Source organism: Sphingobacterium sp. Mn56C (assembly GCF_049319645.1).
Lineage (GTDB): Bacteria > Bacteroidota > Bacteroidia > Sphingobacteriales > Sphingobacteriaceae > Sphingobacterium.
This window is the reverse complement of sequence record NZ_JBMOUC010000005.1, coordinates 173,014-230,684: the sequence shown is the minus strand read 5'-3', so window position 1 is coordinate 230,684 and position 57,671 is coordinate 173,014. Positions and strand designations below refer to the sequence as shown.

At 40.8% G+C, this 57,671-nt stretch carries 56 protein-coding genes and 1 pseudogene (2 of these 57 only partly in view); 41 read left to right on the top strand and 16 right to left on the bottom strand.

Annotated features, from left to right (window positions below; all coding sequences use genetic code 11):
- From ACL9RF_RS13860 to ACL9RF_RS13840, 5 genes are all read left to right on the top strand, one after another.
- Positions 1-50, top strand: the 3' end of a protein-coding gene (locus ACL9RF_RS13860; RefSeq protein WP_422801229.1) for a CHC2 zinc finger domain-containing protein. 2,545 nt of this gene lie to the left of the window's left edge; the window shows 50 of its 2,595 coding nt (coding positions 2,546-2,595); its start codon lies beyond the left edge, outside the window; its stop codon occupies positions 48-50.
- A gap of 55 nt (positions 51-105) precedes the next feature.
- Complete coding sequence (locus ACL9RF_RS13855; RefSeq protein WP_422801228.1) at positions 106-1,014, top strand: tyrosine-type recombinase/integrase; 909 nt, start codon at positions 106-108, stop codon at positions 1,012-1,014.
- Between the two features lie 34 nt (positions 1,015-1,048).
- Positions 1,049-1,906: a tyrosine-type recombinase/integrase gene (locus tag ACL9RF_RS13850; RefSeq protein WP_422801227.1), complete on the top strand. Its 858-nt coding sequence runs from the start codon at positions 1,049-1,051 to the stop codon at positions 1,904-1,906.
- An 835-nt stretch (positions 1,907-2,741) separates the two neighbouring features.
- Positions 2,742-3,146 carry a hypothetical protein gene (locus tag ACL9RF_RS13845; protein ID WP_422801226.1) on the top strand — a complete coding sequence of 135 codons (405 nt, stop codon included), beginning with the start codon at positions 2,742-2,744 and terminating at the stop codon, positions 3,144-3,146.
- A 12-nt stretch (positions 3,147-3,158) separates the two neighbouring features.
- Entirely contained in the window at positions 3,159-3,500 is a 342-nt protein-coding gene (locus ACL9RF_RS13840; protein ID WP_422801225.1) for a hypothetical protein, read from the top strand.
- Positions 3,501-3,531: 31 nt separating this feature from the next.
- On the opposite strand, the gene ACL9RF_RS13835 is transcribed toward ACL9RF_RS13840, so the two are convergent.
- Positions 3,532-3,897, bottom strand: a complete 366-nt coding sequence (locus ACL9RF_RS13835) for a helix-turn-helix domain-containing protein (RefSeq protein ID WP_422801224.1) — start codon at positions 3,895-3,897, stop codon at positions 3,532-3,534.
- 150 nt (positions 3,898-4,047) lie between these two features.
- On the opposite strand from ACL9RF_RS13835, the gene ACL9RF_RS13830 reads away from it, so the two are divergent.
- The 6 genes from ACL9RF_RS13830 to ACL9RF_RS13805 all read left to right on the top strand — a co-directional run bounded on the left by ACL9RF_RS13830 (position 4,048) and on the right by ACL9RF_RS13805 (position 10,980).
- Complete coding sequence (locus ACL9RF_RS13830) at positions 4,048-6,633, top strand: CHC2 zinc finger domain-containing protein (protein WP_422801223.1); 2,586 nt, start codon at positions 4,048-4,050, stop codon at positions 6,631-6,633.
- Between the two features lie 68 nt (positions 6,634-6,701).
- Positions 6,702-7,610: a tyrosine-type recombinase/integrase gene (locus ACL9RF_RS13825; RefSeq protein ID WP_422801222.1), complete on the top strand. Its 909-nt coding sequence runs from the start codon at positions 6,702-6,704 to the stop codon at positions 7,608-7,610.
- A gap of 68 nt (positions 7,611-7,678) precedes the next feature.
- Complete coding sequence (locus tag ACL9RF_RS13820; RefSeq protein WP_422801221.1) at positions 7,679-8,539, top strand: hypothetical protein; 861 nt, start codon at positions 7,679-7,681, stop codon at positions 8,537-8,539.
- Positions 8,540-9,308: 769 nt separating this feature from the next.
- Positions 9,309-9,749 (top strand): hypothetical protein, encoded by a 441-nt coding sequence (locus ACL9RF_RS13815; protein WP_422801220.1) that lies wholly within the window; start codon positions 9,309-9,311, stop codon positions 9,747-9,749.
- A gap of 5 nt (positions 9,750-9,754) precedes the next feature.
- A complete protein-coding gene (locus tag ACL9RF_RS13810; protein ID WP_422801219.1) occupies positions 9,755-10,093 on the top strand; it encodes a hypothetical protein in 339 nt (112 codons plus the stop codon).
- A 359-nt stretch (positions 10,094-10,452) separates the two neighbouring features.
- Complete coding sequence (locus ACL9RF_RS13805; RefSeq protein ID WP_422801218.1) at positions 10,453-10,980, top strand: hypothetical protein; 528 nt, start codon at positions 10,453-10,455, stop codon at positions 10,978-10,980.
- Between the two features lie 39 nt (positions 10,981-11,019).
- Here the strand turns inward: ACL9RF_RS13805 and ACL9RF_RS13800 are convergent, their stop codons facing one another.
- Positions 11,020-11,178 carry a hypothetical protein gene (locus ACL9RF_RS13800; protein ID WP_422801217.1) on the bottom strand — a complete coding sequence of 53 codons (159 nt, stop codon included), beginning with the start codon at positions 11,176-11,178 and terminating at the stop codon, positions 11,020-11,022.
- 181 nt (positions 11,179-11,359) lie between these two features.
- On the opposite strand from ACL9RF_RS13800, the gene ACL9RF_RS13795 reads away from it, so the two are divergent.
- Together ACL9RF_RS13795 and ACL9RF_RS13790 are read left to right on the top strand one after the other, a co-directional pair.
- The gene (locus ACL9RF_RS13795) at positions 11,360-11,668 is read left to right on the top strand and encodes a hypothetical protein (RefSeq protein WP_422801216.1); all 309 of its coding nucleotides are present in this window, start codon (positions 11,360-11,362) and stop codon (positions 11,666-11,668) included.
- Positions 11,669-11,674: 6 nt separating this feature from the next.
- Positions 11,675-12,136, top strand: a complete 462-nt coding sequence (locus ACL9RF_RS13790; protein WP_422801215.1) for a hypothetical protein — start codon at positions 11,675-11,677, stop codon at positions 12,134-12,136.
- A gap of 40 nt (positions 12,137-12,176) precedes the next feature.
- Here the strand turns inward: ACL9RF_RS13790 and ACL9RF_RS13785 are convergent, their stop codons facing one another.
- Positions 12,177-12,512 (bottom strand): helix-turn-helix domain-containing protein, encoded by a 336-nt coding sequence (locus ACL9RF_RS13785; RefSeq protein WP_422801214.1) that lies wholly within the window; start codon positions 12,510-12,512, stop codon positions 12,177-12,179.
- Positions 12,513-12,547: 35 nt separating this feature from the next.
- On the opposite strand from ACL9RF_RS13785, the gene ACL9RF_RS13780 reads away from it, so the two are divergent.
- Positions 12,548-13,165: a hypothetical protein gene (locus ACL9RF_RS13780; RefSeq protein WP_422801213.1), complete on the top strand. Its 618-nt coding sequence runs from the start codon at positions 12,548-12,550 to the stop codon at positions 13,163-13,165.
- 11 nt (positions 13,166-13,176) lie between these two features.
- Positions 13,177-13,617, top strand: a complete 441-nt coding sequence (locus ACL9RF_RS13775) for a hypothetical protein (protein ID WP_325407166.1) — start codon at positions 13,177-13,179, stop codon at positions 13,615-13,617.
- A gap of 28 nt (positions 13,618-13,645) precedes the next feature.
- On the opposite strand, the gene ACL9RF_RS13770 is transcribed toward ACL9RF_RS13775, so the two are convergent.
- Positions 13,646-13,978 carry a helix-turn-helix domain-containing protein gene (locus ACL9RF_RS13770; protein ID WP_422801212.1) on the bottom strand — a complete coding sequence of 111 codons (333 nt, stop codon included), beginning with the start codon at positions 13,976-13,978 and terminating at the stop codon, positions 13,646-13,648.
- Positions 13,979-14,135: 157 nt separating this feature from the next.
- Between ACL9RF_RS13770 and ACL9RF_RS13765 the strand changes: the two genes are divergently transcribed.
- Positions 14,136-14,405 carry a SymE family type I addiction module toxin gene (locus ACL9RF_RS13765; protein WP_422801211.1) on the top strand — a complete coding sequence of 90 codons (270 nt, stop codon included), beginning with the start codon at positions 14,136-14,138 and terminating at the stop codon, positions 14,403-14,405.
- Here ACL9RF_RS13765 and ACL9RF_RS13760 read toward each other — a convergent pair.
- A protein-coding gene (locus ACL9RF_RS13760) for an IS3 family transposase (RefSeq protein ID WP_422801210.1) occupies positions 14,371-15,536 on the bottom strand; the annotation gives its coding sequence in 2 pieces (ribosomal slippage) (positions 14,371-15,296 and positions 15,296-15,536; 1,167 coding nt in all). The two genes, ACL9RF_RS13765 and ACL9RF_RS13760, sit on opposite strands and share 35 nt — an antisense overlap.
- Before the next feature lie 164 nt (positions 15,537-15,700).
- Here ACL9RF_RS13760 and ACL9RF_RS13755 point away from each other — a divergent pair.
- From ACL9RF_RS13755 to ACL9RF_RS13745, 3 genes are read left to right on the top strand one after another with little or no spacing between them, the layout of a single operon-like run.
- Complete coding sequence (locus ACL9RF_RS13755) at positions 15,701-16,141, top strand: RHS repeat-associated core domain-containing protein (protein WP_422801209.1); 441 nt, start codon at positions 15,701-15,703, stop codon at positions 16,139-16,141.
- Positions 16,138-16,641, top strand: a complete 504-nt coding sequence (locus tag ACL9RF_RS13750) for a hypothetical protein (RefSeq protein WP_422801208.1) — start codon at positions 16,138-16,140, stop codon at positions 16,639-16,641. Before ACL9RF_RS13755 ends, ACL9RF_RS13750 begins: the two co-directional genes overlap by 4 nt.
- Positions 16,638-16,889, top strand: coding sequence for a hypothetical protein (locus tag ACL9RF_RS13745; RefSeq protein WP_422801207.1), 252 nt, complete (start codon positions 16,638-16,640; stop codon positions 16,887-16,889). Before ACL9RF_RS13750 ends, ACL9RF_RS13745 begins: the two co-directional genes overlap by 4 nt.
- 51 nt (positions 16,890-16,940) lie before the next feature.
- Here the strand turns inward: ACL9RF_RS13745 and ACL9RF_RS13740 are convergent, their stop codons facing one another.
- The gene (locus tag ACL9RF_RS13740; RefSeq protein WP_422801206.1) at positions 16,941-17,090 is read right to left on the bottom strand and encodes a hypothetical protein; all 150 of its coding nucleotides are present in this window, start codon (positions 17,088-17,090) and stop codon (positions 16,941-16,943) included.
- A 53-nt stretch (positions 17,091-17,143) separates the two neighbouring features.
- On the opposite strand from ACL9RF_RS13740, the gene ACL9RF_RS13735 reads away from it, so the two are divergent.
- The 3 genes from ACL9RF_RS13735 to ACL9RF_RS13725 are packed head-to-tail and all read left to right on the top strand — an operon-like array spanning position 17,144 to position 19,283.
- Positions 17,144-17,905, top strand: a complete 762-nt coding sequence (locus tag ACL9RF_RS13735) for a hypothetical protein (RefSeq protein ID WP_422801205.1) — start codon at positions 17,144-17,146, stop codon at positions 17,903-17,905.
- Positions 17,874-18,794 carry a hypothetical protein gene (locus ACL9RF_RS13730; protein ID WP_422801204.1) on the top strand — a complete coding sequence of 307 codons (921 nt, stop codon included), beginning with the start codon at positions 17,874-17,876 and terminating at the stop codon, positions 18,792-18,794. Before ACL9RF_RS13735 ends, ACL9RF_RS13730 begins: the two co-directional genes overlap by 32 nt.
- 6 nt (positions 18,795-18,800) lie before the next feature.
- Positions 18,801-19,283, top strand: coding sequence for a hypothetical protein (locus tag ACL9RF_RS13725; protein ID WP_422801203.1), 483 nt, complete (start codon positions 18,801-18,803; stop codon positions 19,281-19,283).
- Positions 19,284-19,342: 59 nt separating this feature from the next.
- Here the strand turns inward: ACL9RF_RS13725 and ACL9RF_RS13720 are convergent, their stop codons facing one another.
- On the bottom strand, positions 19,343-19,492 hold the full coding sequence (locus ACL9RF_RS13720; protein WP_422801202.1) for a hypothetical protein: 150 nt from the start codon (positions 19,490-19,492) through the stop codon (positions 19,343-19,345).
- A 113-nt stretch (positions 19,493-19,605) separates the two neighbouring features.
- Between ACL9RF_RS13720 and ACL9RF_RS13715 the strand changes: the two genes are divergently transcribed.
- The 12 genes and pseudogenes from ACL9RF_RS13715 to rpoC all read left to right on the top strand — a co-directional run bounded on the left by ACL9RF_RS13715 (position 19,606) and on the right by rpoC (position 40,224).
- Positions 19,606-20,256: a hypothetical protein gene (locus ACL9RF_RS13715; protein WP_422801201.1), complete on the top strand. Its 651-nt coding sequence runs from the start codon at positions 19,606-19,608 to the stop codon at positions 20,254-20,256.
- Between the two features lie 24 nt (positions 20,257-20,280).
- Positions 20,281-20,514, top strand: a pseudogene (locus tag ACL9RF_RS13710) (RHS repeat-associated core domain-containing protein); the annotation flags it as partial.
- Between the two features lie 85 nt (positions 20,515-20,599).
- Entirely contained in the window at positions 20,600-20,746 is a 147-nt protein-coding gene (locus ACL9RF_RS13705) for a hypothetical protein (RefSeq protein WP_422801200.1), read from the top strand.
- 574 nt (positions 20,747-21,320) lie between these two features.
- Positions 21,321-22,538: an FG-GAP repeat domain-containing protein gene (locus tag ACL9RF_RS13700; RefSeq protein ID WP_422801199.1), complete on the top strand. Its 1,218-nt coding sequence runs from the start codon at positions 21,321-21,323 to the stop codon at positions 22,536-22,538.
- 111 nt (positions 22,539-22,649) lie between these two features.
- Positions 22,650-25,127: a glycoside hydrolase family 2 TIM barrel-domain containing protein gene (locus ACL9RF_RS13695; protein ID WP_422801198.1), complete on the top strand. Its 2,478-nt coding sequence runs from the start codon at positions 22,650-22,652 to the stop codon at positions 25,125-25,127.
- 208 nt (positions 25,128-25,335) lie between these two features.
- Positions 25,336-29,589 (top strand): two-component regulator propeller domain-containing protein, encoded by a 4,254-nt coding sequence (locus ACL9RF_RS13690; RefSeq protein ID WP_422801197.1) that lies wholly within the window; start codon positions 25,336-25,338, stop codon positions 29,587-29,589.
- Between the two features lie 176 nt (positions 29,590-29,765).
- Positions 29,766-30,209, top strand: coding sequence for a 50S ribosomal protein L11 (gene rplK, locus ACL9RF_RS13685; protein ID WP_422801196.1), 444 nt, complete (start codon positions 29,766-29,768; stop codon positions 30,207-30,209).
- A 22-nt stretch (positions 30,210-30,231) separates the two neighbouring features.
- Positions 30,232-30,930, top strand: a complete 699-nt coding sequence (gene rplA, locus ACL9RF_RS13680) for a 50S ribosomal protein L1 (RefSeq protein WP_422801195.1) — start codon at positions 30,232-30,234, stop codon at positions 30,928-30,930.
- A 2-nt stretch (positions 30,931-30,932) separates the two neighbouring features.
- Positions 30,933-31,451, top strand: a complete 519-nt coding sequence (rplJ, locus tag ACL9RF_RS13675; RefSeq protein WP_422801194.1) for a 50S ribosomal protein L10 — start codon at positions 30,933-30,935, stop codon at positions 31,449-31,451.
- Between the two features lie 77 nt (positions 31,452-31,528).
- Complete coding sequence (gene rplL / locus ACL9RF_RS13670; RefSeq protein WP_021068875.1) at positions 31,529-31,903, top strand: 50S ribosomal protein L7/L12; 375 nt, start codon at positions 31,529-31,531, stop codon at positions 31,901-31,903.
- Between the two features lie 158 nt (positions 31,904-32,061).
- Positions 32,062-35,871, top strand: coding sequence for a DNA-directed RNA polymerase subunit beta (gene rpoB / locus ACL9RF_RS13665; RefSeq protein ID WP_422801193.1), 3,810 nt, complete (start codon positions 32,062-32,064; stop codon positions 35,869-35,871).
- A 75-nt stretch (positions 35,872-35,946) separates the two neighbouring features.
- A complete protein-coding gene (gene rpoC, locus ACL9RF_RS13660) occupies positions 35,947-40,224 on the top strand; it encodes a DNA-directed RNA polymerase subunit beta' (protein ID WP_422801192.1) in 4,278 nt (1,425 codons plus the stop codon).
- Positions 40,225-40,356: 132 nt separating this feature from the next.
- Here rpoC and ACL9RF_RS13655 read toward each other — a convergent pair whose 3' ends face one another.
- On the bottom strand, positions 40,357-41,010 hold the full coding sequence (locus ACL9RF_RS13655) for a bifunctional 4-hydroxy-2-oxoglutarate aldolase/2-dehydro-3-deoxy-phosphogluconate aldolase (RefSeq protein ID WP_422801191.1): 654 nt from the start codon (positions 41,008-41,010) through the stop codon (positions 40,357-40,359).
- Positions 41,011-41,087: 77 nt separating this feature from the next.
- Positions 41,088-42,080, bottom strand: a complete 993-nt coding sequence (locus ACL9RF_RS13650; protein ID WP_422801190.1) for a PfkB family carbohydrate kinase — start codon at positions 42,078-42,080, stop codon at positions 41,088-41,090.
- 162 nt (positions 42,081-42,242) lie between these two features.
- Between ACL9RF_RS13650 and ACL9RF_RS13645 the strand changes: the two genes are divergently transcribed.
- From ACL9RF_RS13645 to ACL9RF_RS13630, 4 genes are all read left to right on the top strand, one after another.
- A complete protein-coding gene (locus ACL9RF_RS13645) occupies positions 42,243-43,064 on the top strand; it encodes an SDR family oxidoreductase (protein ID WP_422801189.1) in 822 nt (273 codons plus the stop codon).
- Between the two features lie 16 nt (positions 43,065-43,080).
- Positions 43,081-44,250, top strand: a complete 1,170-nt coding sequence (gene uxuA, locus ACL9RF_RS13640; protein ID WP_422801188.1) for a mannonate dehydratase — start codon at positions 43,081-43,083, stop codon at positions 44,248-44,250.
- A gap of 67 nt (positions 44,251-44,317) precedes the next feature.
- Entirely contained in the window at positions 44,318-45,739 is a 1,422-nt protein-coding gene (gene uxaC / locus ACL9RF_RS13635) for a glucuronate isomerase (RefSeq protein ID WP_422801187.1), read from the top strand.
- Positions 45,740-45,800: 61 nt separating this feature from the next.
- Positions 45,801-47,180, top strand: coding sequence for an MFS transporter (locus tag ACL9RF_RS13630; protein ID WP_422801186.1), 1,380 nt, complete (start codon positions 45,801-45,803; stop codon positions 47,178-47,180).
- A gap of 580 nt (positions 47,181-47,760) precedes the next feature.
- Here ACL9RF_RS13630 and ACL9RF_RS13625 read toward each other — a convergent pair.
- Both ACL9RF_RS13625 and ACL9RF_RS13620 read right to left on the bottom strand, forming a co-directional pair.
- Positions 47,761-48,411: a LolA family protein gene (locus ACL9RF_RS13625; protein ID WP_422801185.1), complete on the bottom strand. Its 651-nt coding sequence runs from the start codon at positions 48,409-48,411 to the stop codon at positions 47,761-47,763.
- 7 nt (positions 48,412-48,418) lie between these two features.
- On the bottom strand, positions 48,419-51,166 hold the full coding sequence (locus ACL9RF_RS13620; RefSeq protein ID WP_422801184.1) for a DNA translocase FtsK 4TM domain-containing protein: 2,748 nt from the start codon (positions 51,164-51,166) through the stop codon (positions 48,419-48,421).
- Positions 51,167-51,307: 141 nt separating this feature from the next.
- On the opposite strand from ACL9RF_RS13620, the gene ACL9RF_RS13615 reads away from it, so the two are divergent.
- Positions 51,308-52,024, top strand: a complete 717-nt coding sequence (locus tag ACL9RF_RS13615; protein WP_422801183.1) for a DUF4397 domain-containing protein — start codon at positions 51,308-51,310, stop codon at positions 52,022-52,024.
- Positions 52,025-52,119: 95 nt separating this feature from the next.
- Here ACL9RF_RS13615 and ACL9RF_RS13610 read toward each other — a convergent pair whose 3' ends face one another.
- From ACL9RF_RS13610 to ACL9RF_RS13590, 5 genes are all read right to left on the bottom strand, one after another.
- On the bottom strand, positions 52,120-52,554 hold the full coding sequence (locus ACL9RF_RS13610) for a hypothetical protein (protein WP_422801182.1): 435 nt from the start codon (positions 52,552-52,554) through the stop codon (positions 52,120-52,122).
- Positions 52,554-53,444 carry a hypothetical protein gene (locus ACL9RF_RS13605; RefSeq protein WP_422801181.1) on the bottom strand — a complete coding sequence of 297 codons (891 nt, stop codon included), beginning with the start codon at positions 53,442-53,444 and terminating at the stop codon, positions 52,554-52,556. Before ACL9RF_RS13605 ends, ACL9RF_RS13610 begins: the two co-directional genes overlap by 1 nt.
- Before the next feature lie 34 nt (positions 53,445-53,478).
- Complete coding sequence (locus ACL9RF_RS13600) at positions 53,479-54,024, bottom strand: RNA polymerase sigma factor (protein ID WP_422801180.1); 546 nt, start codon at positions 54,022-54,024, stop codon at positions 53,479-53,481.
- A gap of 3 nt (positions 54,025-54,027) precedes the next feature.
- On the bottom strand, positions 54,028-54,984 hold the full coding sequence (locus ACL9RF_RS13595; protein WP_422801179.1) for a transketolase family protein: 957 nt from the start codon (positions 54,982-54,984) through the stop codon (positions 54,028-54,030).
- 86 nt (positions 54,985-55,070) lie between these two features.
- Positions 55,071-55,919 (bottom strand): transketolase, encoded by an 849-nt coding sequence (locus tag ACL9RF_RS13590; protein ID WP_422801178.1) that lies wholly within the window; start codon positions 55,917-55,919, stop codon positions 55,071-55,073.
- A gap of 393 nt (positions 55,920-56,312) precedes the next feature.
- On the opposite strand from ACL9RF_RS13590, the gene ACL9RF_RS13585 reads away from it, so the two are divergent.
- Together ACL9RF_RS13585 and ACL9RF_RS13580 are read left to right on the top strand one after the other, a co-directional pair.
- Entirely contained in the window at positions 56,313-56,918 is a 606-nt protein-coding gene (locus tag ACL9RF_RS13585) for a sigma-70 family RNA polymerase sigma factor (protein WP_422801177.1), read from the top strand.
- A gap of 90 nt (positions 56,919-57,008) precedes the next feature.
- Positions 57,009-57,671 carry the 5' portion of a FecR family protein gene (locus tag ACL9RF_RS13580; protein WP_422801176.1) on the top strand. 225 nt of this gene lie beyond the right edge of the window, so only the first 663 of its 888 coding nucleotides appear in the window; the start codon lies at positions 57,009-57,011; its stop codon lies off the right edge, out of view.

The following is a 57,671-nucleotide window of genomic DNA, read 5'->3' as shown; positions in this document are numbered from 1 at the left end:
CTTTGGAGCAGTTGCGAATGTTGCGAACAGTTGCGAATGAAGCGGGTTAGCAACTCAAATCATTGATAATAAGAATGTTTAATCCAGTTGCGAATAAAAATAAAAATGGAAGTAAGCGGACAACATATTTTAACCCCGACCCCTTATAAAACCTATCAAAGCGAGTTTGTAAAATGGCTGCAAAGGTTGGGTTATGCAATGACCACGATAGCAGGCTACGAAAGGCAGTTGCAGACGTTTTTTGAGTGGTTAAATGCAAATCATATCCACGAACTAAGCGAAGTCAATACAACGACATTGGAAGCCTATAATCAATACTTGCATCAAAGGAAGAACCGGCAAAAGGCAGGCGGTTTAAGCAGTTGCTACATACAAAGCCATATCAATGTAATCAGGCTTTTAAGCCAATACTTAGAGCTGACAGGCGAGCAGAAACTATTTACGGGCAATATCTATGCAGAACCGGGAGCAACGACAGAAAGAAACATCTTGACACAAAGCGAAATAAAGCAGCTTTACAACGCCACCGATGAAACACCCAACGGACTAAGGGATAAAGCAATATTAAGCCTGTATTACGGTTGCGGCTTGCGTTACAGCGAAGGGATAAGAGTAGAGAAAAAACACATTGATTACAATAAGCAATTACTGTATGTAGTACCGAGCAAGAATTACCAAAGCCGATTTATACCGATAAACGAAAGGATAATAAAAGACTTACAGGATTATGAAGTGTACGGCAAACCCTATTTTGAAAAGCCTTACAGCCGATATTTTTTGCTGAACCTGAAAGGCAATCCACCGAGCAGCGATTTATTGGGAAAACGTTTAAAATACTTGCTGAACAAAGCAGCGATACAGAAACACATCTGTTTACACGGCTTACGGCACAGCATAGCGACACACCTTTTACAGCAGGGAATGCCGTTGGAGCAAATCAGCAAATTTTTAGGGCATCGCAGCTTAGACAGCACACAGATTTATACAAGAATATTGGAAGAGCTGAACCCATAAAACTTTTTTCTTCAAATGAAAAATCATCTGAATAATGAACGACTTTACAACATACCTGATCAAAAACCGCTTTGTAGAAAAAACAAGGCAAAGAATGTTGTACTGTACGAACCATTATTTACAATGGCTTGCGGAAAAAAACATTACCATACAGGAAGCAGCTTACAAAGACCTGTTGAACTACATCGGGCATTTACAGGAAAGCAAAAGCAAGCAGGTAACAAACGAACATCTAAGAGCCGTCAGCCATTACAACAGGTTTATGCAAATCCCCGACATTGCGTACCAGGTCAGAGTAAGGGGTATAGAAAAGCAGCAGAATGTAATGTTCAGTGAAGAAGAACTAAGCCGTATTTACGACAGCTACGAACCCAAAGCAAAGAAAGGCTTTTGGCGGTACAGCGATAAAATATTATTGGGCTTTACGATTTATCAGGCATTGGACGAAAGAGATATTGAACGCATAGAGTTGGAACATTTACAGCTTGAAAAAGGCGAAATCTATATCCCTTCAGGGCAAAGACGGAAACAGTCCAGAACCTTGAAATTAGAAGCACATCAAATCTTACAGTTACATCACTACATCGAAAACCACAGGGACAAAACAACGGAAAAACTAATCAGTCCGCAGGCTGCCAAGTTCGATAATCTTCACGACCAAATCACGAACCTGAACCGACAAATAAGGCAGTTGGGAACGGAAACAGGTTACAACATCGTAAAGCTGAACCAACTCAGGCAATCGAGAATAACGCTTTGGATAAAGCAGTACGGACTACGCAAAACGCAATACTTAGCGGGCTTTAAAAGAGTAGAAAATGTAGAACGGTACAGGCAGCAGGACAGCGAAGACCTGAAACAATATGTATTGCAGTTCCATCCGTTGCAATAGGAAAGCCACCGCACCAATCCACGCCCATTGCCCACGCTTCGGCACTCCGCTGAACTGCGTGCCCCCAAACGCAGGAAAAGCGGTGTTCCTCCTTCTGTCGTCAGCAAAGCAGGCCGCCAAGCCGTCAAGGCATCCCGATTATGGAATGTTTGTTTTTCAGCGGTATATCGGGAAGCCTTGACGCCCTTCGGGTCTCCGCTAAAGCTCCGAGCTTGTCATCCTGCTTGCGGTTCCTCTGTCAGTCGTCACGGCAGGCTGCTTTGTCCGCTTTTGCCGCTTTACTTTGTTACGTTCGTTCCTCACTCACTTCGTTCAGCCGCAACACGTCCACCGCCTGCCCTAATTTTGCTCGCCTGCGGGTCGCATCGGGCTTCGGCTTGACCTTGTTTGTGTTGCCGCCGCTCCGCTCCGGCGAAGAATAAGGAAAGCCTTGTGTAGTTCAGTTCCACTCCGGGTTTTTGTTTGTAATGAAAATTACAAAAACCCTGCGTTCCACTTCCTACAGAGCTGCAAGCCGCCTTGTCAGGCTCTCCCTTGCAGCCCCCTTGCTCCACTCGCAGTGCGGCTCGCAGGCCTTCGTTCGTTCCTCTCTCCGGCCGGCTTGTCCGTCAGCCATTACGCTACGCTCCACAGCTTCCGTCCAGCCGTTTAGCTCAAGGCTGTTTTTCCTTGCGTTTGGGGGCAACTGCCGCCCTTCGGTTGGCTGCTCATTTTTTATATTGCCTTGTCCGCTCCGCTACCAAGCCAACATAAAAAATCGAGCCTTGTTTTTTCTTCACCTGAAAAATCAGTTGAAAGAAAAAGCCAATCCGATTATTAATAGTAAATTAGCAGCGTGAAAAAGTGGCTGTACCTCATATCGTTGATGCTGTTTTTTGTGGCGAATACAAATGCTGCGAACAGTGATTTTTTTGGTGCAAGGGAAGTAGTTGCCGCTAAGACGAGTACTTCGTTAGGGGCAGGTCGTACAGGCGTTAAACAATGGCTTCAAAATGCAGGTAATTTAGAAAGGGGTCAGCTAATTAAGGATATAGAGGGTGCAGGATTTAAGAAAGTGTTTGACGGAAAGGGAATGATGCACTTTGAACGTGGTGGTATGAAAATTAGATTAGACCCGCCACAACCAGGAACGCCATTTAATCATATGCACTTAAATTACGGAGGAAACAAAAGTGCCTATGATATTTTTCTAAATCCAGTGAACTATAAGAGCCCCGCAGCTCATATTCCAATCAGATAAACGAGTATTAATATGGAAAAGAAATTAGAATATTCGTTTGATGATGAAGTAGCAAATAAATTTTGCTATGATATGGATAACGATAAAATTGAAATCCATTTTGGAGGATATTATGATACTTTAAGCAGTCAGTATATTGATAAGCCTTGTATATGGACTATTGAGAATTGGACTGATGCAAAAAGCAAACTCAGCTCAGAGAGTGCTTATACTGATTTAGAAAAACATTTAGGTATAATAAGTATGGTTCTATCATCAGAAATAAATGATACCAATTTAGAGCTAACTGTCAATACAACTGATAATCGTTATATTGATTTGCTGTTTGATAATCCTCAATTGAAATTAAAGTAAAATCAAAAGCCCAGATTTTCGGGGCTTTTGTCTATTTTACATCAGTAAGGACGTTTGAGAGAGCGTCCTTTAATTTTTTCTTACCTGCAAAGGCATCTACAATAGAGAATACAGTTTTCTTTTCTTCATCGCTAAGGGCTTCAATGGCTCTTACCTTTTCCATCAGCGAGCCGTCATAAGAATTTATATCAGTATTTACATCTTCATCGGTAAAGAAATCCGATAAGGTAACACCCAGAGCTTTGGCGATTTTTTCCAGAGTGCTTAAAGACGGTTCTGTTTTACCGTTTTCAATACGGCTGTACATAGCAGCCCCCATATCAACGGCAGAAATCACTTCTTTGGCAGTCATTCCTTTGGCTTCCCTGATTTGTTTTATCTTTTTAGCTATGTCCATACCGAAATAATGATTATTTGAGCAACAAAGTTACAAAATAGTGCTTGTTTGAGCAATATTAAAACACGATTGGTTAAATTGTGTTGCTTAATAAGGCAATTATGTTTGTCTTTGCCTTGTTGCTTAAATAGTCAAAAAATAATTTAGCGTATGGAAATAGCGGAAATCAAAGCACAGTTGAGCATACTAAGCGTATTGCAGCACTACGGATTACAGCCGAACAGGAATAAAATGATATGCTGTCCCTTCCACGATGATAAAAATCCGAGTATGCAGGTGTATGCGGAGACGAACACGGTATTTTGCTTTAGCGGTAACTGCTCAAAGAATGGCAAGGCAATAGATGCGATACAGTTCATCCAGGACAAAGATAACTGCACCAAACACGAAGCAATCAAAAAAGCGGAAAACCTTATCGGCAATGGCAAACAGCCAGTAATACAAAAACCAATTATCCAACCCGAAAACCTGACAGAAATCTTTGCCAAAATAAAGCAGAGCTTTTACAGCAGCAGCAAAGCGAGAGCCTACGCAGAGAGTAGAAACATTTACAATGCCAAATTAGAAGTTGGTTACAATAACGGCACATATTACAGCAAGCTGAAAAACTGTATTGTCTTTCCACTCAAAGACAAGCAAAATAACATCGTTAGTTTTTACGGTAGAAATATTGAAAGCAAAGGAAAAGACGACAGGCATTTTTATACGGCACACAGAAAAGGACTTTATCCAAACTATCCGACAGCAGCAACGGAAACCATCATCATCACCGAAAGTATTATAGACGCAGCAACCTTGCAGCTTTACACTACTTACAAAACGTTGTCATTGTATGGAACGAATGTTTTGAACGATGAACACAAGGAAGCGTTGCAGAGCTTACCGAAGCTGAAAGAAATCATTATGTTCCTCAATGGCGATGCAGCAGGGCGGGAATGGACACAAAAACACAGCGAAACCTTACACGAGCTTTTACCCAACGTAATTATATCAGCAGTTGCAACGCCTGATGAAGAAGATATAAACAGCCTGATACAAGGACACGAAGCGGAAATCTTACAGCACCTAATCAATGAAAGACAGATACTTTTTTCTTCAAATGACAGTGAGCCACCGCAGGCAATTATTTTTTCAAATGAAGAAAAAAACGAACAGCCACCAAGCATTACAACAATCGGGAGGCTGAACACGAGCAATGCCGACTACATCAGCTTTGTGTATGAAAACCTGTTGTTCTCCATTGTTGGCGGTATTGCCTTGTATCCATTGGATAAGCTAAAGATTACATTGAAAATACAGGTAGCCAAGAGCCTGAACCCATTGCATACGATACGGCAGAGCAACCTTGATTTATACAGCGAAGAGCAGGCGGAAAAATTTATCCGCAGGGCAAGCGAGAAACTGGAAACCGGGAGCAAACAAATAAGCTACGCCATAGCGGAACTGATAACGTTATTGGAAGATTACCGCAATGCGAAGATAGAAGAACAGAAACCCAAAGCGGAAAAGCCCAAAGTATTAACGGAGTTTAGAAAACGAGAACTAACCAAGCTGTTACAAAGCAAAATCCTGTACAAAAAAATCGATGAATTAATCGGTAAAACAGGTGTAATAGGAGAAGAAACGAACAGGCTTATAATGTGGACGGTGTTCACATCAAGGCTAACCAACAACCCTTTACACATTATTTGTTTGGGAGCAAGTGGTACAGGTAAAACCTATTTACAAGAAAGAATATCAGAACTCATACCCAAGACAGCACAATTAAGTTTTACTGCCAGCACAGAGAACGCCTTGTATTACGTTGGCAAGACCGATTTAAAAAACAAGCTCATTCTTATTGAAGATATGGACGGAGCTAACAGCGTTTTGTATGTATTGCGTGAGCTTCAAAGCAAAGGCTATGTAAGCAAAATCGTACCGATGAAGGATAGCAAGGGCAATATGACAACAATACTCTTAGAAGTGGAAGGCCCTATTTGTTTAAGCGGAACAACCACCAAAGAACGCATTTACGAAGATAACGCCAACCGTTGTTTACTGATATACTTGGACAACAGCGACGCCCAACAACAAAGCATAATGCAGTACCAAAGGTTATTGAGTGCGGGCAAAATCAACAAAGCCGAAGAAGAAAGCACCAAGGAACTGTTACAGGACTTGCAGTTGATGTTCCGGAAAATCAATGTGGTCAACCCTTATGCCGATAAACTGATAATACCGGAAAGCGTGTTCAAGCCGTTACGCACCAATGCCCATTATTTACAGTTCATAGAAGCGATAACCTTTGTACACCAATACCAAAGGGAAATCAAAAAAGACCACAACGGCAACCCGTTTATAGAAACCACATTGGAAGATATTATTTTAGCCAATGCGCTTTTAAACGATGTACTGCTTGCCAAATCCGATGAACTGACAAAGGCTTGCCGTGACTTTCTGGAAACGCTGAAAGCATTGCTGCAAAAGGAAAAGAAGCACAGCTTTTATCGAAGCGAGATAAGAGAGCAACTAAAAATCAATCCGCACAACCTGAACCATTACCTGAAAACCCTGCACTTCTACGGCTATGTAAAAAGCATTGGCGGTAACAAATACAAAGGCGGCTATGAATACGAGATTACCAAAAAAGAAGAATACAACGACCTTAAAAACAGCATAGAAACCGCATTGGACAAGGCTTTACAAAACATCAAAGCAAAAGAGGCAGTAAGTAATGTGAGTAACAGTAAGTAATCAACCCAATTACTCACTCAACAAGCTGTAAATAAAGTAATAAGGCTCAGTAAGTAATAAGAAATAAAATGGAAGTAAGCGGACAATATATTTTAACCCCGACCCCATACAGCACCTACCAAACCGAATTTACCAAATGGCTGCAAAGGTTGGGCTATGCAATGACCACGATAGAAAGTTATGAAAGGCAGCTACAGGCATTTTTTGAGTGGTTGATACAACACCATATCCACGAGTTAAACGAAGTAATACCAACGGTATTGGAAGCCTATAACGAGTTTTTGCACCAACGGAAGAACAGGCAGAAAGCAGGCGGTCTAAGCAGTTGTTACATCCAAAGCCATATCAATGTCATCAGGCTTTTAAGCAAATACTTAGAGCTGACAGGCGGGCAGAAAATATTTACCGGAAACATCATTGTAGAACCCGGAGCAACGACTGAAAGAAACATCCTGACACAAATCGAAATCAAAGCCCTTTACAACGCCACCGATGAAACACCCAACGGACTAAGGGATAAAGCAATATTAAGCCTGTATTACGGTTGTGGCTTGCGTTACAGCGAAGGGATAAGAGTAGAGAAAAAGCACATTGATTACCACAAGCAACTTTTATACGTTGTACCGGGCAAGAACTACCAGAGCCGTTTTATACCGATAAACGAATGTATCATAAGAGATTTACAGGACTATGAAACTTACGGCAGACCCTACTTTACCAAAGATTACAGCACTGCATTTTTACTGAACCTGAAAGGCAACCAACCGGGCAGCGATTTATTGGGAAAGCGTTTAAAATACCTGCTGAACAAAGCAGGCATACAAAAGGAAGTTTGTTTACACGGTCTGCGGCACAGCATAGCAACGCATCTTTTGCAACAGGGAATGCCGTTGGAACAAATCAGTAAGTTTTTAGGACACAAAAGTTTAGACAGCACACAAATCTATACACGGATAGTTGAAGAGCTGAACCAATAACTTCTTCACTTGAATTAAGCGAAGCAAATCACGAACACCAATAAAAATCAAAATCCAGTGAGTAAAATATGGAAAAAGCATTTACGGCATACTTAATCAAAAACGGCTTTGTAGCAAAGACAAGGCAGCGGATGTTGTATTGTTCAAACCATTATCAAACGTGGCTTACAGAAAGAAATATCAGCATAAAAGAAGCTGTTTACAAAGACCTGTTGAATTACATCGGCGACCTGCAAAAAGGGAAATCAAAACAAGTTACCAATGAACATCTACGAGCCGTCAGCCATTACAACAGGTTTATGCAAATCCCCGACATTGCCTATCAGGTAAGGATAAGGGGTATAGAAAAGCAGCAGTATGTTTTGTTCAGCGAAGAAGAACTGGGCCATATTTACGACAGCTACGAACCCAAGGCAAAGAAAGGCTTTTGGCGGCACAGCGATAGAATATTGTTGGGCCTTACCATTTGCCAGGCATTGGACGAAAGGGATATAGAACGGTTGGAAATCGGCCACCTGAACCTGCAGACCGGAAAACTGGAAGTTCCCGGAGGCAACCGCAGAAAAGAAGCAAGAACCTTGCTTTTAGAAGCCCATCAAATCTTACAGCTTCATCACTACATCGAAAACCACAGGGATAAAAGCACCGAAAAATTAATCAGTCCACAGGCCAACAACTTTACCAATCTTCATTGTCAGTTCAAAGCCTTAAACGACCAAATCAGGGCATTGGGAACAGAAACGGGTTACAACATCGTACGCCTGAACCAACTAAGACAATCGAGGATAACCCTTTGGATAAAACAATACGGACTACGGAAAACACAATATTACGCAGGTTTTAAACGGGTGGAGAACGTGGAGCGGTACAGGCAACAGGACAGCGAAGACCTTCGGCAATACGTGTTGCAGTTCCATCCGTTGCAATGAAGTTCTTTTCTTCAAATGAAAGAAAAAGGAAGCGGTAAAAACAAAAGTTCCCTTTGCCTGTGATGAAATAAAGTCCCATCCGCCACCGCACAGGAACGGCTTGGTCAGTGTCCGCCGCACAAAATCCAACGCTTCCACTGCCCCTGTGATGTTGCAGCCAGTTTTTTCTGTCACGCTTTTTGTACCCACCGCACCTGCAGCACATTGCCTCCTCGTACCTGCGGTGTCAAAGAGCTGCACCCACCGCACAAAACAAAAAATCCCGCCAGAAAAAAACTGCCCGGAGCTAAATAACATAATGCGGTCTTATAGTACAGCCCTTGCCACGCTTATGCGAGCATCCAGCCACACGGGCAGATCCTATAAGTCGCCATTATGTTAAATAGCCAACACCACACACAACAAAGCGGCAATCCCACGCTTATGCAAGCACCCCAACGCCATTGCCGCTTTGTTGTAGCCGTTCCTTTTGCCAACCCGACCCGACCCGGAAGCGGTATCACCAGCAAAGGGAACTTTTGTTTTTAGTTGTTTGTACACCTCCCTGCGGTCAGGCAAGTGTAAAGCCTGCGGCAGCAAGGAGTGGCAAAGCCACAGTTATAGTTGGGGCAATCTTCCAATGCCCCAAACCCCTTTGGATGCTCATTTTTTATAAAGCAAAAGCCCGACACACAAAGCCAGCCCTTCCTTTTACTTTACAAAAAATCGAGCCTTAAACTTTTTCTTCACCTGAAACCTTCACTTGAAAAAGAAACGATAAAAGGATATAATGTTTAACTTAGCAACCGTGAAAAAGTGGTTGTACCTCATATCGTTGATGTTGTTTTTTGTGGCGAATACAAATGCCGCAAACAATGATTTTTTGGGTGTAAGGGCAGAAGTTGCCGCTAAGGGGGGAGGTAGTGCTTTTAGATATATGACGGAAGCAGAATTAATGGCTGTTCAAAACACAGGATTACTTAGAGGTGGAAGAGCAGGAGAAACCTTTTTTACTAAAGATCTTTATAAATCTGCGGCAAGCGCCCAACAACGATTAGCTTTACCAAGTGCTCCTACTCTTCGAGTAGAATTTCAGATTTTAAATAATCCAACCTTATTACGTAATGGAACAAAAGTTCAATCTGCTTTCGGAATGTCTGGAAGAGGTGCAGAGTTTATGACTTTAGATCCGGTTAAAGTAAGGCTTATCAATTCGCAACCTTTAAGATAATTTCTATGAGTAAGAATAATTATTATATATCTGTTGGTGAACCTTGGGATTTTAATAGTCCGGATGGTGAAAATATTATAAGGGGTATAATTCTAAAAATAATAAGTGCAACTTGCTTGGTATTTAGAACTAACTACCATTTAGATTTTGAAGGTGTTAAAGGTGATAAATTAATTTTATCACCTAGACACGTTGAAAATAATTTTTATGACCTAGATAAAGGTTCTAGTTTAATAACTGTGAATGGTGGTTTGCTTTTTAAAGATTATGATGATAATTTAAGTGAAGAAGAATTAAGAAATAACTCTAAATTTGCTATAATTGGGAGTATTCAGAAAGACTAGTATTATGAGGCTCAAGTAAGGAAAGTAGTTGCCGCTAAGGGGGGGAAACAAGGTGGGCTGAATTTTTTTAAGTGGGGAGCAGAGCAAACAACCAAGTCCACAGGCTGGAAAGCAGGGGATTATATGCTACACCTTCCTAATAAGGGAACACCTAAGCTAAATTGGAAAGCCAACTATGGATCATTGCGTAGGGAAATGGGGTTAGGTAAACCTATTTTTGATTCTTACCGACTACCTAATGGTAATTTGATACCAACAGGAGGGTTCTTAAATGCAGAAAGGTCAATCCTTCAGGGGAGAGGTTGGATTTATAACCCAAGTCAAGGAGCTTGGTTACCACCAATTAAATAATTTGGGTTATGGAATTTAATACACTTGTAAAAACGCACCTTTCGCCAATACTTCAAAAGTATGGATTTACGATAGCGGAGGAAATCAAAAACATTGTACGTTTTCAATCTTCTGTTATGAAAGTGAATTTGGTGTTTAACGATTATGATAAGTCGCACCTTGTGGAGATTGGTAGACGGGGCGAAACATTATACCCTTTGAATGACAATGCGGTTGTAGAGCTTTGGGGTTATTCTGCATTGCCTATTGAGCAAGTAACCTCAAAAGTTTTTGTGCAGAATCTTTCTTTGTTTTTTGAAACAAAAGAAGGCGTTGAATTATTAAAAGGGAATGTAAGCCTATTGAAAAGTATTCTCAGCCAAGAAAGTGAAAATTACACATCTGAGTTAATGCAAAACCAGGTATTAGAAGCTGCATCAAAGGCTTGGGAAGCTAAAGATTATTTAGCTTTCGTAGATAGTATAGATAAGATAGGATTTAGTAAAATACCACAGTCTTATCAGTTGAAGTATAAGATAGCCAAACAGAAATTGTAACAGATTATAAATAACAAGGCCACCGATTAGGTGGCTTTGTTATTTATTAAAGGCTTTTTTCGTTTTATAGTTCTGAACAACGTTGTCAATCAGGAAGAACAAGTGTTGTTTAGTGGCTTCGTCCAGCTTCTCAATATCCTCGATACGTTTTAGAAGATCCTTGTCCAGGTAGGCGGTGCTCGTCTTCTTCGTGAACATCTTGGTAAAGTGGGTCTGATGGGTACTGTTGCAGGTGGTATGCTACAGGGTGGAAGCAACTTGCTTCGCGGACGTAACTTTTGGACCGGTGTTTTAAAGAATGAAAAAGTATTTGTAGATTACATCTTTCAAGAGGGGGATTGTTGATAATGATCGTAACCTAATTGGTGGTAAGCAGATCTTGTATGGAGATAATGCCGCTAAGGGGGGAGTGCAGGCTGCTGAATATACTTTTACGAAATCAGCTGGAAAACATTTAACAGAGGTTGTTACCAAAGGAGCGAATAAAGGGCAATTATCAAGGCCTTATATGAATTCACCTTTAACTATTCAAGAGATTATGTCAACTGGAAAAGGAAGTATTGATGCTACTTTTAAAGGAGGTATGAATTGGAAGGTGCCGGGTACGTTTAGAGGTTCTCAAGGAATTTGGGAGTTAGGTATTAACCCTAAAACAAATGTCATTTATCATTTTAATTTCGTCAAATAGTAACCTATGAAGTTTATAATTGATCATACAGATTTTATAGGTAACTCTAAACGCTTAACCTATGATGCAGAGGAGTTTTCTTTTGAGACAGAACCCTCAATACAAGAGATAAATTTGGATATCGTGATAAATAGATTAAACCTGTCGGCAGTTGATGATGATAACAAGATTGTTCAGCTTTGGGGTTTTTGTGGATATAAAGAATGGCAAAAGTCCAATTATGAACCACCTCAATACAATACTGGCATTTTGAAAGTTGCAGATAATTTAGAGGAGGGTTTTTCTTATAGGATAAGCAAAGATGATTTGCCAATGTTTATTAATGTTCAAAGTGGGTGGCTATGCATTGGTAATCCAGTAAAGAAAGGTAATGCTGTTGAGTTTATAAATAATTGCGTTGTCGTTATTGACGATGATAAGGAATTTATATCTCTATGGCTAAAGCCTGAAACATTGCCTAATATTTAATAACAGTCAAACGCCAAGCTGTAAGCCTGGCGTTTTTGTTTTACATCAAAGAAATCTTGCTTGCTTTGATAAAGTGGTCAACGGTAGTGAGCAGGCATTCCTTTTCCTTTTCGGGGAGTGTTGCAATATCCTGAAACCTCTTTAACATAGCGGGGTCTTTAAACAGGTCGGCCTGTTCGTTCTCTCCCAATAGGTAGCCCACCGTCGTATCCAAAATCTTTGCGAGTTTTTTGGCAGCTTCGATAGAAGGTGTCATTTCATCCCTTTCATATTTACCGATAGTGGTATGTGAAGTACCGAAAGCCTTTGCCAAATCTTTTTGAGAAAGGCTTTTTGCTTTTCTGCATTCCGTTAATCTTTTACCGAAACTGTCCATATATGCACCGGATTATGTGTTAATAAACCTATTTTTTGAAGTATAACATCCAAGAAATTATACTTTTTTTATATAAAGTAAGTAAACGGTGGTTAGGTGGTATTCGTCTTCCTCCTGAACATCTTGGTAAAGTGGGGCTGATGGGTGCTGTTGCAGGTGGTATGCTACAGGGTGGAAGCAACTTGCTTCGCGGACGTAACTTTTGGACTGATGTTTTAAAGAATGAAAAAGTATTTGTAGATTACATCTTTCAAGAGGGGATTGTTGATAATAATCGTAACCTTATTGGTGGTAAGCAGATCTTGTATGGTGATAATGCCGCTAAGGGGGGAGGTCAATTATTACTAAAGCCCGGAGCAGCTAATTTAACCCAAAAAGGGTTAGACCATATAGTTGCTCGCCATTGGTTTACGAGTGGCGCTAAAGGTGCAGGGAAATTTGCGGAAGGGACAACCGGGGCGGGTTTAAAGAGTATGATTAACACTACGACAACACAAGGTGCTTTCCGGGCTAATACAATGGGGCGTGCCGGAACAATAGCAGAATACAATTTTGGAAGAGTAATTGGCACAACTTCAAGTGGTGCACCTGCATCAAGTTTGAGAGTTGTTATTGGAACAAACGGAAATGTTATTACTGCGTTCCCATTTTAAAAAGTATTACAATGTTTAGAATAGAGTATAAAATAATAATAGAGCAGCCCGAAGAACTTGAGTATATCTCTGATGAAGAAATCCGATATAATTTTTTATTGGGTAATGTGTCTTTAATTTCGTCTGATGCAGAGATTGAAATGGAATGGGAATGGATACCATTGTTAGACTTTGCCTATTGTTTGCAAATGATTGTTAGTAGTCTAAAAGCAAAAAATACCGCTAAGGAATATTTTGAGTTTACAGAAAATGCTGAAACATTAGAGTTTTCAAGGCAGGGAGAGCAATTAAAAATTGTTGCTTCTTTTTCATCAACAGTGTTAGAAACGATATTTGCAGATTTTGAAAAAGCTGTATATGATTTTCATTTTAGCATTAGTGAATTCGTCCGAACGAATACATCAGGCGAGTTGCCGACTGTTCTACAAAAATACCTTTTAGTTGAAATGTAGATACCAAAGCCCGCATTTGCGGGCTTTTTTATTTAAGGATAGCCTGTAATTTGTTTTTAGCGAGGAACGCATCCAGCATAGCGAAAACGTGTTCCTTATCGGCGGGGTCGAGCTTTTCAATATCCTGCAGCCGTTTTACGGTCTTTTTATCAAACTTGCTGTTTACACCTTCTCCTACCAGGTAATCCAGACTTACCTCAAAAGCGTCCGCAATTTTTTTAGCCGCTTCAATAGACGGCACAGCTTCTCCACGTTCGTATTTACCAATCATCTCCCGGGAAACACCGCTTTTTGTGGCTAAATCAGTCTGCGACCATCCTTTTTCTTTTCGGAGCGATGTAATAATAGTTCCTGTTTCCATTGCTTAAAGTGCTTAAATGTGTCCTATAATCGTAAGGAATTACAAATTTATGTAAATAAAAGACATAAAAAAAGCTGATAGGACTTGTTGGTTTTGGAAATATAATTTACTTTTGTGTCTGATAGTTCCATTTAAAAATCTTAAAAAATATTTTCCTATGGCATCAGAGAACAAGAAACAAGTGAAAGTACAGGGCAAGTTCCGCCCCAGTCAGAGCCGTTGTATGGGAGCAACCGGAAAGAATGTGCCTTGGCTGAACCTTAGCGGGATATGGTTGGAAGAAGCAGGCTTTAATATTGGCGATTTGGTGCGTGTAGTGAGCCGTTCGGGTCTGTTGCTGATAGAACGCATCGAGTTCAGTGGACTACCTAATGTTTTTAGGACTAATTTTCTCAAGCCACCTTTTTACTTATACTCTTTAATTTGATTTCCATTTCCAGCGGAGTTCGATAGCCTAGACTGGAATGTATTCTTTTTGTATTATACCATTTTATATACTCGGCAATAGAATCTGATAATTGTTCCAAGGAAGTGTATTTGAATCTATATAGCCACTCATACTTTATTGTTTTAAAGAAACTTTCGGCTACAGCATTGTCCCAACAATTACCTTTTCTACTCATGCTTTGTATTATCTTTCTATTAAAAGAAAAAAGATTGGTCATTTTAGTTGAAGCATACTGTACTCCGCGATCTGAATGAAAAATGAGTCCTTGTTGAATATCTCTGTTTCCTCTCGCTGATAACCAAGCTTTAAGTATTGTATTTTTGGTTGTCATATCATCACTTAAAGACCATCCAATCACTTTTCTATCCGCAAGATCAATAATTGTAGTCAGATAATTCCACCCATCATTCACTCTTATGTAGGTAATGTCAGATACCCACTTTTTGCCTATTTCTAGACTTTCAAAACTTCTATCAAGAACATTACTTGCTATTGGAAAAGAATGTTTTGAATTGGTAGTTATCGTGAATTTTCTTCTCAAGACACTTTTCAGCCCCATTTTCTTCATCAAGAATCCTACATAAGAACGGGAGTAAATAAGCCCTTCGCGTTCCAGTATTTTTTGAACTCTGTAACTCCCATAGATCTGTCTACTCTGCTCAAATATAGTATTGATTCGGTCTTTAAGAAATAATGTCGATGATGAGGTAATCCTCTGTCTATCCTTATTTCGAAGCCAATGATAATAAGAGTTTTTAATCAATCTCATGCACTTGCACATCTTCTCAACAGTATGAATATCCTTGTTCTTTAAGATAAACTCATATATTACTTGTCGCTCTTGGAGAAGATGGCTACTACCTTTTTTAATATATCTCTCTCTTCGGTTACATCCTTTAATTGCTTTCTTAAATCCTTCAACTCTTTCTCCTCAATTGATAATCCCTTCTTTTTAGAGAAATCACCAGACTTGGAATCATACTCACGGCTCCATCGTCTTATAATACTGTCATGGATAGAGTAATCATCACTGATCTGTTTTGCCGTTATTCCAGATTTATATAGCTCGGCTATCATAACCTTGAATTCATTGTCATATTGTTTTGCCATTGTTCAAATATATTAATTTCGAACTCAAGTAATTCGTCTCAACAAAGGTAGACACTCCAGGTGAGGGTGTAGCTTATCGGAATACAGTAAACAACACCTATAACTACCGGTATAATCTGACAGATCATTTGGGTAATGTCCGCTCTACGGTATACCGAAACCCGGTGAATAATAAAGTCGAGGTCTTACAGCAGGACGATTATTACCCATTCGGAAAACAGCGTATTGTATCAGAAGGAATAAATAAGTACCTTTACAATGGTAAAGAGATTCAGCAGGAGTTAGGAGGCCAATATGATTATGGGTCAAGGTTTTATGATGCGGAGATAGGACGGTGGAATGTGGTGGATCCGTTGGCGGAGAAGATGCACCGGTGGTCTCCTTATGCTTATGCCTTTAATAATCCATTGAGGTTTATTGATATAGGAGGGTTGATCCCGTATCCCATAACTATTAGGGCTTTTGCTCCATTCAATTATTTTGGAGGTGGTTTTCATGGCGATGGTGCTAATAGAGGGTATACTACAAGTTCAACAGCCACGGCGAGAGTGCATCAACGGATAAATTTTGATACAGATAAAACAAACCTAAGTACTACAGCATGAGTAGTCCTACTTCTCATAGATTGATTGCCGGCAGTTATACAGAAACTCCTGCAGTAAACTTTGAGGGGAAATTTACAACTCGTTCGAATGGTGATGCCAAGACCTTCAACTTTGGGGCCCATGTAGCGGGATCTAACCCTATGGTTCCAGGGGCACCTAATATTGATGTGTTTTCCGATTTTTCAATTACCGAAAATAAGAAAGCAGGGACATTAAATATAAGTGGAAAACTCACGGGTGACAACTTCCCGAGTACAGAGGCTTTTATTACGGATCCAAGTGGCCAAAACCTTTTTATAGGAGTCGGTTTTTATGAGGGTTTGCCTTTCAGTAGCTTAGATGGCGAAAACAAGAGAGATATTACAAGTTTCAGGTTTTCAATTTCCACGGATAAGAAAGGTAATTTTACGGGGGTTAAAGTTGGTGATAAATCGTATTCTATCAACGACTGGAATAAATTGTTTGAAGAAGAGGATCCACATAAAAATGCTAACAGATGAGAAAGATTACGGCTTATTTCTTACTTGGTTTTGTTGTTATGTTGGTCTTTACCTACGTAATGGGATTATATGATGATGCCTTTAAGAGAAGCTACTACACAGGTGTCTGGTATAAGGATATACCGGCGTCATTAAAATATTATGTTTTATGGGTTCTTCCTTACTGGTGGTTGGCGATCTTAGTCGGTACGATCATTTTAGGCTTCCTGTTATATGTAATACATTTAGGGATAGAGAAGCTGAAATAACCAACCAATAAACAGCACCGCCCAATCTTTCACCGGATTGGGCGGTGTTGGTTATAAGCTATATGCCCTACGAGCTTTAGCATCCCTGATGTACGTGTCAATCAGGTTATATAGCGTCTGTTTTTTGGTCTCCTCGAGCTGTTCGAGTTCTTGGATGCGATCCAGCGTACGTTTGTCAAAAGCCGTTCCGCGACGCGACATCACCACATTTTAGTTATGCTCTAGATTATCATGTAGGTTTCGATGGAGAGCTGTTGGCAAATAGTCAGTATAATGGTAATATCGCCCAGCAACACCGGGGGCATGGTGCTAGCATGGACAGTAAGTTTATCTATGTTTATGACAAACTGAACCGGCTGAAGAGTGGGGTAAGTACGGGGACCGTAATGAGTGAGCATTTGAGTTACGATGATAGGGGTAATATCAGCACTTTAAATAGGGACAACCATGCCACAGGAACAAATTATGCTTATACGGGTAATAGGCTCAAGAGCCTTAGCGGACAGCTACAGTCGGTATCGGATTATGTCTATGATGGCAATGGGAATACTAGCAGAGACCGCATGGGGATGAACATCAGGTATAACCACCTTAATCTGCCGGATAGTGCTTGGAACGGTACGGTACGTGTGGGTTATTTATACGATGCTAGGGGAACGAAGTTACGGAAATACCCCAACGAAGGAGGCAATCGGGACTATGTGGGTGGTATAGAATACAGCTCGGGAGCTATCGAACTTATCCATACGGGTGAGGGTTTAGCTTATCGGAATACAGTAAACAACACCTATAACTACCGGTATAATCTGACAGATCATTTGGGTAATGTCCGCTCTACGGTATACCGAAACCCGGTGAATAATAAAGTCGAGGTCTTACAGCAGGACGATTATTACCCATTCGGAAAACAGCGTATTGTATCAGCAGGAATAAATAAGTACCTTTACAATGGTAAAGAGATTCAGCAGGAGTTAGGAGGCCAATATGATTACGGAGCGAGGTTTCTACAATGCTGAAATCGGGCGGTGGAATGTGGTGGATTCGTTGGCGGAAGTGTATTCTTCGTATTCTCCTTATGCCTATGTAGGAAACGATCCCATTCTATTTCACGACCCTAATGGGATGTACCGGGTAGATGCAAACGGCAATATAACCATAGATGATCCCGATGAGATTTCTTCTTTTTTCAATTATCTCAACAATAGTAGTGGAGCATCTATAAATGATATGTCAAACCATATCATCAGTGCCGATAATGGCTTTAGTTGGGAGTTGGACGCTGTTACCGTAACAGGAAGAAGCACTTTCGAGAGCGACGGATGGCTTAGTAATGCACAGGGAAGAGTTAGTGATGCTGTTGGCTTGATGGGCAACATTAATTCTGTAACAGCCGCAAACTTTGGATTTGATGGGACGAAATCAGCATTGGATATTGGAGGTGCTCTTTATGGCGGGGCAGGAACACTAACTAATCCTTCTGGTTATTGGCTGGGTAAAAATGGTAAGTATTATAATAGCTCATGGGGAGGAAATCAGTATACAGGAGGGCTTTCAGGAGCGTATAGGGCTGCTGGGATGTATAAATGGGCAGGTAGAGCTACCGTGGCAGCAACTGTTCTTGGTGGTGGGATTGAGGCCTATAGGGGATATCAGATGGACGGAGGTACTTTTGGATATAATGCTCAACTGGCATCTGGAAAATTGGCAGGCGCATTAGCGGGAGCTTGGTTAGGAGCCAAGGCGGGGTCTGTTGGGGGCGGTGTCGTTGGTTCTGCTTTTTTCGGCGTGGGAGCTGTTCCCGGAGCATTAATTGGAGGGGTTAGTGGTGTCATAGGAGGTTTTATTGGAGGGTACTATGGCGCCGAATGGGCCGGGCAGGCAGTGAATCATTATCATGGAAGGTAAATAATTGTGGATAAAATCGAAAGCTACTTAAATATTGTTCATTACTGCCTCTATAAGGCTGAATATAGATTACATCTTTTATCTAATAAAGTTAATCCTTTTTGGCTTTTGGCTAAGATACCTTTTATCAAGAAGAGACACGAAAAAATGGGTGTTGATATTCATCAGGAAATCAACAAAGCATGGGGAGACAAGCGGTTTGGTCTTAGTACTGTAGCTGCCGGTGGTTTTCTTTGGGGCGGTTTGGCTCTCTTCTTTTTTTCTGTTCTGATGATGTTGAAAGTAAGCATATCCACGCCGCTTATAATAGGCTGTGGGGTTGGCTCTGGTCTGATCTGTTATGTGTTTGTTTTCAAGCAGGATAAATACATAAAATACTTTGACAGATATGAAAAGTGGTCTAAACAGGAAAAGCGTAAATATGGCTGGTTGACCGTGGGGTCAATACTTTTTGTTCTGTTCTCCTTTTATCTTTGTCTGATAGTCTGATGTCGGAGAATAAGTAAAACCAGCACCGCCCAATCTTTCACCGGATTGGGCGGTGTTGGTTATAAGCTATATGCCCTACGAGCTTTAGCATCCCTGATGTACGTGTCAATCAGGTCATATAGCGTCTGTTTTTTGGTCTCCTCGAGCTGTTCGAGTTCTTGGATGCGATCCAGCGTACGTTTGTCAAAAGCCGTTCCGCGACGCGACATCACCACATTTTAGTTATGCTCTAGATTATCATGTAGGTTTCGATGGAGAGCTGTTGGCAAATAGCCCGTATAATGGTAATATCGCCCAGCAACACTGGGGGCATGGTGCTAGCATGGACAGTAAGTTTATCTATGTTTATGACAAACTGAACCGGCTGAAGAGTGGGGTAAGTACGGGTACCGTAATAAGTGAGCATTTGAGTTACGATGATAGGGGTAATATCAGCACTTTAAATAGGGACAACCATGCCACAGGAACAAATTATGCTTATACGGGTAATAGGCTCAAGAGCCTTAGCGGACAGCTACAGTCGGTATCGGATTATGTCTATGATGGCAATGGGAATACTAGCAGAGACCGCATGGGGATGAACATCAGGTATAACCACCTTAATCTGCCGGATAGTGCTTGTAACGGTACGGTACGTGTGGGTTATTTATACGATGTTAGGGGAACGAAGTTGCGGAAATACTCCAACCAAGGAGGCAATCGGGACTATGTGGGTGGTATAGAATACAGCTCGGGAGCTATTGAACTTATCCATACGGGTGAGGGTGTAGCTTATCGGAATACAGTAAACAATACCTATAACTACCGGTATAATCTGACAGATCATTTGGGTAATGTCCGCTCTACGGTATACCGAAACCCGGTGAATAATAAAGTCGAGGTCTTACAGCAGGACGATTATTACCCATTCGGAAAACAGCGTATTGTATCAGCAGGTATAAATAAGTACCTTTACAATGGTAAAGAGATTTAGCAGGAGTTAGGAGGCCAATATGATTACGGAGCGAGGTTCTACGATGCGGAGATAGGGCGGTGGAATGTGGTGGATCCGCTAGCGGAGGCATTTGATAATGTCTCACCGTATAACTATGCAATGAACAATCCTATGTTTATCAATAATATTGTTCTGAAAGGAGCCAATTTATTGGGAAATATAGGTGAGGGCTTTGAGAATAGGTTTAATAATGGTTGGGAAGCAAAGAATAATCTGGGGCCTATCAATTTGAACTGAGAATATTACGTTTGATATACGAAATAGCAAAGAGTATATTTTTCCCTCAGCATCACTCAAATTAAATAACACAAATAGCACATTAATGAATTATAGAAAGCCATCATTTAAGGCAACGCATACAGCCCCTATTAAAGGTTATTCACCACCAGCAATGGGTGAAGGACGTACAGGTGGACAACCAATGCGTGATTTTTCATATTACCCATCAAAATTTTATAAAAGAAATTAATATGAAAAAGCCTAGTTATTTATTTCTAATGGTCTTAAATGGCGACTTTAAATTATTACAGTTGAATAATATTAGAAATGGGTAAGATCTATTTTATTATATGTGGATTATTCTTTTCTTCCCTATTTTAGATATTATATTGTTTTCAGCTCCTTTATACTTCTCATTTAAGATAAAAAAAGGAACTTATTTTATTTTAAGTATACTACTAATAATATTTATAGAGTATTCTTTATATGCATATTTCACATCTCAAAAAGTATTAGATCAAGATGCTTGTCTAAAAATTTTAATAAGCATAGCTCTTTTATTTACTTTATTATATAGAGATATATTTTTTAAGTTTAAACAGATTTTATAAAAACAAATAAGGTGACCTTTTGGGACACCTTCTTTGTTTTTCCTTTCTCCAGGTTATAATAATTCTTTTTATAAAATTAATTTAGACTAATAGTTAATATTTAGGCTGCTTGCGGTTTTAGATTTTCAGCCATTGCCAATAATTCCCCTGCTATTGCCAGAGATTTATTATATTTAGGGTTGAAATTCAGTTGATTAACTAAATCTAGAACCTATGACACCTTTTATTTTTCCTGTATTCTCCATGTGTATATGCACGTTTTTATGCTGTACAGCCTGCTTGGCGCAAACAAAAAATACTGAAACCAGATTTTTTAGCGATGTAACCACGACGCATTTGCCTTTAGATGAAAAGACCCATGCCTTGGATGTCGCTTTGGCAGACTTTAATAGGGATGGCCACCTGGATATTGTACTGGCATTAGAGTCACAGCCAAATCGCTTGTATTTAAATGATGGTACAGGGCGCTTTACCTGGGTGAGGGGTGTGTTTTTAAATGCAAACCACGACACCGAACATGTCCGTGTTGGTGATTTTGATGGCGATGGTTTGCTCGATGTGATATTTGTTGCCGAGGACGACCAAAATCATGAATTCTACCTGGGCAATGGCGATGGAACATTTAAAAATGTAAGCGATAGGTTGCTGGGGAAAAGTGAAGCCAATGGCTTAGCTATTGGTGATGTAAACAACGATGGCCTTTTGGATGTGGTTATCGGAAACTCTGGTGATAAACCCGCTAACTTTTTGTGGTTGAATAACAAGGATAACCCTGGGTTCTTTATCAACGCTTCGTCCAGGAGCTTGCCGCCACATTTGGATCAAACACAATCGGTAAAGCTGGTGGATGTAAATAACGATGGTTTCTTGGATATGGTCATCGGTAATGAGGTGGCACCTAATCGGCTTTATTTTAATGATGGTAAAGGCAATTTTTATGAAAAGGAAGGGGCGCTACCACAAACGGTACCCCTACATACCCGTGAGGTTATTGCTTTTGATGCCAATGCTGATGGTCAGGTTGATCTGCTGTTTGCAAACCTTGCGAGCAATGGTGGTGGCAGGGATAACGACCCTAGGGCACGCTTGTTTATCAATCAGGGAGACGGATTTTTTAAAGATGAAACCGAAAAGCGGATACCAAATTTTGAATTTTCTACCTATGCTGCCCACAGCATAGATTATAATCGTGATGGCGCTATAGATATTATTTTAAGTGCTATTATGATACCGCCATTTCAGGCTTATCAGGTGCAGGCTTTGAAAAACGATGGTAACGGCTACTTTACCTTGGTTACCGATAGTGTTATTCCCGAGTCTACCTATGGCAGAAGTTGGGGTATTGCCGTCGGCGATGTTAATAACGATGGTATCCCTGACCTTGTGATAGGTGCTTGGGGCGATCAGGTGAGGCTTTTGCTGGGCAAATAATTTATATTTTATCTTTTAGAACGATTATTCCTCTATAATAACCAATTTTCACCCCCTGAAAAGGTGTGAAATCATGATTTTTGGCTTTAGTCGTAACCAAAAATTATAAACGTGAAAAAAATCTTATGCTTACTTTGCTGTACCTTTTGCTGTACTTTTTCTTTCCTTTATGCCCAACAAAGTAGTCGTTTACTGTCGGGATGGGAATTTGTGAAACAGGACTTAGGGGGCATTTGGGAGGCAGTACGGCCAGTAGGCGATGGCGCACCCGAGGCATCGCCAATATGGCAGACTATCCAGTTGCCGCATAGCTATAACCAGTATGATGCGGTTGCTCCATTTGCTAATTATTACCAGGGGCCAGGCTGGTATCGAACATTTTTGGATATAAGTAATCCTTACCCAGCGGGGAGAACGCTATTGCATTTTGAAGGTGCAGGCCAGAAAACTCAGGTTTATGTGTATCAGGAAATGGTGAAAGAACATATTGGTGGGTATGATGAGTGGCATGCCGACATTACTGATGCTGTAGCACGCTATAAAAAAGATACCGCTGCCGTAGCTCGTTTTAAAGGTAAGGTACCTATTGTGATACGTGTGGATAATACCCGCGATTTAGAGCTTATACCTTCCGATTTGTCGGATTTTAATCTGTATGGCGGATTATATCGTTATGTAAACTTAAACTATGTGCCTGCACTTTCTGTAGCACAGCTTTTTGCGGATGTTAAGGTCGATAACAAAGGGAAAAAAGGTGTCATCGCTGTGCGATCACGCTTCCGTAATCCTCAGCTTTTGCAGGCTGCACAGGTGTTGCTTACAATCAGCGATCCGCAGGGTAAAAAAATCAGTAGCCACAGCGCGAGCGTTGACCTTTCGTCGGGAGCTGATCTGCCTATTGGTACACTGGAGGTGAAGAACCCACAATTGTGGTCTACAGCGCAACCTACTCTTTACAGCCTAACCCTTACGGTTGTTCATGGCCGTGATACGGCTACAACAACGCAAAAAATAGGTTTTCGTACTTTTGAGTTTATACATAAAGGGCCTTTTATGTTAAACGGGAAGCGCCTGCTCCTTAAAGGAACACACCGCCATGAGGATCATGCCGGTGTTGGCCCGGCCATGACCGCGGAGCAGATATGGGAAGAGATGCGGTTGATGAAGGAAATGGGGGTAAACTTTATTCGTTTAGGGCATTACCAGCAGTCTCGCATTGTGTTGGAAGCCTGTGATGCTTTAGGGATCTTGGTTTGGGAAGAAATACCTTGGTGCCGGGGAGGTTTGGGGGGAGCGCTGTATCAGGAGCAGGGGAAACGGATGTTAACACATATGATTGAACAGCATTATAACCATCCTTCTGTTATTATCTGGGGCCTGGGTAATGAAAACGATTGGCCCGGAGATTTTCAAACTTTTGATAAGGAGCAAATCCGTACGTATATGAAAGCGTTAAACGATTTGTCTCATCGTTTAGATCCTTCTCGAAAGACCGCTATCCGTCGATGTGATTTCTGCAAGGATATTGTAGATGTTTACTCGCCTTCAATTTGGGCCGGCTGGTATCGTGGTGTATATACCGATTATAAAGCGGCTAGTTTTACCGAATTTAACCAAACCCATAGTTTTCTACATGTAGAATGGGGCGGCGATAGCCATGCTCGCAGGCATTCGGAAACTCCCGATGAGGGGCTACCGGAGGTTGCAGCAAGCAGTGTTGTCGATGAGCGTACTGGTGATGCTTCTTTATTTGGCGGTCCTGCACGTGTATCTAAAGATGGGGATTGGAGCGAAAGTTATATCGTTAACCTTATCGATTGGCACCTTAAAGAACAGGAAACCATGCCTTGGTTAACAGGTACGGCCTATTGGCCATTTAAGGATTTTTCCACGCCTTTACGGCCAGAAAACCCGGTGCCTTATGTAAATCAAAAGGGCGTTGTCGAGCGTAATTTAACGAAGAAGGAGTCTTTTTATGTTTTCCAGTCGTATTGGGCAGATAAGCCTATGGCGCATATTTATGGCCATAGCTGGCCGATACGTTGGGGCGACGAAGGGCAGGAACGCATGGTGAAGGTGTACTCCAACTGCGACGAAGCAGAATTGTTTGTGAATGGCCTAAGTTTAGGGGTACGCAAGCGGAATAGCCAGGATTTCCCTGCTGCCGGGTTACGATGGATGGTAAAGTTTGTTACGGGCGAAAATAAAATTGAAGTCGTTGCCCGTAAGGGGGATCATAGCGTTCGCGATTCGATTGTACAGTACTACCAGACCTCAAAATGGGGGAAGCCGGCGATGGTAAGTTTCAAAGTTCTAGAAGATCATGGCGATTCGGTGCTTTTGGAAGCGTATTTACGGGACGAAAATGGAGTCAAATGTTTGGATGCTCGCGATTATATAAACTTTCAAGCTGCTGGCGATGGGTACTTGCGAGTGGACCAAGGTACCTCGGATGGTAGCAGCAGGTTGCAGGTTTACAATGGCCGTGCCTTGGTAACCTTAATGCGTACGGGAGCCAAAGTTGTCGTTACAGCGCATGCCGATAACATCGGTACGGCAATGATCGATCTCTCCAGTGAAATGCTATAATACAGGTTTTCTTGGCGTTAAATGTAGAGATCGTTACAGGGCGACATGTTGTATGGCCTGTGCCGATTTAAAACGATTCCTGCCGAGGGTGCTGAATTGTGGCGCTGGAGGTTTACATGGTAATAGGTAGGGGATTTTACCTATAAAAATTAAGTTTATTTGATTTTTACGCTAATTTTATATATTATGGTATTCCCAATTAAACCCTATGAAAGCTACGAAATACCTACTGTTATTCGCCTGTATTGTTATCTCCTCTTGTTTATATAGCCAGATCAAATCGGATGGCGTTCGTTTTTTTCACCTGAATGCCAAGCATGGGCTGTCACAAAGTTCGGTCTTCGCTATCGAACAGGATCATCTGGGGTTTATCTGGGTCGGTACGCGGGATGGCTTAAATCGGTACGATGCTAAAAAAATTGTTACCTATAAAAATATAGTGTCGGATAGCACCTCCCTGTCCGACAATTATATAACTTCAATTTTTGAGGATAAAAAGAAGCGTATGTGGGTCGGCACGGCACGGGGTATAAACCTTTATGATCGGAATAAGGATAAATTTAAACTTATACCTATTCCCGTTAGTACCGACGGCTTACCCATGGTTAATGCCATTACTGAAGATCGTAAAGGTAACCTTTGGTTTAGCACTTCCCAGGGCTTGTATGTTCTTTGGATCGGAGTTGAACCGCTTAAATTGGAGCTGATTTTTGATGGTTACAGACCCGATAACATAAATCGCATAGGGGGCAGTAGACATGTGCAGCAGTTTTTTGAGGACAGCTATGGTCGTGCTTGGTTAAGTACGGTAGGCGGAATTTACCTCTTTCATCCGTTTACGCCTAAGGGTAAACATACCTTAATCCGGGTGTTTCGGGAAACCCCCGGCAAGCTGAATTGTAATGATGTAAGGTTTGTTTTTCAGATGAAACCTGATGTCTTTTGGTTTGGTACAAAAGAAGGGGGTATAAATGTATTTCATGAAAAGAAGAATCATTTTTCTTATTATGGCAATAACCATAATGTAGACAATGGCACATTGGGAAGTACCGATGTTAGAAGTATGATTGCTGATCGTTTTGGCGGCTACTGGATCGGTACCATTAATCGGCTGTTCTATTATACGGAAGAATCGGGGTTCACTTCTTTTAAAAAAAATGAGCGTAATATTTATGCTATAAGTGATAATTCGATACGGCCTATAATGCAGGATAATAGAGGCTCTATTTGGGTTGGAACTTATTATGGTGGTGTAAATGTCTTTGACCGTAATATTCCGGTTTTTAAAAATTATAGCCGGCAGGCCGCTAGTACGGGCCTTTCTTATGATGTTGTTAGCGGTATTATCCAAGATGCGAAGGCTAACTTTTGGGTTGCAACCGAAGGTGGAGGCCTTAATTATTTATCGGCAGATAAAACCGTAATTCAAAAGTTTGTGCACGACCCATTGCAACCAAATTCTTTAAGTACCAATCATATCAAAGCGGTTTATTTGGATAAGGAGGAAAACCTTTGGGTGGGTACTTACAATGGGGGCCTAAATTTTCTTAAAAAAGGATCTTCAACGTTTAAGCATTTCAAAGTCGATTTAAACTCGCCGTCAGCATTAGCCAGTAATAATGTGTATAGCATTATTGAAGACGATGATCAGCGTTTATGGATTGGTACATATGGGGGTGGGGTATCGGTGAAAGATGCGCAGTCTGATACTTTTATTGCTCGGTATAGTCATAACCAAAAAGGGGGCAATAGGTTGACTTCAGATTTGGTGCGTACAGTTTTTATCGATAGCCGCAAAAATGTGTGGATAGGAACAGACTATGGCTTAAATGTTAGGTGGCACGGCAAAAATACCTTTGAACATTTTATGTATGACGAGCAGGATGAGAATAGCATCAGTGGCAATGTTATTATTTCGCTGTTCGAGGATAGTAAGGGTACACTATGGGTGAGTACTTTTAAAAATGGCGTTAATACGTTTAACTACGAAAAAAAGAATTTTAAACGTATAAAACCTGTCGGCAGGGGGAATACCATCAATGATTTTTATGGTATTGTAGAGGTCGACGGTTTATTATGGTTTAGTAACGATAGGGGCTTGGGGTCGTATAATCCGCAGGATGGAACCGTAAAAAAATATAATATTCAGGATGGTTTGGTCGGAAATGAGTTTTCCATGGCCGCCGTTTGCAAAAGTAGATCGGGCGAGTTGTTGTTTGGCGGTACGCATGGGATTACGGCTTTTTTTCCGAAGGATATTCCGAATAGCGCTTATATGCCGAAGGTTGCTTTTACGGATTTTAAGGTTTTTAATAAGTCTATTATGGTGGATGATGAGGGCCCTTTAAAGGCAAATATTGTTACCGAACCGACAATTGTGCTGCAGTATAAACAGAATTTTTTCTCCGTAGATTTTGCTACCTTAAGTTATATTATTCCCGAAAAAAATAGGTATGCTTACCGTTTGGAGGGCTTTGATGATCGCTGGAATTATGTGTCTATACCAACGGCTACGTATACTAATTTGCCGGCAGGAACGTATACCTTGAAAATTAAAGGGGCCAGCAACGATGGGGTCTGGTCGGATCGCCCTGTGGAGTTAAAAATTAGTATCCTGCCTCCGCCATGGAAAACCTGGTGGGCGTATTTATTGTATGGCATTTTTCTGCTTCTGATGGTTTACTTGGTTGTGCATTTTCTGAAATCTAGGCTTGACCTTCAGCACCAGCTAGAAATGAAAGGTGTGGAGGCCGAGAATGAACGTAGAATTGCTGAGCTGAAAGCTAATTTTTTTACCAATATATCTCATGAACTTCGTACGCCACTGACTTTGATTTTAGGGCCGCTGGATAATATATTGCCCAGTATGCCGGATACGGATAAGTTAAAACCTACATTAACGACGATGCACAAAAATGGTCAGCAGCTGCTCAAGCTGGTGAATGAGCTATTGGATTTACGCAAAAATGAACTCGGGCATACGCGCCTTCGGGTGGCGGAATTTTCGATGCGGGTATTTTTAAATGAGGTGCTTTATTCTTTTAAATCACAAATTGCTTTAAAGGAGGTTGCACTAATCGTTGATGATCAAACGGATGGCGCTAAGTTGTGGTTCGATCGGGTGCAGATGGAAAAGGTTTTTTATAACCTGTTGGCTAATGCGGTAAAATATGTGCCTAAAGCGGGTGAAATAAAAGTGGTTTTACTGCAGTTGCCTTTAAAAAAGTTAAATGGCCCGCAGGTATTAAGTGTTCAGATTTGGGATAATGGGCATGGTATTCCTTTGGACGAGTATGAGGCCATTTTTGGGATGTTTTATCAGGCGGATAATAAACAGGGGGGAGGCCAGCCTCTTGGAACGGGTATTGGCCTGGCATTGGCTAAGGAGATTGTTATGCGCCATCATGGTAAACTAAATGTGCAGAGTCATTGTGCTGCTGATAGCCCGGATTCTTTTACTTGTTTTACGGTGGACTTACTTATGGGGAATAGTCACTTTACTTTGGATGAGTTAATCCCCGACTCTTTGGATACCGCTGCTGTGGAGCAAAAGCAAGAGGAGGTGTTATCTGTAACATTTCAGGATATTGTAAACAGCGATGCTGATACTTTTCTTACACCGACAGATACTGCGTTGCCTCTGCTGTTGATTGTGGACGATAACGAGGATATCAGAAACTTTTTATTTCAAGGCTTAGCAACGTTTTATCAGGTAATCTTGGCCGAGGATGGTGATGATGCGGTACATATTATTCAAAGTAAAATGCCTGATCTGATTGTTTCAGATGTGATGATGCCGAATATGGATGGGGTGTCCTTACTGAAAAAAATTAAAGAGGATAGTGCTACCGCTCATATTCCGGTATTGCTGTTAACGGCTTTATCTGCGGATGTGGATATGCGTAGGGGCATGTATGCGGGAGCTGATGACTACTTGGTGAAGCCTGTAAATATCGAATTGCTAGCGTTAAAGATTCAGAATATTCTGTATACTAGAAAGTGCTTTCGTAAGACTTTTATCCAGGATTTGGTGTTAAAGGAGGAGTTTGAAAATGAGGGCTTGAATGGCGAGACTTATGCGTTCTTGAAAAAGGTGCTCGCTTTTATTGAGGATAATTTAACCGAATCTGAGTTGAATGTTGTTCGTTTATCCAATGAGCTGGGCATGAGCAGACCGGTATTGTACCGTAAGGTAAAACAAATTACGGGGCTTTCTGTTATTGAATTAATCAACTTGGTACGTATGCGTAATGCGGTGGCTTTACTGTGCGACACTAATCTTTTTATTAGTGAAATTGCTTACCAGTTGGGGTATAGCGACCCCAAGTATTTTAGTAAAACTTTTAAGGCTTTTTATGGTATTACGCCAACGCAATTTTCGGCATTGGATAGGCAGGCTAAAGCGGAATTAATGAATTCAAATCAGCGGTTCAAATTGTGGAAGGATTTTAAGCGGAATTGATAAAATAAAAATGTAAAAAACTTGCTTGATATTAAAAAGTTATATATCTTTGCACCTCGTTTAATTGTTGTGCTGAGCGTTTAGCGAGGCTCGATATATTAAACGAAAAAAAATAAATGTTACAGTATTGCTTCCAACTTACTAACAAACATTTAACAAATTAAATAACAAACAAAATGGCAAAAGAAGTCAGTGCGTTAGTAAAATTACAAGTTAAGGGCGGTGCAGCAAATCCATCTCCTCCAGTAGGACCTGCTTTAGGTGCTAAGGGTGTGAATATTATGGATTTCTGTAAACAGTTCAATGCTCGTACGCAAGACAAACCAGGACAAGTGTTGCCGGTTGTAATCACTGTTTATGCGGATAAATCTTTTGATTTTATCATCAAGACTCCACCAGTTGCTGTTCAGTTGAAAGACGCAGCGAAATTGAAAAGTGGATCTGGAGAGCCTAACCGTAAAAAAGTTGCTGCTATTACTTGGGAGCAAGTTGAGGTTATCGCTAAAGATAAAATGCCAGATTTAAATGCATTTACTGTTGAGGCGGCGATGAAAATGGTAGCTGGTACAGCGCGTAGTATGGGTATCACTGTTTCCGGTGACGCTCCTTGGAAAAATTAATTAACGAAATCAGTTTAAGAAAGTGGCTAGATTAACAAAAAATCAAAAAGCGGCACTATCCAAAATTGAAGCTGGTAAAGCTTATTCTTTAGTAGAAGCTGCGGCTTTGGTAAAGGATATTACTATGGCTAAATTTGACGCTTCTGTGGATATCGACGTGCGTTTGGGCGTAGATCCACGTAAAGCGAATCAAATGGTTCGTGGTATTGCAACATTACCTCACGGAACTGGTAAAACTGTTCGTGTTTTAGTTTTATGTACTCCTGATAAGGAAGAAGAAGCTAAGGCGGCAGGTGCAGATTTCGTAGGTCTTGATGACTATATCAGTAAGATTGAAGGTGGTTGGACTGACGTTGACATTATCATCACTATGCCTTCGGTTATGGCGAAAGTAGGTAAATTGGGCCGTATTTTAGGTCCAAGAAACTTAATGCCTAACCCTAAAACAGGTACAGTTACTACAGAAGTAGGTAAAGCTGTAACTGATGTAAAAGGCGGTAAGATCGATTTTAAAGTTGACAAAACAGGTATCATCCATACTTCGGTAGGTAAGGTGTCCTTCCCGGCGGAGAAGATTTATGAAAATGCTTTAGAAGTATTACAAACTATCGCAAAATTAAAACCTTCTGCAGCTAAGGGAACATACTTTAAAAGTATCCACATCTCTTCTACAATGAGTCCTGGTATTCATGTAGAAACTAAATCAGTAGCAGGAATTTAATCATGAGAAAAGAAGAAAAACAAGAAATTGTTCTAGCTTTAGCCGAACAGATTAAATCTTATGGTAATTTCTATATTGCCGATACTGCTGATTTATCTGTGGAAAAAATCAATGGAATTCGTCGTAAATGTTTCGATCAGGGTATTGCAATGCAAGTTGCTAAAAACTCTCTTATTGAGAAAGCCTTAATCGAAGCTGGAATTGACTCAGAAGAACTTAAAAGCGTATTGAAAGGTGCGTCTACTTTATTGTTCTCTGAAGTTGGTAACGCTCCTGCAAAATTGATTAAGCAATTGCGCAAAGAAGGTGATAAACCGGTATTGAAAGCAGCTTATATTCAAGAAACAGCGTTCGTTGGAGATAATCAACTAGATGCTCTAGTTAATCTTAAATCTAAAAACGAACTTATTGCAGACGTTATCGCAGCACTTCAATCTCCTGCGAAGAATGTTATTTCTGCTCTTCAATCCGGCGGAAATACAGTTTCAGGTTTATTAAAAGCTTTAGAAGACAGAGGCTAACGAACTCCTCTCACAAGAATTGTTCGTAACATTAATTAACAACTATTATTTAAGTAAATTCAAAAAAATACAATAAAATGGCAGATTTAAAACAACTTGCTGAACAGTTAGTTAACTTAACAGTAAAAGAAGTTAAAGAATTAGCTGATATCTTAAAAGATGAGTACGGTATCGAGCCTGCTGCTGCTGCTGTTGCAGTTGCTGCTGCTCCTGCTGAAGGTGGTGCTGCTGCTGAAGAGAAAACTTCATTTGACGTTATCTTGAAAGAAGCTGGTGGTCAGAAATTAGCAGTAGTTAAATTAGTTAAAGACTTAGCTGGTTTAGGTTTGAAAGAAGCTAAAGATTTAGTTGACGGAGCTCCTAAAGAATTAAAAGCTGGTGTTTCTAAAGACGAAGCTGAAGCTTTGAAAAAACAATTAGAAGAAGCTGGTGCTGTTGTTGAAATTAAATAATTTCAAATAACACCTTAAGGATTAGACTCTGATTTTTATCAGAGTCTATTCCTGTTTTATCGTATAAGTGTAGATTGTGCTTATGCCGTGCACAATTTTTTACATACAAAAGACGGCATATTTAAGTTCAGTTTTTTATAAACTAAAATCTTATTCCCTTGGCAAACAATAATATTCAAAAAGAAAGAGTAAATTTTGCTACAAGTAAAAAGGTTATTGATTACCCGGATTTCTTGGATGTGCAATTGGAGTCTTTCAGGGAGTTTTTTCAATTAGAAACTACTTCTGACAATCGCCATCAGGAAGGGTTGTACAAGGTTTTCGCGGAAAACTTCCCTATTTCTGATTCAAGAAACATTTTCGTGCTAGAGTTTTTGGATTATTTTATTGATCCACCACGCTATGATATCCAAGAGTGTATCGAACGTGGATTGACGTATAGCGTGCCTTTGAAAGCAAAATTGAAGTTATCTTGTAATGACGAAGAACACGAAGATTTCGAAACTATCGTACAAGATGTATATTTAGGTACTATACCGTACATGACACCAAAAGGTACTTTCGTTATCAATGGTGCGGAGCGTGTTATTGTATCTCAATTACACCGTTCTCCTGGTGTTTTCTTTGGTCAGAGTAGACACACAAATGGTACAAAACTTTATTCGGCAAGGGTAATTCCTTTTAAAGGATCATGGATCGAGTTTGCTACCGACGTAAACAACGTGATGTATGCCTACATCGATCGTAAGAAAAAGTTCCCGGTTACTACTTTATTACGTGCTATCGGTTACGACTCGGATAAGGATATCTTAGCCTTGTTCGATTTAGCTGACGAGGTAAAAGTTAGTAAGTCAGGATTAAAGAAATACGTTGGTCGTCGTTTAGCGGCAAGGGTATTGAATAAGTGGACAGAGGATTTCGTGGATGAGGATACAGGTGAGGTAGTATCTATCGACCGTAACGAAATCATCTTTGAACGTGAAACTATCTTAGAAGAGGATCACATTGATTTAATTATCGACGCTGGCGTTAAATCTATTATTTTAACGAAAGAGGATGAATCAAACAATGCGGATTACTCTATCATCTATAATACATTACAGAAGGATACTTCAAACTCGGAAAAAGAAGCCGTAGAGCATATCTACCGCCAATTACGTAACGCTGAACCACCTGATGAGGAAACTGCTCGTGGTATTATCGACCGTTTATTCTTCTCAGACAAACGTTACGATTTAGGGGATGTTGGTCGTTACCGCATAAACCGTAAATTGAAATTGGGTACTCCTGATGAGACGAAAGTCTTAACGCGTGAAGATATTATCGCTATTGTGAAGTACTTGATCAACTTGATCAATTCTAGAGCTGAGGTGGATGATATTGACCACTTGTCGAACCGTCGTGTTCGTACGGTGGGCGAACAGTTGTATGCGCAATTTGGTGTCGGTTTAGCGCGTATGGCGCGTACTATCCGCGAGCGTATGAATATCCGCGACAACGAGGTATTTACACCTACAGATTTGATTAATGCACGTACATTATCATCTGTAATCAATTCGTTCTTTGGAACGAACCAGTTGTCTCAGTTTATGGACCAAACCAACCCATTAGCCGAAATTACGCATAAGCGTCGTCTTTCTGCTTTAGGTCCTGGTGGTCTTTCTCGTGAGCGTGCCGGATTTGAGGTTCGTGACGTTCACTATACACACTATGGTCGTCTTTGTACAATTGAAACACCGGAGGGACCAAACATTGGTTTGATTTCTTCGTTGTCGGTACATGCTAAAATTAACAACTTAGGTTTTATCGAAACACCTTACCGTGTGGTTACAGACGGAAAAGTGGCCGTAGATCAGCCTGTTGTGTATTTGTCTGCAGAAGATGAGGATGGTAAAACGATTGCGCAGGCAAACGCTATTTATGACGATAAGGGTAACTTCGAAGATCCTAAGGTTAAAGCTAGATATGAGGGTGACTTCCCGATTATCGAGCCTGAGAAATTGGATTATATGGACGTTGCGCCTAACCAGATTACTTCGATTGCGGCTTCGTTGATTCCTTTCTTGGAACACGATGATGCGAACCGTGCCTTGATGGGGTCGAACATGCAGCGCCAAGCGGTGCCTTTGTTGCGCCCGCAAGCGCCAATCGTAGGAACGGGCTTGGAAGGCCGTGTGGCTTCCGATTCACGTACTTTGATTAATGCGGAAGGTAATGGTGTCGTGGAATATGTGGATGCACAGGAAATTAAAATCCGTTACGAACGTACGGATGATGATCGCTTGGTGTCTTTCGACGATGATATTAAAACATATCGCTTAATTAAATTTAAGAAAACCAACCAGAATACCTGTATCAACTTAAAACCTATCGTTAAGAAAGGACAGAAAGTTTCTAAAGGTCAGGTATTATGTGAGGGGTATGCTACGGAAGATGGTGAGTTAGCTTTAGGACGTAACTTGAAGGTTGCATTCATGCCTTGGCAGGGATATAACTTTGAGGATGCGATTGTAATTTCTGAGCGTGTTGTGTCTCAGGATATCTTTACTTCTTTACATATTGAAGAGTTTGAATTAGAAGTGCGTGATACAAAACGTGGGGAAGAGGAATTAACGGCTGATATCCCTAACGTTTCGGAAGAAGCAACTAAAGATTTGGACGAAAATGGTATTATCCGTGTGGGTGCTGAAGTGGGTGAAGGTGATATCTTAATCGGTAAAATTACACCTAAAGGTGAATCTGACCCTTCGCCAGAGGAGAAATTATTGCGCGCTATCTTTGGTGATAAAGCGGGTGATGTTAAAGATGCATCTTTGAAAACACCTCCTTCAATTAAAGGGGTTGTTGTGGATACCAAATTATTCTCGCGTGCGAAAAAAATGTCTAAAGAGGTAGAGCGTAAAGCTTTAGAGAAATTAGAACTTACACATGAGAAGAACTTACGTCACCTTAAAGAACGCTTGGTAGACAAATTATTTACCATTGTGAACGGTAAAACTTCCCAAGGTATTTATAATGTTTATAAGGAGTTGTTATTAGCTAAAGGTGCTAAGTTTACACAAAAAATATTAACAGATCTTGACTATGCTAACGTTAATCCTTTCGGATGGACAACAGACGAGGATAAAAACGATATGATCAAGATTGCTCTTCATAACTATAACATTAAGTTGAATGAGGAGTTAGGTGTTTTCAAACGTGAGAAATTTGCTGTTTCTGTGGGTGATGAGCTTCCTTCTGGTATTGTGCAGATGGCGAAAGTTTATGTGGCTAAGAAACGTAAATTGAAAGTGGGGGATAAGATGGCTGGACGTCACGGTAACAAGGGTATCGTTGCCCGTATCGTGCGTGATGAGGATATGCCTTTCTTGGAAGATGGAACACCGGTTGATATTGTGTTGAATCCACTAGGGGTACCTTCTCGTATGAACTTAGGTCAGATCTACGAAACTGTTTTAGGTTGGGCAGGTCAGAAATTAGGAATGAAGTTTGCTACGCCAATCTTCGATGGTGCTGAAATGGACCAGGTTGAAGAGTGGGTTGAAAAAGCAGGTTTACCAAGATCTGGTCGTACGTACTTATACAATGGTTTAACAGGGGATCGTTTCGACCAGCCTACAACTGTTGGGGTTATTTATATGTTGAAATTAGGGCACATGGTTGATGATAAAATGCACGCGCGTTCTATCGGACCATACTCCTTGATTACACAACAGCCGCTAGGTGGTAAGGCGCAGTTCGGTGGTCAGCGTTTTGGTGAGATGGAGGTTTGGGCATTAGAGGCATTCGGTGCATCCAATATCCTTCAGGAAATCTTAACTGTGAAATCCGATGATGTTGTAGGTCGTGCTAAAACTTACGAGGCTATCGTTAAGGGTAATAACTTACCGACTCCATCTGTACCTGAATCGTTCAACGTATTGGTACACGAGTTACGTGGTCTAGGTTTGGACATCACATTAGATTAATCAAGCAAAAATATAAGCATAAGGGATTCTCGTAGTCTCTTATGCTTTCACATACATCTTTAAGTTATACAACGTATGTCTTACAAAAAAGATAATAAAATCAAAAGTAACTTTACTTCGATCACGATAAGCTTAGCTTCTCCAGAAACTATTTTGGAGCGTTCTAGTGGTGAGGTTACTAAACCAGAAACTATCAACTACCGTACGTATAAACCAGAACGTGATGGTTTATTCTGTGAACGTATTTTCGGTCCGGTAAAAGATTATGAATGTCACTGTGGTAAATATAAACGTATCCGTTATAAAGGTATCGTTTGTGACCGTTGTGGTGTGGAAGTAACCGAGAAAAAAGTACGTCGTGAGCGTATGGGACACATTAACTTGGTGGTTCCTGTGGCTCATATTTGGTACTTCCGTTCGCTACCTAATAAAATTGGTTATTTACTAGGTCTTCCAACGAAGAAATTAGATATGATCATCTACTACGAAAGATATGTGGTTATCCAGGCCGGTATCAAAGAAGATGATGGTATTTCTTATATGGACTTCTTAACAGAGGAAGAGTATTTGGATATTTTGGATACTTTGCCAAAAGAAAACCAATACTTAGACGATAATGATCCGCAGAAATTCATCGCTAAGATGGGTGCTGATGCGTTGGAGGAATTGTTGAAACGCCTTCAATTGGATCAATTATCATACGATTTACGCCACCAGGCGGCTAACGAAACGTCGCAACAGCGTAAAAATGAAGCGTTGAAACGTCTTCATGTTGTGGAGGCTTTCCGTGGTGCGAATACGCGTATCGAAAATAAACCGGAGTGGATGATTGTGAAAATCGTTCCTATTATTCCACCGGAGTTACGCCCGTTAGTGCCTTTGGATGGAGGGCGTTTTGCAACATCCGATTTAAATGACCTTTATCGTCGTGTTATTATCCGTAACAACCGTTTAAAACGTTTAATCGAGATCAAAGCTCCAGAAGTAATCCTACGTAACGAAAAACGTATGTTGCAGGAGGCGGTAGATTCTTTATTTGATAACTCACGTAAAGTAAATGCCGTTAAAACGGAGGGTAACCGTGCCTTGAAATCTTTATCGGATATCTTAAAAGGTAAACAAGGTCGTTTCCGTCAAAACTTATTAGGTAAACGTGTGGATTACTCGGCTCGTTCGGTAATCGTCGTTGGCCCGCACTTAAAATTACACGAGTGTGGTCTTCCTAAAGATATGGCTGCCGAGCTTTACAAACCGTTTATCATTCGTAAGATGATTGAAAGAGGTATTGTAAAAACCGTAAAATCAGCGAAGAAAATCGTAGATCGTAAAGATCCGGTTGTATGGGATATCCTGGAGAATGTATTAAAAGGACACCCTGTATTATTAAACCGTGCACCTACGCTTCACCGTTTGGGTATTCAGGCTTTCCAACCTACTTTGGTAGAGGGTAAAGCGATTCAGTTACACCCATTAGTGTGTACAGCGTTCAACGCCGATTTCGATGGTGACCAGATGGCGGTTCACTTACCTTTAGGTAATGCTGCAATTTTGGAAGCCCAAATTTTAATGTTGGCGGCACACAATATCTTAAACCCTGCAAATGGTTCTCCGGTTACGGTACCATCTCAGGATATGGTATTGGGTCTTTACTATATTACTAAAGGCCGTAAATCTGATGAAACGCGTAAAATGCAAGGTGAAGGTAGTACGTTCTACTCTCCTGAGGAGGTTATTATCGCCTTGAATGAGAAACGTATCGACTTACACTCTTGGATTAAAGTAAGAACTTACGATAAAAATAAAGACGGTGAGCTTACTTTACAGCTTATCGAAACGACAGTAGGTCGTGTTATCTTCAACCAAATCGTTCCTGAAGAGGTTGGTTTTATCAACGAAATCTTAACGAAAAAATCATTACGTAATGTAATTGGTGAAATCGTGAAGTCTACCGGTATGGCGCGTGCTGCAAAATTCTTGGATGATATGAAGGAACTTGGTTTCCAAACAGCATTCAAGGGTGGTCTTTCGTTCAACTTGCAGGATTTAAATATTCCTGCTGCTAAAGCGGAATTGATTGCACAAGCGATGAATGAGGTTGATGAAGTAATGAACAACTATAATATGGGTTTCATTACCAACAACGAACGTTACAACCAAATTATCGATATCTGGACGCGTATTAACAACAGATTGACAGCGCACGTTATGGATATTCTATCCAACGACAACCAAGGTTTCAACTCGGTTTATATGATGTTGGATTCTGGAGCGCGTGGTTCTAAAGAGCAGATTCGTCAGTTGTGTGGTATGCGGGGATTGATGGCGAAACCTCAGAAATCAGGTACTTCTGGTGGTGAGATTATTGAAAACCCGATTTTATCGAACTTCAAAGAAGGTCTTTCGGTATTAGAATACTTTATTTCTACCCACGGTGCGCGTAAAGGTTTGGCCGATACGGCATTGAAAACTGCCGATGCGGGTTACTTAACACGTCGTTTACATGATGTGGCTCAGGATATGATTGTTGTGGATCATGACTGTGGTGGTTTACGTGGTATCTATACAACGGCTTTAAAAGATAATGACGATATCGTTGAACCTTTATATGACCGTATCTTAGGTCGTACACCGTTGAACGATGTATTACACCCGGTAACGGATGAATTAATCGTTGCTGCAAACGAGGATATTACCGAAGAAGTAGCCGCAGCGATTGAAGAGGCGGGTATCGAAGGGGTAGACATTCGCTCGGTATTGACCTGTGAGTCGAAACGTGGTGTTTGTGCTTGTTGTTATGGCCGTAACTTGGCATCGGGTAAACGTGTACAAATGGGTGAAGCTGTCGGTGTTATCGCTGCCCAATCTATCGGTGAACCAGGTACACAGTTAACACTTCGTACGTTCCACGTGGGGGGTACTGCATCGAACATCGCTGCTGAATCTACAATCATTGCGAAATACGAGGGTACTATCGAGTTTGAAAACGTACGTACCGTTGAAAAAGAAGGTGAAGATGGTCCGTTCCAAGTGGTATTGGGTCGTTCTGGCGAGATTAAAATCGTTAATAACGATAGAAAAGTACTTTACCAACAGATTATCCCTTACGGTTCGAACCTTTTTGTTAAAGAAGGAGAGAAGGTTGAAAAAGGTGCTAAATTGGTAGACTGGGATCCTTATAACGCAGTTATTATTTCTGAGTTTGCAGGTAAGGTTGAATTTGATGCAATTATCGAAGGGGTTACCTTCCGTGAAGAGTCTGATGAGCAAACGGGGCACAAGGAAAAAGTTATTATCGAAACACGCGATAAGACTAAAAACCCTATGATCAAAATCTTAGACAACAAAGGGGAGATTATCCGTTCATACAATATTCCAGTAGGATCACACGTTGCTGTATCCGACGGACAGAAAGTTAAGGATGGTGCTATCTTAGTGAAAATTCCTCGTTCTACAGGTAAAACACGAGATATTACAGGGGGTCTTCCTCGTGTAACCGAATTATTCGAAGCACGTAACCCTTCAAACCCGGCTGTTGTTACAGAAATTGACGGTGTTGTATCTTTAGGTGGTGTGAAACGTGGTAACCGTGAGATTTCTATCGAATCGCGTGATGGTCAAGTTAAACGTTACCTAGTGCCATTGTCGAAACATATCTTGGTGCAGGATAATGACTTTATCAAAGCGGGTATGCCATTGTCGGATGGTCAGATTTCTCCTGGAGATATCTTATCGATCAAAGGTCCTTCGGCTGTACAGGAATATATCGTTAATGGTATCCAAGAGGTTTACCGCCTACAGGGGGTAAAAATCAACGATAAACACTTCGAGACTATCGTTCACCAAATGATGCAGAAAGTAAATATTGAGGATCCAGGAGATACGCGCTTCTTAGAGAAAGAGGCCGTAAATAAATGGGACTTCATGCAGGAGAACGATTCGTTGTACGACAAGAAAGTAATCGTAGACGCTGGTGATTCAAATACTTTACGTCCAGGTCAGATTGTAACGTTACGTAAATTACGTGAAGAGAACTCTAACCTTAAACGTCAAGACTTGAAATTAGTTGAGGTTCGTGATGCTATTCCAGCAACGTCGAGCCCACTATTGCAAGGTATTACCAGAGCGTCATTGGGTACAAAATCATTTATCTCGGCAGCATCTTTCCAGGAAACTACGAAAGTGTTGAACGAAGCTGCTATCGCAGGTAAACGTGATGATTTGTTAGGATTGAAAGAGAACGTTATCGTTGGTCACTTAATCCCTTCAGGTACTGGTCTACGTAAATACAGTAACATTATCGTAGGTTCTCGTGAAGAGTACGATCAATTGTTAGCTTCGAAAGAAGAAGATTAATCCCCAAAGGATTTTCAAATATTAAAATAGGTGTCCCCATAAAGGACACCTATTTTGCTTTATTATTTAGGCTATCTTTCCTCTTCGCTACAGGTTACAGAGGTTAGGCATTTTAGCTTTTTACGTTTACGATTACACCACGGCACTGTTCAAATAGTAGGTAAGTACAGCGTTACAGCGCCGGCTTAACCAGCTTAAATCGGTTGTGTTTTCTGGGTTATCAAACAGCTTGGACCCCATGCCGATGGCAGATACACCGGCTTGTTTCCATTCGTTTATACTTTGTTGCGTTATATCTACACCTCCTGTAGGCATAAACTTTAGGTCTGGGAACAGTGGCTTTATTGCTTTTAAAAAGTTGGGCTTTAGGCTGTCGCCAGGGAATAGTTTTATTAAAGGCGCTCCGAATACTTCGGCCATAGAAATCTCCGTAGGGGTCATGCAGCCTGGTATCCAGCTTATGGAATGTTGTTTCGCAACGGCTGCAATTTCTGCTGTAACTATTGGGCTTACGATAAAGTCGGCACCGCGTTTTACATATGCTGCTGCCTGGGCCGCAGTTTTTATGGTACCTATACCCAATTGTAAATCCTTAAGATAGGTATCCCGGTGCTGTAGCAGGGCATCGAAGTTTCTTTCGGCATAGGTTCCACGGTTTACAAATTCAAAAATACGTATTCCTCCGGCGTAGCAGGCCTCGAGCGTGGCTATGCAACTGTCGATATCATCGTGGTAGTATACGGGTATAATGGGGGCTTGTTTTAGGGTTGTTAATAATCGGTGCATAAGATGGTTTTTGTTGTAGGTTAATGTATTTTTTATGCAGTGGTAGAGGTTTTGTGTACAGGCTAAGCCTGGTATTTCTAACCAAAATCTCCGGCTATAAATAGTTTTTCAAAACCTGCCTTTGTCGCTGTATCAATAATTTGTTGCGGGCTCAATTGTTGTACTAACGCGTATATCAGTCCGCCCATAAAGGCATCTCCAGATCCTATTCTGTCTATAACCACATGGGTCTCTAAGCTTTCTGATATGGCATCGGCCGTACGGCTGTGGTAGCAACCATAAAATAGGTTGTGTTGGGGGCTATCCATAAACCTAAAGGTGTTGGCAACATGCTTACACTGCGGAAATTTATCAAATATTTCTGCTGCCGACTGCTTTGAAAAGGCATTGTAGGTGGCCTTATCGGTATTACGGTTTAAGGAATCATCGATTGAAGTTCCTAACATTTTGTGAGCCGCCCATATATTTCCCATAATTACATCGGCATACTGTGCCAGTGTAGGCATTACTTCGATGGGTTCCTGGCCATATTGCCACAGGCGACTTCGGTAGTTTAGGTCTACGGAAACTGTAATTCCCTTTTTATGGGCTGTCGCTAATGCTGTTTTGCACTGTGCAGCAAGCGCTGGATTTAATGCGGGTGTTAGTGCCGTAAAATGAAACCAGTCTACCGTATCAAGCAGCTCATCCCAGTTTATAGCGTCGGCTTTGAGCTGGCTAAATGCCGAATATTTGCGGTCGTAAATTACATCGCCATTGCTTAGTCCGTTTGCGGATAGGAGGTAATAGCTTCCTAGACGGTCGCCTTGATGGATAAATGCTGAGGTATCGACTCCATAAGATTGTAAACAGCTTTTGATTTCCTGTACTAACATCTGGTCTGGCCCGACACTGAGGTATCTTGTGGGGATGCCTAGTTTGGCTAATGTCACCGCGACGTTTGCTTCTGATCCGCCGGGATATATTTTTAATTGCCCGGTATTGGCCGTGAAAAATGACGCTTCTGTACTTTGTAAACGGACTAATAGTTCGCCAAAACACAATACCGTAGTGTTGGATGTAGCTTGCATAGTTATACGTGTTGAAACCGAAATTACAAATTGTCAGCCTTTTATGGAATCTACTCTTAGACCTATTTACGATAACGTTTTCGTAAATAAATACTTCAATATGCTTTTTATTTCTCCTGGAGATTAGCAATTTTAGTTTTCACGAACCTAAAAAAAATAAGTATGAGCATATTGGACAAATTTTCCCTTTCGGGTAAAGTTGTGGTTATAACTGGGGCTACAGGTGTGCTGGGCAAGTCTTTTGTCAATGCTGTGGCAGAAGGGGGGGCTCGGGTGGCCATTATTGGGCGTAATGCGGAGCGTGCTCAGCAACGTGTAGAGCAGGTATTGCGTTTAGGTGGTGAAGCGCTGGCCATACAAGCGGATGTGCTGGTCGAGGCTGAAATGCTGCTGGCTAGGGAGCAGATTCTTGCAAAATGGGGTACCATCGATGCTTTGGTGAATGCCGCTGGTGGTAACATCCCCGGCGCTACGGTGGGCCCTGAGGATGACCTTTTTGCGGCCAGTATGACGGACATCGCTAAAACATTGGATTTAAACTTGATGGGGACTATAATTCCTACTCATGTTTTTGGTAGGGTTATGGCCGAAAAGGGGGCTGGAAGTATCGTAAATATTGCCTCTTTAGCCTCGCATGCTGCCCTTACACGTGTTTTGGGCTATACGGTCGCTAAAGCTGGAATCGTTGGGTATACCAATTGGATGGCAACAGAAATGGCGTTACGCTATGGTGATAAGGTGCGCGTTAATGCGATCGCACCGGGTGTTTTTTTAACGGAACAGAATAGAACCTTGCTAACGAATGGGGATGGTTCGTATACAGAACGCGGACAGAAATTTGTTCTTAATACTCCATTTAAACGTTTGGGCAACCCTGAAGAATTGGAGGGCGCTTTGTTGTTTCTGTTAAGTGACGCTTCGGCGTTTGTGAATGGTGAAACTTTATATGTTGATGGTGGTTTTACCGCCTGGACGGGTGTGTAATTTAATGGTTGCTGTCATGAAAAAAAATAGATTAACCCAATCTTGGCGTTGGTATGGTCCGGAGGACCCGGTGAGCTTACAGGATGTTAAACAGGCTGGAGCTACTTCAATTGTATCGGCATTGCATTATATTCCGCATGGTGAGGTTTGGCCTGTGGCGGATATTCAACAGCGTAAACAACAGATTGAAGATGCTGGCTTGACTTGGTCAGTGGTGGAGAGTGTACCGGTGCATGAGGCCATAAAAACGCGGACAGAAGCTGCGGATAGCTTAATTTTAAATTATAAGCAGACTTTACGCAACCTTGCTTCTTGTGGTATTAAAACAGTTTGTTACAACTTTATGCCTGTATTAGATTGGACGCGTACGCAACTGGATTATGAACTGAAGAATGGTGCTAAAGCCTTGTATTTTAATTGGTCTGATTTGGCACTTTTTGACTTGTTTGTGCTAAAGCGTACGGATGCGGCGTTGGATTATCCGCTGGAGGTTTTGGCTGAGGCTAATTTGAAATACAAGCGTTATACCGCTGCTGAAATGGCTATGCTTACGGATACTATTTTAATGGGTATCCCTAGTGAAAAGGCTATTTCTTTGGAGGATTTGAATGCTAGTATTGCAATTTATAAGCAATTGGGGCGTCAGGGCTTGCAGCAGAATCTGCTGTGGTTCCTGCGTGAAATCGCTGATGTCTGTGAAGAGAATGGCGTGAAAATGACCATTCACCCGGATGACCCGCCTTATCCGATTTTGGGTTTACCGCGTATCGCATCTCGTAAGGAGGATTTTGAGTTTATACTAGCGGGCGTTAATAAACCTTTTAATGGTGTTTGTTTTTGTACGGGCTCTTTAGGTGCTAGCCCTGATAATGACTTGTTAGCGATATTTTCTGTGGTAAAGGAAAGGGTATATTTCGCTCATTTACGTAATGTAAAACGCGACGATGGGGGTAATTTTTATGAAGCGGATCACTTGGATGGGGATGTGGATATGTATCGGGTAATGGTCGCTTTATCGGCGGAGAATGCGAGCCGTGCTGTCCCAATTCCTTTCAGGCCGGACCATGGTCATCAGATGTTGGATGACTTGCATAAAACAACGAACCCTGGGTATTCGGCTATAGGTCGCCTCCGTGGCTTGGCAGAATTACGTGGCTTGGAGTTGGGGATTTTGGGCGGCTATTAATCTGCTCGTTTATGGATCTAGGTATGGGTCTTTGTGCTATCGTTTTTGAAAAATAAATAGGCTAATAATGGAAAATTTTATAGGTGCTAACTTTTTATTGCAGTCACATTTGGCTGAGCGGTTGTATTTTGATTATGCAGCGGATTTGCCAATTATTGATTATCATGCTCATCTTTCTCCACAGGAGATTTTTGTGGATAGAAAGTTTGAGAATATCACACAGATTTGGTTGCAGGGTGACCATTATAAGTGGCGGGCAATGCGGGTGTTAGGTGTGGATGAGCGGTTTATCACGGGAAATGCTAGCGATAGGGAGAAGTTTCAGCATTGGGCAGAAACGGTGCCGTATACTTTACGTAATCCTTTGTTTCACTGGACGCATATGGAGCTTAAAAATCCTTTTGGTGTTTCGGAATTGCTAAATGGCGTTAGTGCTGAAGGAATTTATAATCATACCAAGGAGTGTTTGCAGCGCGATCAGTTTTCTAGCCGAGGTTTATTACAGCATTTTAACGTGGAGATGGTCGGCACAACGGATGATCCTATCGATACGCTTGATGCACATTTAGCATTGGGAAATTCGGATTTTAAAACACAGGTGCTTCCTTCTTTCCGGCCGGATAGGTGTTTAAATATTGGCGGGGGGGATTCTTTTAGGTTGTATATTTCACAGCTTGCCGCTGCTGCAGGGGGGGCTATTTTTGATTTAGATACTTTGCTGGTCGCGTTGTTTAAGCGTGTTGATTTTTTTCATGCCGCAGGTTGTCGTATTGCTGACCATGGTTTGGGCCAATTGCCTCTGCAAGGGCAGGTTTCTACGGAGGAAATTAACAGGGTATTGCGTGCAGTTTTGGATGGCGATGATGCTTCGGCATCGCTGGTCGTGCAAGAGGCTTTTGCATTTTATATACTGAGCAGTCTTGCAAAACGTTACCATCAGCTAGGGTGGGTGCAGCAGTATCATCTCGGAGCGATAAGAAATAATAACAAGCGTTTGTTGCAGCTTCTGGGGCCTGATACAGGCTTTGATTCCATCGGCGATTATCGTCAGGCGGTTGGTCTTTCGAATTTTTTAAATCACCTCGATGCCAGCGATCAGCTCGCTAAAACTATTATTTATAATTTAAATCCCGCAGATAATGCCGTATTCGCTACTATGGCAGGGAATTTCCAGTCTGGCGGTATTCGTGGAAAAATACAGTTTGGATCGGCATGGTGGTTTTTAGATCAGTTGGATGGTATGGAACAGCAAATAAATACATTATCAAATATGGGCTTGTTAAGCTGTTTTATTGGTATGCTTACCGATTCCAGAAGTTTTTTGTCTTACTCCAGGCATGCGTATTTTCGTCGTTTGTTGTGTAATATCTTCGCTCGTGATGTTGAAAACGGGGTATTACCTAATGATAGCAAGTGGATAGGTGAAATAATAACGGCCATTTGTTATGGCAATGCAAAGCAGTATTTTTTTAGTAATCAGGTAACGTGACAATGCATCGTTAGCAGACTAAATATAAACCGTATAAACCATATAAACACGATAACAAATTATGATAAACCAATCCATTGGCAACTATAGGTGGACTATCTGTGCGCTATTATTTTTTGCTACAACCATCAATTACCTGGATAGGCAGGTGTTAAGTTTACTGCATCCGACTTTGGAGGAGGAGTTTGGGTGGAGCAAATCTGATTATGCCAATGTGACGGCGGCATTTCAGTTTTCTTATGCTTTATCTATGCTTTTTGCGGGCCGTTTTATCGATAGGCTTGGCACGAAAAAGGGCTTCGCTATTGCCATCGTTTTATGGTCTTTTGGGGCTATTATACATGCCTATTCCATAGAAATAGGGTATTCGGCAGCGGCAATTTTAGCCAAACTTGGCTTTGCTGGTCTTTCGGTTTCTATCCTTGGATTCTCGATTTCTAGAGTTGTGCTGGGCATTGGGGAGTCGGGTAATTTCCCGGCTGCAATAAAAACTACAGCGGAGTATTTTCCGAAAAGGGAACGGGCTTTGGCAACGGGAATTTTTAACTCTGGCTCTAATATTGGTGCCGTACTGGCACCGTTGACGGTGCCTTGGATGGCCGTAAAATGGGGCTGGCAGTCGGCCTTTATTGTTGTGGGTGTGGTGGGGTTTATATGGCTGGTATTCTGGTGGATTTTTTATGATAAACCCGAGGAGCAAAAAAGACTGTCGCGAGCTGAATTAGCACATATCAATAGTGATGCGGACGGCGATGTGGCCGCACCATCCCTAGATCCGCAAACAGCAAGTCTGTCGAAAACGTCTTGGTATAGGCTGCTCTCTTTTAAACAGACTTGGGCTTATGTGTTAGGGAAGTTTATGACCGATGGGGTATGGTGGTTTTTCTTATTTTGGTTGCCTTCTTATCTTAAAGATCAGTACCATATGACTGGTACGGATATTATGTTGCCGCTAGCGGTACTTTATAGCATGACTATGGTTGGTAGTATTGGTGGTGGTTGGTTTCCAATGTATTATATTAATAAAGGGTATAAGGCCTATGATGGACGTATGAAAGCTATGTTTATTATTGCGTTGTTTCCCTTAGTTGTACTCTTGGCACAGCCTTTTGGTGGTGTTTCTTATTGGCTGCCGGTCGTGCTTATCGGCGTAGGTGCTTCAGCACATCAAGCTTGGTCGGCAAATATTTTTACGACGGTTTCGGATATGTTTCCAAAGCATACTGTGGCAACAGTTGTCGGAATTGGTGGTATGGCTGGAGGAATGGGCGGGGTGGTGTTATCCAAGTTAGGCGGATGGCTGTTTGATAAGTATCAGCAGTTGGGTAGTATTGAAACGGGATATACCATAATGTTTACGATATGTGCGCTTTCGTATATTGCAGCTTGGACTGTTATGAAACTGTTGGTGCCAAAAATGAGGGTTATTGTTTCGGTGTAAGCGTCCATGTAGTTAAATTTAAATGGGGCGCTGGTGTAAGAATATTTTTTGCTAAAAGGTATAGTAAAGAAATAACGTACTTCTAAAAATATGTTATTTCTTTACTTTTTTTTTATGTTATCTTCAATAGGCTGCATTTAGTTTTCATGGGTTCATCCTTTTGTTAGAAACTTCACCGTAAGTGTTACTTGTGTCGGGTTTTTATTGGAGGCATTTGCGCCTATGTATATGGCATGACTTTACTTGTTCTTTTTATTGAGGTCAATTTTGGCCTTTTCGTCTGTGCTGCTCAATATAGCTTCGACATGCCATGTTTTTAAATAACTGTTAACCTAAAATAGAATATTTGGAGTGCTCAAATTAATTTCTGACCTGCTATACATAAAAACACCTATTTATTTTAAAAGATTTGCTTAGTTTTATTGCAGCTATACTAGCTGGAGGGATTTTATCTTGCATTCTATCTGTAAGCAAATTAGAGTTATAGCTACAAAAGAAAAGGTAAAGTGTAGAATACTACGCTTTACCTTTTCTGTACATACTGCAACCAAGTGTTAGGCCATTGCCAATTTAAAAGCCTTTATCTTAAATCCACAATTTCATAAGACTTATACCTGTCTTTATTGAAGACAAATGTACTTTCCGGAAATTTTTCTCCTACATATAGTGTATTTAGAGTATATGTAAATTGATTATTTGATTTATCGAATACCACCACATCATGAATATGGTTGTTTTTGTTCACCCGGATTTTGATCTTCTTATAATTTGTTTTGCTTTCTAAGGGCTGTAGCTCTATTACCGAAAGATTTTCTGTTTTGCCATTCTCTTGTATCCTCTCTGCGGTTTGTAATTTGTAAGCATACCCCTTTTGAAAGAAGGTAAACAGGTTTGTTGGTCCTATAGTAGCGTCATTCTCCTCCGCATCGGTAATCTGTATCTCCTGCAAGTCTTTCGCAATATTCCATATGGTTTTACCATCAGAAATAATCTCCTGATTTTGCATTTTTATGGCATATTGGTTTTTTGCCTTGCTGAAGTACATTATACCCTTATCGTTGTAGCTGCCATTTTTACCGTCCTGTGCCGATAGGCTGAAGTCTGAACGTATGCTGCTATAATCTTTGTATTTTTTAGCGACCTCATTCAATAATTTTTTGGCATCTGTTTGTGCCATACTCAAGGTGGATACCACACTTAAGCATAAAGCAAGAGCAATTTTTTTCATCATCTTCATGTTACTTTTTTAATGTTTCCAAAAACTGTTCCAAGGAGTATTCATCCGGATATAGAACTTCTCTGGCTTTACTGCCTTCAAACGGCCCTACAATTCCAGCTGCTTCCAACTGGTCGATGATACGTCCGGCCCTATTATACCCTAATTTAAGCTTACGCTGAATCAAGGAGGTAGAGCCTTGCTGATGCATAACAATAAGTCGGGCTGCCTCTTCAAAAAGTTGGTCTCTATCATCCAAATCGAAATCTGACGAACCTGATCCTTCACCCGATTCATCCACATATTCGGGTAACATAAATGCGGAAGGATAACCACGCTGACTGCCAATATAGTCGGAAATACCTTCAACTTCTGGCGTATCGACAAATGCACATTGAATGCGGATTAAATCACTCCCGGTAGCTAAAAGCATGTCTCCACGACCAATCAATTGGTCGGCACCTCCCGAATCCAAAATTGTACGGGAGTCGACTTTAGATAGCACCCGGAAAGCAAGCCTTGCGGGGAAGTTAGCTTTAATTGTACCGGTAATAATATTTACCGATGGGCGCTGTGTTGCAATAACGAGGTGTATACCTACCGCCCTTGCCAATTGCGCTAACCGTGCTATCGGTGTTTCCACCTCTTTTCCTGCCGTCATCATCAAATCTGCAAACTCATCAACAATAAGAACTATAAACGGTAAGAATCGATGTCCCTCCTCAGGGTTTAATCTTCTATTGACAAATTTTACATTATATTCTTTTAAATTACGGACCTGCGCATTTTTTAATAGATCATAACGCTGATCCATCTCAATACAAAGCGAGTTTAACGTGTTTATTACCTTTTTAGTATCGGTAATAATAGCATCCTCCTCGCCAGGAAGTTTTGCCAAGAAATGTCGTTCTACCTTTTTAAATAACGAGAGCTCCACTTTTTTCGGGTCTACCAAAACAAATTTTAACTCTGCGGGATGTTTTTTGTATAACAACGATGTTAAAATTGCATTGATACCTACCGATTTACCCTGCCCGGTAGCACCCGCAACCAGTAAGTGAGGCATCTTTGCTAAATCGGCAATATACACTTCATTGGATATTGTTTTTCCCAATGCTATAGGCAAATCCATTTCCGTTTTTTGGAATTTCTCTGTCATCAGTACCGAACGCATGGATACCATTTCGGGGCTGCTATTAGGGACTTCAATACCTATCGTTCCTTTCCCTGGCATCGGCGCGATGATACGTATACCTAATGCCGCTAAACTTAAAGCAATATCATCCTCCAGGTTTTTAATTTTAGAAATACGCACCCCCGGTTTAGGGATAATTTCATATAAGGTAACAGTAGGGCCTATGGTAGCTTTAATCTGTTCAATTTCAATGCTATAATTGCGTAGTGTTTCTACAATTCTATTTTTGTTTGCCTCCAGTTCCTGTGGATTGATAGCAATTTTTCCGGAGCCATAATCTTTTAATAACTCCAACGAAGGATGCTGATATCCCGAAAGGTCCAACTTCGGATCGTACTCTCCAAACTGTGCTACCAAATCATTTGCTGTGATCTGTTTTTCCTCGGTAGCTTTCTCCACCGATAACACCGGTCCTGTTTTTTCCTCTTCGGCTTCCAGCTCAATTTCTGGTTCAGTAAAAGAATCGTTTAACGATAATTCTATCGCATTATTATCCTCCCTGAAGGCGCTGAAAGCATTTGCATGGTTAGTATCTGTATCTGCTACGGTAGATTTAACGTTGAAAGTAACGCTTTCTGCGGCCTCCACATTATCCAGTTCATCCTCCTCATCTGCCACTATAGGCTCGTTTCGTAAATGACTATATCGGTCATTTAAGCTCTCCTTTAGGGGAACCATAGTTTGCTGAGCTGCCGTATTATTTGTATTACTTGTATTACTAGTATTACTAAGGGTGTTTGATACTTCAATTACAGCGCCATCAATACTGATATCGTCGGTATGCGTTTCGGTATGGCGTATATTAGCTTTCGGCGTTATGTCTACGTCCTCATCCTCCTCTTCTTCATCCAGGTCGTATTGTTTTTTTCCAAGGCCCAATGAAACCTTAAGATCAAGGTTGTAAATTAAAATTAATGCCGTTAAGTAGGCAAACAAAAGCAAACCGCCAACGCCGTACTTACCGATTTGTGCATTTAAAAGATTGTTGGTCCAGAAGCCAAACTTTCCTTCTAAAATATGGGGTGTTTCTGTAATATAATCCTGAATAAAACCTAGGGTAAAGGATAAGAATAAGATCGCGATAAAAGAGTATAAAATAGTTTTCCATACTGGAAATAGAGACTTTTTGTATAACAGCTTGTAACCTAAAACAAAAAATATCAATATAAAGAAAAATGAAGCTACCCCGAACCACTCAAAAATAAATTGGTTCGCCAATAAGGCACCAATTTTACCTAGTTTATTTTCTACAATAGGCAAATCGGCACTTTCATCCTGTAATTCCTCTGTCGACTTAAAGAGTGTACCCCAACCTCCATTGGTTGCTGCTATATAACTTTGGTCTTCTTTCCATGTAAATAGATAGGAGATAAATGCTACGGCAAACAGAAATGAACATAGCAGGAAAAACAACCCTAATATCTTCAAAAATTTCCGTTGCCCTTCAGTGAAATCTATGCTATCAAAAGACTTAATAAGTGGAGGTCTTTTTTTTACAGGCGCAGCACCTTTTGAAGCTTCTTTTTTTGCCCTGCCCAGACTACTGTTTTTAAATGTATTTCCTTTATATGCCATTGAAAATTGTATACTTTTCCTAATACAAACTTATTAAAAAAAAACTGGAGAATGGCAGCTATTCCTGGGGAAAACTCTTAGTTTGTAGCATTATTAAGATCATTTACGTTTTAATCTTTAAATTAGTATAAAAAATAATATATGCGGGCTTGCTTTAGTTTTATTGGGGTTTTTATCCTGCTTTTGATTACTGGCTGTAATAAAGACGGCCTTTCCTTAAATCGTCCTAACGATACGCCTGGTAATATTGCGGCGGTGGCTACCTTTAATCTTATTCCCGGATCAACCTCGGTTGTGGGGAGATTAGGAGCGGCATCCTTATATACCCTTACAGGAAGTTTTGATTTTGGCCGCTATGCCGCGTATAAAAACTTTTTACCCGGAACGAATAAACTGGAGGTGGAAAGTTTCTTTGATAATAAGGAACGTAAACAGCTCGTACAAAACATCAGCCTGACTGCTGGCCGCGCTTATAGTTTATTTTTGTACGAGGATAAGGAGGTAGGAAGTTTACTCACTGAGGATAATATTATTTTACCCCGGGAGGGCTATGCTAAAGTTCGCTTTGTGCATATGGGGAAATCCCTAAGCCCGTTGTCGCTGTATATTGGAAATGAGGATAAGCCACTTTTTGCAAATATAGCTTTTAAGGGAGTTAGTGATTTTAAAGAGATTTCTACACATAATACCGGTCCATTAGAATTTAAAGCTGCTTCCGGTTCTAATACCGTATTGCTGACTATAGAACCGCAAAATTTGATAAGTAGGGAGATTTATAGTGTTCTTGTAATAGGGGATTTGGAGTCTAACTTACCCAATGAAAAATTACAGGCAAAAATCGTAATACATAGCCGGTAATAGCTTATAGCCTATAAAAAAGCCGTAAGTACGACACTGTTTGGTAAACAGCTAAAACTTACGGCTTTTTTTATAATCTTCTATTCGATTTATTTTTATCGCTTACGGCTACTATTTTGACGGTTTTGGAGGGTGTTCCTTAACAAGTCGTTAAAGTCTTCAACAACCTGAAAAAATTGTGACGCACGTGCTTGACCGATTACCTTGGTAAAATCTGCTCTATATTTTTTTTTAATCTCGACCTCTTTAGCATCAAAGGCAATGACGTCTCTGCTTCCGCTTAATGAATTAGCACCTTCGGGCGTAGTATTACCTCTTTTAGCTTTTTTTAAGTCCCACATTTCCTCGTTATACTTATTGTATATGGGAAAGAAACGCTGTGCTTCTGCACGGGTTAATTTTAGCTCTTTGGTTATGTAAGCAATTTTTTCACTTTCTATAGCTTCAAAATTCTCTTGCTGGGCATATGTTGCTAAATGAAGAGTGAATACTAAGCACAACGTGGTGATAATATACTTTAATCTTGACATTATAACATGTAATTTAAATATTCCTCAATATCTTCGTTTTCAACCTTATTATCTAAATGTATGGAATCGTCGCTGTTATCTACCATAAATTTGGCCAAATGCATCAAATCTTCGCCTTCGGAAACCTGCGCCAAGTAATTCACCAAGTCCTCATCACTAATATTTTGTAGCGCTAAAGTAGGCACATTGTCAGCAGCGTCGGCAGCAGAAAGGCTAGCAAATTGAAGACTATCCTCCGTAACAGCAGCAGTTTGTTGCCACATAAAGTACACTGCAGCACCCATAAGCAGCATCACAGCAGCAGCGGCACCAGAAATATAGTTAATCCAATTTCTTTTCGGGGCAAGTGGAACGATTTTCGGTGTATTGACCGCATCGCTACTTGCAGGATTTATAGCCCCTAGAATATTGTTTTCCAAGGTATGCCAATAATTGTTTGGTACAGTAAACGGATTTTCTTGTTTTTTCCAATCATGTACCTTTATCTGCGTCATAAGCTGTGCAGCCGACGTAGAGAAATAATTATCCGCTGTAGCGAAACCATCCTCCGCAACGTTTTGTTTCAACTTTACTTCGGCAACTTCGGCTAAAATAGACTGTTGCAGGTGGGCTTCAAATCCTGTAGGAATTGAAAAACCATCCTTAGGAATAAGGTCTTTCAACCTGTCTTCCGCAATTTTGTTTTGAATAGTTTGAGAAAGCTGATCAAAATAATCGTCGGGCAGTACTGAAGTTGTAATATCCTGTATGGCAGGAAGTTTTATTTCGTTTAAAATATGTTGTTGCTGCTCGATAAAGAAATTTTCAGGGACAACAAAAGACGATTGACGCAAAGAATCTGGCAAAATTGTTTTGCTAGAACATTCGTTATATGTGTCTTTTTCCTTCATTGTGTAGCTTTAGATACAATCTAATAGTAAAGGTTTAATCGTGGCTATTAAAAAAGTTTTCTATTTTTTTTACAGCAAGATGGTAGGATGCTTTAAGGGCGCCGACACTAGTGCCCAAAATTTCGGATATTTCATCATATTTCATGTCTTCAAAATACTTCATATTGAAGACAAGTTTTTGTTTTTCAGGCAGTGTTAATAAAGCCTGCTGTAGTTTCATTTGCGCTTTGTCGCCATTAAAATAGGTCCCACTCGCTAATGTTTCCGCCAGGTATGAGGTGCTATCGTCGTCTAAAGAAACATTATACTTCTGCTTTTTCTTGTTTAGAAATGTAATGCATTCATTTGTTGCAATGCGATATAACCAGGTATACAATTGAGAGTCTTCTCTAAATTTATCCAAGTTACGCCATACTTTAACAAAAATATCTTGGGTCACGTCATCCGCATCGTCATGATCGATGACCATGCGTCTGACATGCCAATATATTTTTTGTTGATATTTCTTCAACAAATGACCGAAAGCCTCCTCGCGGGAGCTTTCTGCGGCAAACATAGCTATGATTTGCGCATCTTCCATGTATTATTTTTTTCTGCTAATTGCTTTTTGGGCTGCCGCAACAATACTAGCCGCATTAAGGCCATATTTTTCCATTAGCTGAGCTGGAGTTCCCGACTCACCAAAGCTGTCGTTTACTGCAACATATTCTTGTGGGGTAGGAAGTTCCTTCGCTAATACCTGTGCTACTGAATCACCTAAACCTCCTAAGCGGTTATGCTCTTCAGCCGTAACAACACAGCCCGTTTTAGCAACAGATTTTAATACCGCTTCTTCATCCAATGGTTTGATGGTGTGGATGTTAATAATTTCGGCATCAATACCTAATTTCTCCAATTCTTCGCCTGCTTTAATAGCTTCCCATACCAAGTGTCCGGTAGCAATAATTGTAACATCTTTACCTTCGTTTAACATTACGGCTTTCCCGATTTCGAAAGTTTGGTCTGCCGGTGTAAAGTTAGGCACTACAGGTCTTCCAAAACGCAGGTATACTGGGCCATGGTATTTTGCGATAGCAATAGTAGCAGCCTTTGTTTGGTTGAAATCACATGGATTGATAACCACCATGCCCGGTAGCATTTTCATTAAACCGATATCTTCTAACGTTTGGTGTGTGGCACCATCTTCCCCTAACGTTAAACCTGCATGTGAAGCACAGATCTTCACGTTTTTGTCGGAGTAGGCAATAGATTGACGTATCTGATCATAAACACGAGCCGTAGAAAACTCTGCAAATGTTCCGGTAAAAGGAATTTTACCACCAATTGTTAAACCGGCAGCAATGCCCATCATATTGGCCTCGGCAATACCAATTTGGAAAAAACGCTCTGGAAACTCCTTAATAAAAGCATCCATTTTAAGTGATCCTATTAAATCTGCACATAGTGCAACTACGTTTTCGTTCTGTTGACCTGCCTCTAATAATCCGACGCCAAAACCTGAACGGGTATCTTTTGACTCAGTATATGTGTATTTTTTCATGTTGTATTAAAAAGTAAATAAGAAAAACTTAACAGTAAAATGTGATAACGATAGGGATATATTCTATCCAATCGATGCGCACCTTACTAGTAATCTCCTAAAGTTTCTGGCAGTTGGTTTAATGCACTCGCCAATTGCTCGTCGTTTGGTGCTGAACCGTGCCATTTATGTGTTCCCATCATATAGTCTACACCATAGCCCATCTGTGTATGCAACAAAATAACGACAGGCTTACCCTTTCCAGTACGGCCTTTGGCTTCTTCAATACCTGCAACAACAGCGGCCATATCATTACCTTTTTCAATATCAAGCACATCCCAACCGAAGGCTTCCCATTTTGCTCTTAAGTTGCCTAAGGATAACACCTGATTTGTTGGTCCATCAATCTGCGCACCGTTGTAGTCTACTGCTGCAATTAAATTGTCGACTTTATTGTGTGGAGCATATAATGCCGCTTCCCATACCTGTCCTTCTTGTAATTCACCATCTCCCATTAACACAAAAACATGGTTTGTGTCTTTATTCAATTTTTTAGCCTGCGCAACACCAATAGCTACGGAAAGACCTTGGCCTAAAGATCCCGATGCAATACGGATGCCTGGAAGCCCTTCGTGTGTGGTAGGGTGCCCCTGTAAGCGGGTATTGATTTTACGGAAGGTTGCTAGTTCACTAACCGGGAAGTATCCTGCACGCGCTAGGGTGCTGTAAAATACCGGCGAGATGTGACCGTTAGATAAGAAGAATACATCTTCATCCTGGCCATCCATGTGGAAGGAAGGGTCGTGTTTTAACGCATTAAAATATAAGGCTACAAAATAATCTGTACATCCTAAAGATCCACCAGGGTGACCAGATTGACAGCCATGTACCATACGTACAATGTCGCGTCTAACCTGAGAAGCAATTGATTCTAGTTTTGTTATATCTGCACTCATTTTAATTATTTATCATAAAGTTCGATCGTAAAGGTAGTGAAATTAAATATTTTCGGGGATTTAATGCTATATTATTATAAAAAAATATGATTGCTTAAGATTATAGAAAATATTTTAAGCCGCTTATGTTATTCCCTGTATAAAACGATTTAAGATACGTGTATATTGCATTTGTGTTCTATCCTGTTTTTATGCAATTGCTTTTTTTTATCGCCCAACACTGCGGCACACAGCCGTTGTTTTTTACCTTGTTGATTCGGTGCATAGCCAAAAGCACTGATTTTTGAAAAGCGTTAAATCTTAACAATTTCATAACCTAACCTTTGTGTCTTCCTCTATTTTTCTTGGATAGTTTTGTAGCATGTATATATACAGATCCCTTGCTTAAGAATAATGGAAACTAAATTAAATAGCGAAACAGAACGACGGCTGTTTCCTGATCCTATTATGGACCAAACCGCTTTTGCCTTGATTTATAATCGGTATTGTGATGTTGTTTATGCTAATATTTTACGTTTGGTAAAAGCTCCCGGGCATGCGGAAGATATCTTACAGGATGTTTTTGTGCAGTTGTGGGAAAGCCGGAATAAGCTGAACGATAGGTCTATTGCGGGCTGGTTATTTGTGGTAAGCCATAATAAATCTATGGATTTTTTAAAACAATCGGTAAAGGTTTCCTTGTCTTATGTTGCGGACTATCATGCTTTATCACATTTGGCCATGCAGCAGGACGACCAGGAGGAGATTTATCTTCAACAGCTGCATTTGCTGAAAGAGGCTGTAGCGCAGCTTCCGCTACGTATGCGTCGCGTATTTCAACTTTGCCGCTACGAGGGGAAATCCAAGGAAGAAGTTGCGCTGCTATTAGGTATATCCGCTAATTCGGTTGCCGACTACCTTAAACAGGCTAATAAAGTAATCCGCAATTATATCCATACAAAATACCCTTACCTGGTATCGAGTGCCGTTCTAATCGCTATAGCTCTTGCTGTAGTTTAGTTTTTGGGTTTTATATTTACGCTACAATTCTTTCATAATTTCTTAACCTCAAAAATCATCCCCTTTCAGGCGTTTTTCAGTTTTTACTATATGATAGGAAAACTGAGGCATGGTATACAGCAATTCTGGTCGGGTAAGGCGCAGAAATGCGAAAAAGAAAATCTGCTTACACATTTGGAGGCGGAAGCGGATGAAATAAAAGCTCAGTTTGAACAGGAATACGAAAAGGACCTTAGGCGGGGCCCTGATATAGGTCTTGCTCCGGAAAAAAAGGAACAGCTGTTTGCAATTATTCTCCAAAGAATAGCGGTTACGCATGGGGTACCCGTAGTACAATGGCAGCAAAAAACATACCGCTGGCAAATTGCTGTAGCGATCTTGTTACTCCTAGGTTTGGGTGTAGCAGTCGCAGTACGCAACTTGCATCATGGCGTTAATACCGAAATCGCGGAGGCCGCTGAGCTGAATTATATTGTACGGCAAAACTTGGGTGTTCAGGAGCAGGAGGTACCCCTGCCAGATGGGTCCAAAATTATACTGGCACCAAATGCTGCCGTACACTATCGCCACGACTATGGTCAATCTAACCGTGCTATAACAGTTCGAATAGGAACAGTGACGTTCCAGGTAGCCAAAGATAAAACCAAACCATTTGTTGTTACCGCAGCCCGGTATACCGTTACAGCTCTAGGTACAGTTTTTAAAGTGCATATGCTGGAAAAAGAAACGCTTAAGGTGCACTTACTGGAAGGT

Coding starts and splice junctions, on each gene's coding strand:
- ACL9RF_RS13600 (WP_422801180.1), bottom strand. CDS start 54,024: ATGGAAGATGCGCAAATCATAGCTATGTTTGCCGCAGAAAGCTCCCGC.
- ACL9RF_RS13625 (WP_422801185.1), bottom strand. CDS start 48,411: ATGATGAAAAAAATTGCTCTTGCTTTATGCTTAAGTGTGGTATCCACC.
- ACL9RF_RS13655 (WP_422801191.1), bottom strand. CDS start 41,010: ATGCACCGATTATTAACAACCCTAAAACAAGCCCCCATTATACCCGTA.
- ACL9RF_RS13615 (WP_422801183.1), top strand. CDS start 51,308: ATGCGGGCTTGCTTTAGTTTTATTGGGGTTTTTATCCTGCTTTTGATT.
- uxaC (WP_422801187.1), top strand. CDS start 44,318: ATGGAAAATTTTATAGGTGCTAACTTTTTATTGCAGTCACATTTGGCT.
- ACL9RF_RS13770 (WP_422801212.1), bottom strand. CDS start 13,978: ATGGAAACAGGAACTATTATTACATCGCTCCGAAAAGAAAAAGGATGG.
- rplK (WP_422801196.1), top strand. CDS start 29,766: ATGGCAAAAGAAGTCAGTGCGTTAGTAAAATTACAAGTTAAGGGCGGT.
- ACL9RF_RS13610 (WP_422801182.1), bottom strand. CDS start 52,554: ATGTCAAGATTAAAGTATATTATCACCACGTTGTGCTTAGTATTCACT.
- ACL9RF_RS13645 (WP_422801189.1), top strand. CDS start 42,243: ATGAGCATATTGGACAAATTTTCCCTTTCGGGTAAAGTTGTGGTTATA.
- ACL9RF_RS13850 (WP_422801227.1), top strand. CDS start 1,049: ATGAACGACTTTACAACATACCTGATCAAAAACCGCTTTGTAGAAAAA.
- ACL9RF_RS13820 (WP_422801221.1), top strand. CDS start 7,679: ATGGAAAAAGCATTTACGGCATACTTAATCAAAAACGGCTTTGTAGCA.
- uxuA (WP_422801188.1), top strand. CDS start 43,081: ATGAAAAAAAATAGATTAACCCAATCTTGGCGTTGGTATGGTCCGGAG.
- ACL9RF_RS13720 (WP_422801202.1), bottom strand. CDS start 19,492: ATGTCGCGTCGCGGAACGGCTTTTGACAAACGTACGCTGGATCGCATC.
- ACL9RF_RS13785 (WP_422801214.1), bottom strand. CDS start 12,512: ATGGACAGTTTCGGTAAAAGATTAACGGAATGCAGAAAAGCAAAAAGC.
- ACL9RF_RS13855 (WP_422801228.1), top strand. CDS start 106: ATGGAAGTAAGCGGACAACATATTTTAACCCCGACCCCTTATAAAACC.
- ACL9RF_RS13740 (WP_422801206.1), bottom strand. CDS start 17,090: ATGTCGCGTCGCGGAACGGCTTTTGACAAACGTACGCTGGATCGCATC.
- ACL9RF_RS13690 (WP_422801197.1), top strand. CDS start 25,336: ATGAAAGCTACGAAATACCTACTGTTATTCGCCTGTATTGTTATCTCC.
- ACL9RF_RS13595 (WP_422801179.1), bottom strand. CDS start 54,984: ATGAAAAAATACACATATACTGAGTCAAAAGATACCCGTTCAGGTTTT.
- ACL9RF_RS13650 (WP_422801190.1), bottom strand. CDS start 42,080: ATGCAAGCTACATCCAACACTACGGTATTGTGTTTTGGCGAACTATTA.
- ACL9RF_RS13585 (WP_422801177.1), top strand. CDS start 56,313: ATGGAAACTAAATTAAATAGCGAAACAGAACGACGGCTGTTTCCTGAT.
- ACL9RF_RS13835 (WP_422801224.1), bottom strand. CDS start 3,897: ATGGACATAGCTAAAAAGATAAAACAAATCAGGGAAGCCAAAGGAATG.
- ACL9RF_RS13775 (WP_325407166.1), top strand. CDS start 13,177: ATGTTTAGAATAGAGTATAAAATAATAATAGAGCAGCCCGAAGAACTT.
- rplL (WP_021068875.1), top strand. CDS start 31,529: ATGGCAGATTTAAAACAACTTGCTGAACAGTTAGTTAACTTAACAGTA.
- ACL9RF_RS13630 (WP_422801186.1), top strand. CDS start 45,801: ATGATAAACCAATCCATTGGCAACTATAGGTGGACTATCTGTGCGCTA.
- ACL9RF_RS13815 (WP_422801220.1), top strand. CDS start 9,309: ATGTTTAACTTAGCAACCGTGAAAAAGTGGTTGTACCTCATATCGTTG.
- ACL9RF_RS13825 (WP_422801222.1), top strand. CDS start 6,702: ATGGAAGTAAGCGGACAATATATTTTAACCCCGACCCCATACAGCACC.
- ACL9RF_RS13730 (WP_422801204.1), top strand. CDS start 17,874: ATGATTACGGAGCGAGGTTTCTACAATGCTGAAATCGGGCGGTGGAAT.
- rplJ (WP_422801194.1), top strand. CDS start 30,933: ATGAGAAAAGAAGAAAAACAAGAAATTGTTCTAGCTTTAGCCGAACAG.
- ACL9RF_RS13715 (WP_422801201.1), top strand. CDS start 19,606: ATGGACAGTAAGTTTATCTATGTTTATGACAAACTGAACCGGCTGAAG.
- ACL9RF_RS13810 (WP_422801219.1), top strand. CDS start 9,755: ATGAGTAAGAATAATTATTATATATCTGTTGGTGAACCTTGGGATTTT.
- ACL9RF_RS13705 (WP_422801200.1), top strand. CDS start 20,600: ATGAATTATAGAAAGCCATCATTTAAGGCAACGCATACAGCCCCTATT.
- ACL9RF_RS13765 (WP_422801211.1), top strand. CDS start 14,136: ATGGCATCAGAGAACAAGAAACAAGTGAAAGTACAGGGCAAGTTCCGC.
- ACL9RF_RS13700 (WP_422801199.1), top strand. CDS start 21,321: ATGACACCTTTTATTTTTCCTGTATTCTCCATGTGTATATGCACGTTT.
- ACL9RF_RS13830 (WP_422801223.1), top strand. CDS start 4,048: ATGGAAATAGCGGAAATCAAAGCACAGTTGAGCATACTAAGCGTATTG.
- ACL9RF_RS13620 (WP_422801184.1), bottom strand. CDS start 51,166: ATGGCATATAAAGGAAATACATTTAAAAACAGTAGTCTGGGCAGGGCA.
- ACL9RF_RS13790 (WP_422801215.1), top strand. CDS start 11,675: ATGAAGTTTATAATTGATCATACAGATTTTATAGGTAACTCTAAACGC.
- ACL9RF_RS13805 (WP_422801218.1), top strand. CDS start 10,453: ATGGAATTTAATACACTTGTAAAAACGCACCTTTCGCCAATACTTCAA.
- ACL9RF_RS13840 (WP_422801225.1), top strand. CDS start 3,159: ATGGAAAAGAAATTAGAATATTCGTTTGATGATGAAGTAGCAAATAAA.
- ACL9RF_RS13750 (WP_422801208.1), top strand. CDS start 16,138: ATGAGTAGTCCTACTTCTCATAGATTGATTGCCGGCAGTTATACAGAA.
- ACL9RF_RS13745 (WP_422801207.1), top strand. CDS start 16,638: ATGAGAAAGATTACGGCTTATTTCTTACTTGGTTTTGTTGTTATGTTG.
- rpoC (WP_422801192.1), top strand. CDS start 35,947: ATGTCTTACAAAAAAGATAATAAAATCAAAAGTAACTTTACTTCGATC.
- ACL9RF_RS13605 (WP_422801181.1), bottom strand. CDS start 53,444: ATGAAGGAAAAAGACACATATAACGAATGTTCTAGCAAAACAATTTTG.
- ACL9RF_RS13590 (WP_422801178.1), bottom strand. CDS start 55,919: ATGAGTGCAGATATAACAAAACTAGAATCAATTGCTTCTCAGGTTAGA.
- ACL9RF_RS13800 (WP_422801217.1), bottom strand. CDS start 11,178: ATGTTCACGAAGAAGACGAGCACCGCCTACCTGGACAAGGATCTTCTA.